We start from the raw sequence: 56,584 nt of genomic DNA, 5'->3' as shown, positions 1-56,584 counted from the left end.
ACTCTCCCGCACTTTGCGCTAATAATTGGCTATGGCAACAACTGTCCATCATCACAAAGTTGGCCGCTGCCGCATCAACAGAACGACCAACGGTTAATAAACCGTGATTTTGCAAAATCACCGCAATGTTGTCAGCTAACGCTTGAGCAATTAAGTCTCCTTCTTCGCTTACTGCTACAACCCCAGAAAACTCTTTAAATAGCCCATGATTTTGATAAAACATGCAAGCATCTTGAGAAATAGGCGCCAAATGTTGTCCTAGCGCTGAAAATGCTCGGCCATACGTCGTGTGTGCATGCGCAATAGCATTAACATCAGGCCTTGCATGATGAATACGTGAATGAATAGCAAATGCTGCATTATTAATCGCATGTTGCCCTTCGACAATATTGCCTTGATGATCAACTCTAACCAGATCAGACGCTTTAATTTGCGAAAAGTGAACCCCAACCGGGTTTACCCAAAATGTTTCAGGGTCAATACAGTCGCGCACGGTGATATGACCTGCTAACCCCTCGTCGAACCCCTTAACTGCAAACAATCGATAGGCAGATGCGAGTCGCTGTTTTTCAAATTGTTGTTGCTCGCTTTTACTGTCAAATTTGGGCGGCTGCATTACACGAAATCGTTCACTACCTTTGGTTAGCGTTTCAACATTCGCTTGCGTCGGTTTATTTAACTGAGTCATCACATTTACCTTCTTGGTTAAACGCATAATACGCTTATGATTAATAATTGACTGATACTAACCAACAGCGACATTTATACAAATGATCTTACTTTATAGTTATCCATAAATTTCATGCATAACACCATTAATTTGAACCTCTTTATTGTAGTTCGAGCCATATATGAAACAGGCTCTTTAACTGAAGAGCTTTTTATTTAAAAAAGTAAGTACTAACTTGAGCCTGTTGCTCTAATTGATTGAAGTTGTTTTATTTTTACTAACAGTGCTAAATTAATAAAAAAGCAATAACAAAGGGATCAGGATGATTATTACATTTTTTAAGCGACTGTTTATTGGGTTACTGTTACTGTTAATTCTCGCTGGCGCTTTTGCTGCCCACGAATGGAAAGCAGAAAAACCATTTTTCTTTCGTGTATTTCTAGATCGCACCCTAATCCAATTTGCCTTTGAAAGCCCCGAAACGCTAACTTCACTTGGCTTTTTAGAATCTTTCGGTATTAAAAGTCACAACGCTAAACTCGATGATGATAGCCCAGAGCATAGCGATAAATTATTTAAAAAGCTGCCAGAGCTTAAACGAGTATTGCTCAGCTATGATGATAAATACCTGTCAGAAAGTAACCGCTTATCAAAAGAAATAAGCCTTTATTTATTAAATATTGGCGAAGAAGCAGAGCCTTACCGCTACCATAACTATCCAGTTAACCAACTATTCGGCGTGCAAAGTGATTTTCCAAGTTTTATGGAAGCGCAGCATCAGGTAAACAGTGTAGAAGATGCAGAAAACTATATTTCACGCTTAGCTGCAGTCAGGGTGAAGTTTGCACAAAACTTATTAGGTATCCAACTTCGTACGGAAAAAGGCATTATTCCACCGCGCTTTGTTATTGAACGTGTATTAGAAGAAATGAATAACTTTATCAGCACGCCAGCTAATGAAAATATTCTTTACACGTCATTGGCGCAAAAGCTAGAGAAATTAACCACAATTAATCCTGATGAAAAATCGGCATTGCTTAGTAAAGCACAAAGTCAAATTACTGACATCGTATACCCTGCCTATGGATTATTAATTGACTACTTTAAACAACTTAAACCTCAAGCAGGTACCGAAGATGGACTTTGGCACTTACCTGACGGAGAAAATGCTTATAAAACCGCATTAAAATTCTTTACCACTACTGATTACACAGCGGATGAAATACATCAACTTGGGCTTGATGAAGTTGCTCGTATTCAATTTGAAATTTTGATGATTTTAGCTAACCAAGGCTTTGATATTAGCTACGGATTTACCAGTGCTATTGAGGCATTGGCCGCCGATCCTCGCTTTTACTACCCTGATACCGATCAAGGCCGAACGCAAATCCTAGCGGACTACCAAACGATTTTAGACGAAATAAACCTAGGGCTAGATAACGCCTTTCGAATTCGTCCAAAAGCCGGCATGGAAGTAGTGCGCATTCCTGAATTTAAAGAAAAAACATCACCAGGTGCATACTATCAGCAACCAGCAATAGACGGTTCACGACCCGGTCGTTTTTTCGCTAACCTATACGATATTAAAGCAACACCTAAATACGGGATGCGCACCTTGGCATACCATGAAGGGATTCCAGGCCACCATTTCCAAATAGCCATTTCAATGGAACTTGAAGGTATGCCATTTATTCGTCGTATTTCGCCATTTACCGCATTTACTGAAGGTTGGGCACTATACGCCGAACAACTTGCTTGGGAACTTGGCTTTCAAGATGACCCCTTTGATAATATCGGTCGCTTACAGGCTGAGCTATTTAGAGCCGTTCGATTAGTGGTAGACACTGGCATTCATGCTAAGCGTTGGACGCGTGAGCAAGCAATTGACTACATGAAAGCGAACACAGGTATGGCGCAATCGGATGTCGTCGCAGAAATTGAACGTTATATTGTAATGCCTGGACAAGCAACCGCTTATAAAATTGGCATGATGAAAATTTTAGCGCTGCGCGAGCGCGCACAATCGGTACTTAAAGATCGTTTTGATTTACGAGATTTCCATGATGTCGTGTTAAAAAACGGTGCCGTACCTTTAGATATTTTAGAACGTTTAGTTGAGCAATATATAGAGCAGACACTTTAGTTCGAGCGCCTTACCGTATTAGTTAGCCTTATCGTTTTAGTTAACTGGGGCGTATTGGTGTTGCAACTATTTATTACAGGGTAAATGGAATGAGTCAATCTCTTAAAGTATTACAAACATTTCGGCCATCATTTTTAATTTTAACGCCAGTTTGTCTATTTTTAGCGGCAGCCTTTGCTCATGCACAAGGCATTTCCTTTGCCCTAACTTCGTTAATCATTATTTTTCTAGCGGCACTACTTGCGCACATTGCAGTAAACACTCTGAATGAGTACCAAGATTTTACCAGTGGTTTAGATTTACTTACTAAACGCACACCGTTTAGTGGCGGCAGCGGCACTTTACCCAATAACCCTCAGCTTGCCGCTACTACCCTAGTGCTAGGGGTAGTAAGTGTTTTGCTAATAGTCATTCTGGGTGGTTATTTGGCATATCAAACAACATTTGCGCTTATCCCCTTTGGATTGATTGGCTTAGCAATAGTGATTACTTACACCAAATGGTTGAATCGTTCACCTTGGCTGTGTTTAATTGCGCCGGGCACAGGCTTTGGCATTATTATGGTGGTAGGTAGGTAGTTATTTGGCACTCGCGGGAACTATCACACCAGAAATATGGTTACTGGCTATGATCCCTTTTTGCCAAGTAAACAATCTATTATTACTTAATCAATTCCCAGACGTAGAAGCAGATCGTCAATCAGGTCGTGTAACGTTTCCCATTCAATACGGTGCTCGGTTAAGCAGTATTATCTATGCTATACAAGCACTTATTCCCTTTGTATTAATTACCGTACTAATAACACAAGGCGTTTTACCGACAAGCTCGTTTATCGCTTTAATCGGCCTCCCTATAGCAGTGTTTATCAGCGTTGGAGCGTTTAAACATGGCTTTAGTATTGCTAATCATCCTCAATTTTTAGCCGCTAATGTTGCCTTAACCTTAATAACCAGCTTTATTGTTGCCATTACCCTTTTGTAGCTAACCCCGTGCTAGCTAATAACCGCAGCCAATGATATTTAGTGAAATAGTATTGATTAGCCTGCAGGGCTTAGGCAAACTATAGCGCTTAAAAATAGCGGTAGTCGCGGAATTGGAGCGAGAAATGAAACAAGTAGAAGTAAAGATTTTAGATCCGAAAATTGGCAATGAAATTCCATTACCAACCTATGCAACCGACGGCTCTGCCGGTGTCGATTTGCGCGCGTGTATTGATGCCCCTCTAACATTAGCACCTGGCCAAACTGAACTAATTCCAACGGGTATCGCCATTCATATGAAAAGCAAAGATATGGCAGCCACTATTTTGCCGCGCTCAGGTTTAGGACATAAGCATGGCATTGTTTTAGGTAACTTAGTGGGATTAATAGATTCAGATTACCAAGGTCAGTTATTTATTTCATGTTGGAATCGTGGCTCAGACGTTTTTACTATTGAACCTGCCGATCGCATAGCGCAACTGATGTTTATTCCGGTAATTCAACCTGAGTTCCAAGTAGTGGAAGAGTTTGAAACTAGTGAGCGCGGCGAAGGTGGTTTCGGTCACTCTGGTAGAAAGTAACGGGCAGAAAGTTATCGGCAGAAATAAAGGGTAGAAATCAATTCTTCCCTACACCGACAATTTTTAACGATCCATAAATGATCTCTGGCACACATTCTGCTTTATTGAGTTACAACACGTGTAACGTCAATAATTTGAATCGCTGGAGATGTTTATGGAGCTTATATTATTTGCATTAATCAGCTTAATTGCTATCGTCGCAATGTTAGCTAGTCGGCTAACTGACAACAGTTTTCCTTTCCCATTTGATAGTAAAGGCGCAGTCTATACCGCCGCTGAAAAAAACTTTCTCAACCTAGTTGAAAGAGCACTAGGCCCAGACTATCGCGTACTTAATCGAGTAGCGCTTTCTGATATCGTCAATATCCGTCGTGGCGTTTCCAAAAAAGCAACTCAGCAAGCCTTAAGTAATGCTAAAGGCAAATACCTAGATTTTGTTATCTGTCGCCGCGACAATATGAAATTACTCGGTACCGTCGATTTAGTTGATACCAATGGCCGAGGTTACAAATTGAAAAAAGACTGGTTTGTTAGTGGCGCCCTTGAAGCAGCTTCCATTCCTCATGTTCGGATCAAAGTAAAACCAAACTATAGCGTTGAAGAAATTCGCGCATGTTTAGGTACGAGAATGCTTGGTGAAAACCACACAACGGCACCTAAAGTGAAAGGTCGAGTGATCCCTGCTCCGCTAGTACGAGCTAGACCTAAGGCAACTGGTGCTATTACTGCTGAGGCGGCAAAAGAGTTAGCTCAGCTTCAACACAGAAAGCAACAGCTTAACTCACCTACCATGGCAGCACTTCCTAATTAGCCTTTTTGGTCTCTTTTATCGCTGCTAAAGGAGTCAGTGCACACCTTTAGCAGACTTTGTGTAAATATCGTTTTATAATCTTGCTAATTGTTTTAGTTAGGAAAAAAAATGAAAGCAGGTATTATTGGCGCCATGGAGCCAGAAGTAGCAATTTTAAAAGCTGCTTTAGATAACCCAACCACTAGCCAAATTGGTGGTTTTGAATTTCACCAAGGTCAATTAAATGGCAATGACATTGTCATTGTACAATCAGGTATAGGTAAAGTTGCAGCCGCGCTTGCCACAGCACTATTAATTGATAAATTCTCTCCTGACTATGTCGTCAATACAGGCTCTGCCGGTGGTTTTGAGCAATCCCTCAAAGTCGGTGACGTGGTGATTAGTTCAGAAGTGCGTTACCACGACGTAAACGTGACCGCCTTTGGTTATGAAATTGGTCAACTACCTGGTAATCCTGCAGCATTTATGCCTCATCCAATCCTTGTTGATGCTGCCAAAGACAGTATCGAAAAATTGGATAATATCAACACATTAGTTGGCTTAATCACCACAGGTGATACCTTTATGACCGCTGATGATGACATTGCCAAAGCCCGTCAAAACTTTCCAACAATGGCGGCGGTAGAAATGGAAGGAGCAGCTATTGCGCAAACGTGTCATCAATTTAATGTGCCATTTGTCGTTATTCGCTCAATGTCTGATATTGCAGGAAAAGAATCACCAACGTCGTTTGAAGCTTACCTGGAAACAGCGTCGGTTAATTCGTCTACGCTCGTCACATTTATGATTAACTCATTAGCTGATAAGACTCTGAATTAATGGATATTATCTCAGCAATACCACCGCAATTTCACAGTGTTATCTTGCTGGCGGTGGTAATGTTGAGTAAATATCTGCTGCTATATTTAGTCCCTCATCACCCTTGGCATTTTTTTAACTTCTTCTGCCAGCAACTCGCAAACAAAGTTAACAAAACTGAAGATAGCGCCCGACAACAAGCCATATCGGGTGGCGTAGCCACCATTGTAACCTTTGCGCCTATTTGGCTGATTCTCTGGCTATTTGGCGACTTTGTTGAAGTGGGCTTTATATGGCAGGGCATACTGCTTTATCTAGCACTTGGCTCTATGTCATTAACTCGCAGCGCCAAAACAATTATTGCTAACTTAAACAACGGCAACAACTATCAAGCAAAACAAACATTAGCACCACTTGTCTTGCGCGACACCTCACAGCTATCGGCAATGGGGATCGCGAAAGCTAGTATAGAAATGCTGGTGTTAAGATACATTCAGGAAGTGGTTACCGTAATATTTTTATATGCTATTGGCGGCGCTTTATTAGCAATAAGCTACCGGCTTCTCATCGAAATGCATTATGCCTGGAACCCAAAACTTGAGCGTATGAAACACTTCGGTAGTTTAGCCAACCAACTTACGCAACTGATTACATGGCTGCCAAGCCGTATTATTTTAGTTTTGGGATTACTTTTACATGTGGGCCAACAATCAACCTTGTTTTGGCGCCTTACAATGCCGATGTTTTTTAAGTTGAGTAATCAGGCGTTACTGCAATTTTTTGCCATGGCCTTACAAGTCAAATTAAGCGGTGTTGCCATCTATAACGGCACCAAATTAAGGCGAGCCGAATTTAATCACCACGGACAAGCGCCCGAACCTCATCATATTAGCCAAAGCTATCAATTAATGGCGCGAATTAATGCCATAATAGTATTGTTCTATGCCAGTTATTTGATACTGTTGGCTTTATTAACCGGTATATTTTAGGAAACGCCAATGAACAAATTAACCACCATCGTTGTCACTTTGCTATTAAGCTTAACTAGCTTTGTTAGTGCAGCAGAATCACGCCCAACCATGTCTCAAAACCAAGTATTAAGTTTAATAAATGCTCCTAAAGCTGAAGCTTATCAAATACTTGATGTACGAACAGATGAAGAGTTTCAAGCTGGTCATGTTATCAAGGCGACAAATATTAGCCATTCAACACTTAGCGATCATTTAGATGCGCTACCAACAGATAAGAATCAATTAATCGTTGTTTATTGTCGCTCAGGGCGAAGAGCAGCAATGGCAGAAGCTATATTAAAAGAACAAGGCTATCAAAATGTTTGGCATTTAGATGGTGATATTCAAGCGTGGCAAGCCAACAACCTTCCAATGTCGAGTAAATAAACACAATGGGTGAGTTGCTATTTTGGCTAGATATTTTTGGCATTGTCGTTTTTGCCTTGTCTGGTGCCCTAATGGCTGGGCGATACCAACTTGATCCATTTGGCGTTATCGTACTAGCGGCAGTAACTGCCATTGGCGGCGGTACTATACGCGATATTATTTTAAATACGCCGGTATTTTGGCTAAGCCAAACCCACTATTTATGGGTTATTACCATAACCGCGTTGTTAACTATTGCCATTATTCGCCGTCCGAAACGCATTCCGACACGCTTTTTACTGATTGCGGATGCTTTTGGTATGGCATTATTTGCGGTTGTCGGTACCGAAAAAGCACTGGCACTAGGCGCACCTGTTTCCGCTGCCATTGTCTTAGGTACCATTACCGCAGTAGCAGGGGGCATGATCCGCGATGTGATCTGTAATGTGATTCCAATGATTTTGCGGCAAGAGATTTATGCCACCGCCGCCATGTTAGGCAGTGGCTTGTATGCTTTGATGATTAGTGCACAAATTAATGGTCAAATTGCTATTGCCGTAGCCGTTACCAGCGCTTTAATGTTGAGACTGGCGGCTATTTACTGGAAAGTATCGTTACCGGCATTTCAAATTGTTGATAAAGAAAGCCAATAACGTTTAATAGTAATATTAGTAATACAAAGGTTAACAGGGTTAAGCCTCAATACCCCAACCGTCATTGTAACCATTAAATTTTGCAGCAAGTTGCTCAAATTCAGCTTCCTGCGCAATAATACCGTCGTAACTTGGCACCATTTGTACTGTGCAGTCTACATCCCAAACATTAGGTGTTTGATCTGCCTGCAATACCACTTTCATTGTCGGTGCATGCTGTTTTAAATGTTCCACCATTTGCTGTGCTTGATCTTTATGCTCAAACAATTGAAAAAAAACAACGTCGTAAACGCTAGTTAAATCAATACCCGCCTGCTGCATTTCTTCTAATACGTTACCTGTATCATCGTTAGGGAAGTTCATGCTGTTTCGCTACTTATTTAATTGAATTGTCGTCATTATAAAGGATGCAGGCTAAGTGATGCATTAGTTTATTGAGCAAATATTTTGCTGGCAAACGAGTACAGGCTGTAATTCGCCAGTTACGCACTCTGCACTCGCGGTCGGCAAGACTTGCTTAGCTAACAGACTAGCGCCAATTTTATTGGTTGCCACCACGCACCCCAACGCCTTCACGCCTATATTTGTCGCTACACATTGGCTAACATCACTACATACTAGGTTTTCAAGAATAATACGCTTAATTTTCTTAGCTTGTACTGATGAGTGAGTAATCATAGTTTCGTTGCTTAGTTGTTTGGTATCCTCTGGTGCCAAGCTTGTTGGCTTAACTAATGCTTGCGGCTCGCTAGACGCGGTTAATTGTTTTTGCTGTGAGTTCGCATGATAGGCTTTAGTTTTTCGTTCATTTTCCGCAAGTAAATACCCCAAGCCAAGTAATATAACTGACAACACCGTAATCACAATAATCGCAATAATAAGCCATTTAACCAAAGTGTTAAGCATTGGTTTTACCTTGAATATTGCTTGGGTCAAACTGCAATATCATTTGTTCAACAGCATGGTGCACTTTTTCATTAATAATTAAACTATTATCTTTTTCGCGAATATTTAACGGATAAATCGCCCGCCAAATTGAGCGACTATTTTTAGGGCGAACGACATCAATAATGAGCGTGCCTGGCGCAATTCGCATTTTATCTTCGCGACTACCTGTATCTAAATTGACTAGGCAATATGAGCAGTAATTAACGCCAAGGTTGTATGTGCGAAAAGAGCGATTATCTCGCCCAACCATATAGTAGGTAACAACAATGTCAGCTTCGCTTGCTTGTTTAAATTGAAGGCCTTTGCTGTCCATGGCCTGTTCAATCGCTAGTTCAATGCCATTGCGCACACCATCACTAAGCAACTGCCATTCGGCAAATTTATCGCTACGGCTATAAAGGCCATAACTTTCAATAGTTGAATAATCAAAAAGCGGTTGATATTTAACTTCAGCAGTACGCGTACTGCCACAAGCACTTAGCCCAGCCAGCATTAATAAAATAAAAACAAAACGCATGACACCATAAACAGTCACGAAAGCATGCCTTTAGCCTACCGAGTCAAAAAGAAATTACAAGGTAGAAAAACAAAAGCCAGCAATTAAGCTGGCTTTTAAAAGCATTCATCAAATAACAGCTAAGCTGCTGTTACTCTGGCAAATTTGCGTTTACCTACTTGATAAACCGCCGTTGTACCTGCCGCAATTTCCACTTTATTATCGGCAACTTTTTCGCCATCAATTTTCGCCGCACCTTGTTTGATCATGCGCATAGCTTCAGAAGTACTAGCCACTAAGCCGGCTTCTTTTAACAAGTTAGCGATCGCGATAACACCATCGGTGGTTTCAACAGTTAACTCTGGCATTTCATCTGGCATAGCGCCTTTTTGGAAGCGATTTATAAATTCCTGATGAGCAGCATCGGCAGCAGCTTGATCGTGGAAGCGCGCAATCAATTCTTTCGCTAGCTCAATTTTAATATCGCGCGGGTTAGCGCCATCAGCCACCTGCTGTTTGTATTGCTCAATTTCTTCAAGCGGTTTAAAGCTTAATAACTGATAATAGCGCCACATTAAATCATCAGAAATTGACATGATTTTGCCGAACATCTCATTAGGAGCATCAGTAATACCAATATAGTTACCTAGCGACTTCGACATTTTTTGTACGCCGTCTAAACCTTCTAACAATGGCATCATTAATACAGTTTGTGGACGTTGGCCTTCAGATTTTTGTAATTCACGACCCATTAATAAGTTGAACTTTTGATCGGTACCACCAAGTTCAACATCAGACTCTAGCGCGACAGAATCCCAACCTTGCACTAATGGATACATAAATTCATGAATGGCAATTGACTGGCCACTTGCATAACGCTTTTTAAAGTCGTCACGCTCCATCATGCGCGCAACGGTTTGGCGTGATGCCAACTTCAACATGCCAGCTGCGCCTAATTTTTCCATCCAAGTCGAGTTAAATTCAACGCGAGTTTTTTCAGGATCAAGAATTTTAAACACTTGCTCTTTATAAGTTTCAGCATTGGCCAGCACATCTTCTTTCGACAACGGCTTACGAGTCACATTTTTACCCGTCGGGTCGCCAATTAAGCCAGTAAAGTCACCAATTAAGAAAATTACTTCATGACCAAGTTGCTGAAATTGACGCAACTTATTAATTAATACGGTATGACCTAAATGTAAATCAGGTGCGGTTGGATCAAAGCCAGCTTTAATCTTTAATGGTTTACCTTGCTTTAACTTCTCTAGCAATTCATCTTCTAGCAAGATTTCTTCTGCGCCACGCTTAATTTCTGCAAACGCTTGGCTGACATCGGTCATGTAACTGGCTCCAACTCGATCATAATTTTCAACAAATAGACGCCGATTCTACTGTAAAATAAGGCGTTGATAAAACCCTGATACTGTTTCTGATCAAATTTTTTGTTATAGTGAAAGCTTCTCAGTTATTAAAGAGTTGTGTTTTGAGCAGTATCCATTTGAAAAATATAAAAAACTTATATTTATCACTCCCTAAGCAGCACCGTATTATTATTAGTGTGTTGTCTGGTTTATTATTGCTTTCGATTCTTATTCCCTCAGAACAAGCTTCTGCCAGCAAGCAAAGTAAAGCGTTAGAAATTGGCAAACGTTATCAAGTTACGCCGAATGGCTTGGCGATTGTTGATCAAAACACCGATAACCAAACTATTAATAACTCGCAAACTGAAAATCAATCGCCTCTGCAGCTTGATGAAAGATTTAATGCTAACCAAACAATTGAACCCGAAGCTGAAACCGAACAAGCTCAATTAAACTGGCAAACAACGACAGTTAAAAAAGGTGATTCACTAGCTAAGATATTTAAGCGTTTAGGCTTTAGTGCTCGCACCACCCATGACGTTGATAAAGCCAGCAGCCAATTAAAAAAATTAAAAGTTGGCGATACCTTACGTATCGGCACAAATGACGAAGGGCAGCTGGCGTCACTTGAATACCCGCTGAGCCGCATAAAAACGTTAACTGTTAATTTAGTTGACGGCCAATACCAAGCGCAAGAAGATGAAAAGACAGTAGAAGTTCGTGAAACTTTTGCTCATGGTGTTATTAGCTCAAGTTTTTGGAACGCCGGCATCAGTGCTGGCTTAGATGATAGCCAAATTATAGAACTGGCTAATATTTTTGGCTGGGATATCGATTTTGCTTTAGATATTCGCCAAGGTGATAGTTTCCATGTCGTTTATGAAAACAACTATGTCGATGGCGAATATATTGGCGCAGGCAAGATTCTAGCTGCAGAATTTATTAACCAAGATGAAGAGTTTAAAGCGATTCGCTTTACTGATGGCGACTATTACACGCCGGAAGGTAAAAGTATGCGTAAAGCGTTTTTACGAGCGCCGGTAAACTTTAAGTACATTAGCTCAAACTTTAAACCGCGCCGCTTCCATCCAATTCAAAAACGCTGGAAAGCCCACAATGGCACCGACTATAGAGCAGCGAAAGGTACACCCGTTGTGGCAGCAGGAAACGGTAAAGTTACACACTCTACGTACAATAAGTACAACGGAAATTACGTATTTATCCAGCATGGCGACGGTATAATCACTAAATATCTGCATTTCTCTAAACGGGCAGTGAAAAAAGGCGAAAGAGTCAAACAAGGTCAAGTTATTGGTTATGTCGGCTCAACCGGCATGTCACAAGCACCGCACCTACACTATGAGTTTTTAGTTAACGGCACACACCGTAATCCAAGAACGGTGAAATTACCTGACGCTAAACCTATTGCGACCAAGTTTAAGCAAGAGTTTACCGCTATTGCGAATAAGCGTGTTCTAGAACTGAATGGTTCGAAAAAGGCGTTGTTAGCGATGCAGTCAAGCACGCCAAATGGCTAATTATTATATTGGTTTAATGTCGGGCACCAGTGCTGATGGTATCGATTTAGCACTGGTTGACTTTACTGATGCCAACCTCCCCAAATTAATCAGCACTTACTATCAGCCCTATAGTTACTCGCTTAGATCTCAAATAACGACGTTGTATTTGCCTGAATATAACGAAATTGATCGGGCATTTTCACTCGATAAATCATTAGCAATCGAATTTGCCAATGCGATTAAGGCGTTATTAGCCAAGCAACAACTTGAGCCTAGCGATATTATCGCCATAGGCAATCACGGGCAAACCATTAGGCACAGACCTATTCAACACCAAGATAATACCGATAGCCAAGATCATGCCTTTACGTTGCAAATAGGTTGCAGTCAAACGTTAGCCTGTCTTACAGGTATTGAGGTTATTGGTCGATTTCGTGAAAAAGATATCGCACTTGGTGGCCAAGGCGCACCTTTAGTACCAGCGTTTCATCGCATTCTCCTGTCAAATGTAACAACAGATAACAACGCTATGTCAGAGAATATTGTGGTTAATATTGGCGGTATTGCGAATATTACCTACCTGCCGCCAGATAAAAATCAAACCTTAGGCTTTGATACAGGCCCTGGCAATTGCTTGTTAGATGAGTGGTATAACGACCAACACAGAAATTCAAACGGTAATAAAGGCTTTGACGAAAATGGCAACTGGGGCGCTTCAGGGAATATAATTCCTGAACTATTAACTCAACTACTCAGCGATGAATATTTCAAAGCAAGCGCACCAAAAAGTACAGGTAGAGAACTTTTTCACCTGCAATGGTTAACGTCGTACGGTGATATATCGTACTACCAATCCAATGATGTGCAAGCAACATTAGTTGCCTTAACTGCCACGACAATTGCCAATGAAATTAAGCAATTATCAACCAGTGCCAATGTTTGGCTATGCGGTGGCGGCAGACAAAATACCCATCTAGTTAATGCTATCAAACAACAATTACCAGCGATGAACGTTGCGGCTATTGATCAGCTTGATATTGATGGTGATGCTTTAGAAGCAATGGCTTTTGCTTGGCTCGCCTATGCATATAAACATCAACTACCAAGTAATTTACCCGCGGTAACCGGCGCCAATAAAAGTACGACATTAGGTGTACTTTTTACCCCCTAAATTTTGTTTATCAAAAACTAGCAAGATACCAATTTACTTCTATACTCAATTTTCGTTCGCTAAAAAATAGATAAAAAAGCGAGCAAGAAAATATCAATCATCATGATAATTTGAACTAACAAAAAAATAATTAATCTAATGTATTGAGCCTTTGCCTCAACGCATATTTAGGAGGAACAATGGAGTTTCGTGATATTCAAATTGGTATGAAGTGTGGCAGTAAAAAAGGAAGTGGAACAGTAACTTGGATCGATGGCTCTACACGTACTGTCTATTTAGCAGACACCGAAAACAACAATAGTTTTGAAGTGAACTTTGAAGAATTAGTTGATGACCCGCAAGTACACAACCGTCAAGATACCTACTATTAATCAACTATAGTCACAAAGAATAGTCACCAGTTTTTCTAAGCCTCCCAATACGGAGGCTTTTATTTTGCTCTCTGCAACTACTTTGAACAACGCTACCAGTCTTCTTTGCTAAAAAATTACAAATTTATACTTGAACGAACAACAAATAAGAACTATTATCACTTGCATTAGTGATTGAGGGTGTACCTATGTTCGTTTGCATTTGCAAAGGTATTACAGATAAACAGATTAAGCAGATGGTGTTAGATCATGGCGTTGGCTCTATTCGAGAGTTGAAGCAGCAACTTGATATCGCCTCGCAATGTGGAACCTGTGTCAAACTAACCCAACAAGTTATTGATAACGTTATTGTTGATGAAAGCTTATTTAAGCAAGTAGGATAACTGCTTCACAAAAACGCCTTCTCGTATCCCCCCATAGTTGAAACAAGGTTTATAAAGTTAAACTAATTAACAATCATTCTTGTTTCAAGCTATTGACTTTAATACACTTTTTGCAACTCCATTAATAACCGTTATACTAGTGTTGGTCTTTTAATCACTAGGATACACTCATGAAAAGCCATGCTGAGATTGTTGCCATATTAAACAAAGTGCTGACCTCAGAATTAACTTCGATAAATCAATATTTTCTACACGCTAGAATTTATAAGAACTGGGGCTTTAGTCAACTTAACGACAAGTGTTACAAAAAGTCGATCCTCGATATGAAACAAGCCGACAAGTTAATTGAACGCATTTTATTTTTAGAAGGGCTGCCTAATTTGCAACAATTAGGGCAATTGTCTATCGGTGAAGAAACACCTGAGATGCTAAGCTGTGACTATGGCTTTCAACTAAATCAACGAAGCACACTGCAAAGTGCCATTGCGCTTTGTGAACAAAAACAAGACTTTGTTAGTCGAGATATGCTGACTGAAATTCTTGAAGCGGAAGAAGAGCATATCGACTGGATTGAAACTCAGCAGTATCAAATTGAACAAATGGGGCTTGAAAAATACCTTCAAGCAAAGTTATAGGAGAGCATGATGAAAGGTAATATTCAAATCATAACCGCACTAAACCAACTGCTGGCATTTGAACTAGCCGCTATGGATCAATATTTCATTCACTCTCGTATGTATCATGATTGGGGCCTAACAAAACTGTTTGAGCGCATCGATCATGAATTTGATGATGAAAAAGGCCATGCATCCTTATTAATAGAGCGTATTTTATTTCTAGAAGGTGTGCCAGATATGGTCACCCGAGATGGTTTGCAAATTGGCAAAGATGTACCTGAAATGCTCGCAAGCGACTTACGTGTAGAGTATGCCGTAGATGAGAAATTACGAGAGGTCATGGCCTTATGTGAACAAGAGCAAGATTATGTTACTCGCGATATGCTGCAAGTATTAATCAATGATACCGAGTCAGATCATGCATTTTGGCTTGAACAACAACTTGGTTTAATTGCTAAAATTGGCTTAAGTAACTATTTACAGTCACAAATGTAAACTTAACTAGCCTCAGGTTAACTAAAAAGGGAGCAATTGCTCCCTTTTTAATCCACCACTTTAGTTCATCATTTGAGTTCAATAACTTTGACTCAATAACTATCACTTAATAACCTAGTATTAAAGAGTACATTAGCAAGCGAATTACTATGATTTCGCCACTTTCCTATCGTCAATATTTGAACCAAATATCGCTATTAAATTAAAAACAGTACCAAATACATTAATTCCAACAGCAATAACAAATGCAGTAAAACTGGCATATTGTGCCAAGCCACTGTCAAAGTAGCGGACAATATTACCAATTACTCCGCCACCGCCAAATAATACTACGGCGATAATAATGGCAACCTTTTACCAAGTTAAGCGCTCTAAACGCGCCAAAAATAAGCAGGCTAAGTACACACCCAGCATAATAATAGAGGGTAATAATGGCGCAGCGCTAAGCGCTTCTCCAGTTGTACTCAGTAAATAGGCACTTAGAAATAAATAACCTAAAGCGACAATGGCATAGGTGGCTTGGAATTTAATTATTGTTGTTAACTTCATTTTATACCGCTCTTGTAATCACACTGCTCGCAAAAATTCTGCCAAGCAATTAATAAGTAAGAGCAGTATATTCATGTTTTTTTAGCCACTTCTAGTGCGTGAAAACCACAATTTTCTGCAAGTTGGTCAAATTGCACCTGTGATGGCAACTTCAGAGATATCACCAGTTAACACCGTACTTTGCAGTAAGCAGCAATAAGTCATATGCCAATGCGTATCAATCATGCCTGGGATCATAGTACGGCCGCCACCATCAATCACCTTACCTCCAGCAACCATCAATGGCTCTTTTGATACTTCAGTGATGATATTGTCAGTAATCACAACATTAGCGTTTTTAATTAGTTTTTCATTGACGCCATCAAAAACATTAACGTTAGTAATTAAAGTAATATTAGGATCTGGCATCTCAGCGGCCGCTTTGCCAATACAGGCAATAGTTAACGATACCGCAATAATAGTTTTTACAAGTTGCTTCATGGTTATTGTCCTACGCAATATATATAAGCTGTGTGAAGGTCGGCACAATGCCGACCTTCAGTAATTCCATAAAATGTATTTTTAAAACTACGCTACCACTTACCAAGGCAACGGTACTACTGGTGCAAAGCTAAAGCGGATTTGGAAATCAGGGCCAAAAGCATCAGCTTGTTCAACATAATGCCAATACTCGATACCAAACTTCCAAGGGGTGCCATTAATAATCGTTGTTTTATTTACACCAAAACCAATTGGTACCGTCCAGCGTTGCCCCGCAGGTGCTTCATGATCATAAGCATAAGTAGGGCCAGAACGAATTTGCCAACCATCACTTAGATTAAATACATAAAAATATTGACCCGCGGTAACGTTAGTATCAAAGTCATCTTCACCGGCAACGTCCCATTGGTGCGTTACAAGTAAACCCAACGCGCCCCATTTTCGAACAACAGCAAGTAGAGCTTCTGGGCCAAGTGCCCATTGATCTTTGCCTAATTTGTCATCGGTTGCCGTTGGTAAAGTACCAACTACCCCACCAATGGCAATAATGCCGCCAGGTAGTGTTTTACCAATCCCGACATCAAAACCAATGTCACCTAAATTAAAGCCAGGATCATCCCAACCATTTTGAGTGGGTACATCTTGCTTGATAATAATTGGAATGGCAGGACGAGCAAATAAATTCACGCCGTCACCTAACGGATAAGGCAAACTAGGTTGAAAGGTAATGCGGGTACCACTTTGATCACCTGCGCCTGGTAAATCGCCATCAAATGCCGTGTAATCAATATTAAAGTTCATGGTACCGAGTACAGTATTCGGGTTTGCTAATTCAGCGGCAATTTCTTCAGCTGATTTTTGCTCTTCTGCACAGGCGCTAAAGCCAACTGCAGCCACCATGCTTGTTGCTAAAGAAGCGCTTAATAGCTTTCTTAGTGAACGACTCATTGTCTATCCTTAATCATTAGAAATGATACTGTTTCATTAATAGACTCAAATCAAACCAGCTTAACTCGCTGTTTTATCCTTTATGTAATGCGTTTGTTAAATTCCATATAACTAAATATATAGTTATTAATATGCATCCCTGCCAATAGTTGCTACATTTTTTTAACCTTTATTTTTAATAAGATACTTGGCAAACAAATAAAGATTAAAGCCGTATCAACACACCTGTCTTTAAGTGATGTATTTATAGCAACCCATACAAACAAGCCCAAAGGTTAATTTATTGTTAACCAAATGTAGCAATCAACTCTAGGTATGGCAATTAAAGAAAGACCAGTAATCAATAAAACTATCAATTAGTTGAGCAGGATCAACTCTTCAGAGTTGTTAAATTTTGATGACACGGTACTGAGTAATTCAATTGAGTATATTGGTTGAGGTTGAAGTTAAGATTAAGGTTAAAATCGATAACCTAAACTGACAGTTAAGGCATCTCGTGTATCGCCTTTGTTATATAAAACGGTGAGATTATAATGTTTACCTATTTGCTTATTAAAACCGACTAAATACGCCCATTTATGAAGTTTAACGCCAACATCATAAGTAAAGTCTCGGTTTAAACCTTCAATAGGGCCAAGGTTGCCTTCCATGTTTGCCTTAAGATCTTGATATTCACCGCCAATGAACACTTGAGCGCGATAATCCAATAGTTGATAGCCAATAATAGGCTGAAAGGTGGCAATGGTATCGCCCCATGAATGATGGCCTTTTAATCGCGTTGAAGTATAAGTTGCTGTAACTGACGCAAAAATTTCTTTGTAACCTACCGCTAACGTTGTACCTAGTCCAACAACGTCGTAATCTAAATCTAATGGCAATTTAACTCTGCCTGGGTTACATACATCTGCCCCAGCCTCTTGTGCCGCCTTACAGGCCAATGCCGCGCCAAGCTTACCAAACCTTTCCTCTAACGCTGTTTTGATATTGCCAGTATAACTTGCATCGACAAAGGCATCGACATCCACCTTGCCAACAACCGCAAAAACATTCCAAAATGGCAAGATATTAATATCGCCACGCAATGACAATGATTTAGCGCTCACCTCACCAAAAGAGCTGCCCGGATCAAAATAATGATCGAGGTTAACGCCCATAATATCGAAGCTATTAAAGTCGACATCTAAGTTTTGTTCGCGATAGGCAAGCGACACGCCGTAAGGTAATGGCACATCAATACCTTGTCGACGAACAAGATCCGCCATTAACGGAAACATCCGATCAAGTGCTACTTTTTGTTCGCGAATTCTTGGGTCTGAGACCTCAGATAACAGCTTTTCATCGACAACAATATCACCGAGTTCATCATCATAAATGGCCACTGTTTTTATCTTAATTTTGATACTTGATGGTTTAGTATTGTAACTGCCTTTAGCTTCTATAACTTTATGGTCGATGGTAGTCACGCCATCAGCTAACTGAGCAAAATGAATGACTTGGCGATAGTCATTAATATAATGACCTTGATAAAAAAATGGTTTGTTATTAGTGATCACCATCTGACTCGGCTTTTTATCGACGACTTCCAAGTCAACATGCATAAAACGAAAGTAGGCAATGTCCTGTGGCAATTGATATTTCGAATAATTAAATGACACCACCACTTTATTATCGCCAGTTTCGATAACGTTCACTGATTTCGGATCATAGCTTTGAGAGTAGCTTCTAAGCAGATATTCAGTTTTAGTGATCTTCTCGATTTCATCAACGACATTTTTGTCGTCAGTAAAATTATTGGGGTGATATTTAATGCGAAGATCAATATTACCGATTTTATCGATAGTCTGAACCAGAAAAACTTCGGCTTTATGTTCATTACCATCAATAGTGATAACCCTATTGACGTGCTCAACAATATTGTCGCCCTGCGACAAAGAAGTAATACCTAGTTTAGGTAAATCGGGGGAAATTCCGTATTTTTCAAATATACTTTCCTGAAGGTTATCTTGAGGTGTAGCACTGACATCAAAGGTACTTTGTTCATTCATTGCCATCGTGCTAAAAGCAAATACGTACAGCAATAATGATGTGACCAACAACATACTCTTTGTCTTGTGATAATTTACACTAGCGCCATTACCTACCATAAATAGCCTTTGAACTGAGTTAAATATAGCGCTAGAACGCTTCACCTACCGAAAAATAAATAGTACTGTCATTATTGTGACTTCGCGCATAATCTAGGCGCAAATTAACGCGCTCTGCTTGCTGAATCATATATCGTACGCCGACGCCATAACTTCTAATCACCTCATCTTCAAAGCTTAACAACAAGGTATCTGACTGGACACCCGCACCGACAAACGCTGCTACCCCCCAACGTTTATCAAAGCGCCAGCGCGCTTCGGTTTCCAATTCAAACGATTGTAATGACATATATTCCGTCGATGGAAAACCTCGTAAACCAATTTGGCATGCGGCCCATAATGGCACCCTACCATCTCGTTTACAGCCTTGAAATTTCCACGCCAACGTCAAGTCTTGATGCGCTGGGTGGTAGCCTTTAACGGCTAAAGAATACGAGTCAAAGGTCGAGTCACTACCAAAGTAAGTGTCGAATTTGGTGACTCCGGCCTTTAGGTAATAACCGTCATAGGCGTTTGATGGCAAATCACGACTGTCGTAAAGGACATCGGCACCGACGCCAATCGACTCTACTTCTGAATCAATACCAAAATGAATTGAGCTGATACCAAATTCAAATGTCTGCTTTAAATCGATATAAATCGAATGAAGCCCGCCATACCAATGGTCTGCAATTTTTCGGTCAATTTCGGCATACCCTGCAACCCCAGTGATATCCCAATCTAACTCAAAATCGATACCCAGAAAGTCAGTAGATATTAGCTGTAAATTTAAATCGGCATAACCAAGGGCACCACGAAATATCCAATTATTCTTATCCCAATGGGCAACATGACCAATCGCAGCGCCTAAACTGCCATTGCTCGATTTAAATACGCCGATACCTGATGCCGACGGCGGTTGGTGCGCCTTTTGTTCAGGAGTTTGAGAATAAAAGTAACCAACGACACCCGCTAAGCCTGAGCCCAGCGACGGGTTTGAAAATGGAATGGGCGCAACCACTAAATTATCAGAGTCAAACGTTACAGGAACCTGCGAGTCGACCAGTGAAGGAATTGTTTTATTGGCATCACCTAAACGATTCGGCGATTGTTGGTCTGACGCTGAATTTGCCAGGTTCAATTCTGTCGCTTGTACCAGAGTAATCATGCTTACCGCCGCGACAAAGGTTAACAACGAGATAAGTCTCGTTAAATTTAATAACATTGATACTCCCATACATACACTCTTAGGTTGTTACAGTGCCATCTGCGCGATGCCAATAGCACATAGTGATCATCACTTTTTGTATCCTTTACTTTATATTACTAGCAATTTCAATTAATTGTGAAGTGTGCTTTAACAAGTATTTATCATTGACTTGCTTGTTAGTGATGAAAATACCACCTAATATTGAGTATAATAAAACCAACTATCACCACTTAATTATTAAATACTTTCTATGCTCACAGCTGAACGTTCGTCTCAAAAATTAAGTTATTACCTGTTAGCGGCTGTCGTTATTATTTGGCTCTATAGCCTTTGGGCTGATCGGGTCACACCAATGACTTCTAAAGGGCAAGTACACGCTTTTCTCGTCAAAATATCGCCAGAAGTATCTGGAAAAATTATTGAGGTTGCTATTAAAGATGATCAAGTCGTCAACACTGGCGATCTGCTGTTTAAAATAGATCCTCGACCTTATTTATTTGCCTTAGAAAAAGCGCAAGCCAAACTGCCCACGACGTTAAAAAATTTGCAGTATCAATATAGTTTAAGTGCAGTTCCTAATGCGAGCCCCAGCGTCGACGGAGACCCAACCAAATCCAAACGGTCTGTGCTCAATCGAAACGAATTTGACAATGCATTATATGCATCAACATTGGTTCATGAACGGTTACAAGAAGCCAAAGCACAGCTAATTCATATTAAACAGCAATTTCCACGTGCGCAGCAGCCACCAGAGCTTCAAGCAATTTTTGCCGAATTAAGTCTTGCCTACCTTGAACTGAGTCAAACAGAAATAACAGCACCAAGTTATGGAGTAGTAACCAATGCACAACTCAGCATTGGGCAATATGTAACCCCTGGCAGTTCAGTAATAACCTTTATCGATCCAAGTAAGGTTTGGATTGCCGCAATGATGCGAGAGAACTCTTTAGAGTTTGTAAAACCTAATCAGGTTGCAAAAATCGTACTTGATGCACTACCAGGAAGAACCTTTCAAGGGGAAGTGATCAGCATTGGTTGGGGCAGCAGTGGCAGCAATAATACCGATGCCAATACCGGCTTTTTGTCCGTTCAGCCAGCCACCGTAGACGCCACTCGCTACCCTGTTAATATTGCCTTCGCTGAAAATGAAGTTCCCAAAAACATCAGATTTGGCTCAAAAGCAACGGTCACCATTTTCACTCAGCAGAGCCTTATAGGTGAATGGATTGCAAATGTTTGGATGTGGTTATTGAGTATCTGGAAATATGTTTCATAGCAATGCAAATGGCGTTATTCGGCTTGTTTTTACGCCATTATTGGTATTATTTGGTTTGCACTATTACCAAGTACCATTGCCTATCGTTGCGCCAATATTTATTATTATATTTCTAACTACTACGCCAACCAAACCGCCAATTTCCCTATTAGTTAAGATATTTTTCATCTTAGCTATTGTTAGTACGTTTTTAACTGGGGCTATCCAATTGCTGAGAAGTTCAGTATTAGGTTTGGCTATATTTACCTGGCTGATCTTTTTTATCAGTTTTAGTCGAAGTCATTCAAAGCCTGATGATATTGCAGCAACGCTCTTGATTATTATCATGGTGGCAGCAACCGTATTACAGCAACAATACCTGCTACCATTAAATAATTTGTCTTGGATGTTAATGGTGCATGCTGGGTTAGCCCTTGCCAGTGTAATTATCAGCTATTGGCTATTCCCTGGCGCAGATTTAATCACAAAACCCAAGCATCCCCTGCTGAGTCAGTTGAGCGTTGGCAAATCGACCGTTGTATTAAAAACCACTGTGATGTTTTTAGTATTAGAAGTACTCGTACTTTTGGACAATGAACAATCACTATTAATTGCGGTCACTTTAGGAAGTTTATTAAAAGTACCCAATGTTCAAGGACATCATACCTTTAGCAAACATAAACTCTTAACTACCATTGTCGGCATGCTATTTACAATACCAGTGTTACTGGTTTCCTTAGCTAATTTACCGTTATGGCTGATATACGGAATTAGTCTTTTTTGTGCTCTTCAACTCGTGTGTTTTGCCATCAGAATGGATAGTCGGTTATTGATTTATCAATTACTGCTGACCAACTTTATTATTTTGATTAACGATATAATACAAAGCCATGGTGCAGAGTCATTATTCATTGAATTATTAAGACTAAGTTCCATTATTGTGGCCATTATCATAGGGGCAACTGTCGTTAATTTGACCGAAGAAACCGTGGAGAATTTATCACACCATGAACCGTCTTAACGGTTATGTTCAGTACTAGTCATGCACTTTTATACCTCAAAAAAACACTCATTTACGTTGGGGATTGCCGCCATAGCCAGTTTTCTTGCAGAAGGTTGATAAGCTGGTGTACACATTAATTTATGCTGGTTTATACGAAAAATAAGTAAAAAAAACCCTGTAAATACAGGGCTTTAATTTATTTCATGTTTACACTTGAAAAGTTGGAAATTTAGAACGGAATATCGTCATCAAAATCGATAGTTGGCTCTTGAGGATTAACCTTAGGTGCATTTTGCTGAGCTGGTGCCTGGTTATAGCCACCTTGTTGTCCACCTTGGTTATAACCACCTTGCTGCTGTGCTGGTTGGTTAAAGCCACCTTGTTGGGCAGGCTGTTGATTAAAACCGCTTTGCTGGGCTGGCTGTTGCGCAGGAGCTTGATTGTAGCCACCTTGCTGTGGTTGTGCTGGTTTGAAACCACCTTGCTGCTGTTGTGGTTGATTAAAACCACCTTGCTGTGCAGCTTGTTGTGGCGCTTGGTTAAAACCACCTTGACCTTGTTGCTGGAAGCCACCCGACTGACCACGTGAGTCTAGCATTTGCATATCATTAACAATAATTTCAGTGGTGTACTGATCTTGGCCTTGTTGGTTTTGCCATTTACGTGTTTGTAAACGACCTTCAAGATAAACCTTCGAACCTTTCTTTAAGTATTCACCAGCGATTTCTGCTAAACGCTGATACATGACAATACGATGCCACTCAGTTTTTTCTTTTTGCTCACCTGATTGTTTATCTTTCCAGGTTTCACTAGTTGCTACAGTAAAATTTGCTACAGCGCCGCCGTTTGGCATAAAACGAACTTCAGGATCTTGTCCTAAATTACCAACAATTATTACTTTATTAATACCACGACTGGCCATGTACTTTTCCTATTTACAGTTGGCAGTAATACACATTTACTGACTATCATTTCACTGAAAATCGCCGAATGATTATTCAATGAATTATTGTTCATCTGAGCTGATCGATTCTATCACTGTGCGTCTTAGTTCGGTAGTGCCAAAACACATTTCCCAACAAATAATTTATTCTTTACCTGTGAACAAATGACTTGATAACACATCTTTAATATCACTAGGGAGCACTGCGCTTTTTTGCGCTTTATAATCAAAATAAACCATAACCGCTGTACCTTTGGCAACTCGTTGACCCGCTTGCCAAAGCTCTTGATAAACATCAAACGATGAGCCACCAATTCGACCAATAAAGGTATGTACTTCCATTTCTTGCCCATAAAACATTTGTGCTTCAAACGAGACATCAATTTTAGCCAAAATTAATGGCCAGTTTTTTATATCCAGCTCGGGGGTAAATATTTTGAATACCGGAGTTCTTGCCCCTTCAAACCAAATAGGCACCATAGTATTGTTAATGTGCCCTAATGCATCGGTATCGCTAAATCTTGGCGTAATTATTTCTGTAAACATGAGTCATAAAGCCTAAGCTATGAATTTGATTGTCACATCATATCTGGTTTATCTGACTTTGTTTATCGCTTTTATTTTGCAATTAATCGCGATTAGCTATAGTTTTTTCATAGGCTTAGCTACAGTGGCAAGATAATAAAAAAGAGATCCGACTATGAAAAAAATAATCCTTCTATGTAGTGTGCTTTTATCAGCCACTGTATTTGCAACTCCCGGTGCTAAAGCACCAGATAAAGACACTGGTGATGGCCCTTATAAGCGTTTAATTTTACGTGGTGGCATCATGGTCAGCGGTGAAGGTGCCCCTGCCCAAGGGCCAGTTGATATTGTGATTGAAAACGATCGCATCACCCGTATTGTTAATGTTGGCAACCCTGGTGTTCCAATTAAGCCAAAGTATCGTCCTGAAGCAAAAGAAGGCGATAAAGAAATTAACATTGAAGGCCAGTATATTTTACCGGGCTTTATTGATATGCATGGTCATATTGGCGGCAGCGCCGATAATATTCCAGCGGAATATGTTTTTAAATTATGGCTTGGTCACGGTATTACTACGGTTCGTGAACCGGGTAGCTTTAATGGTGTTGATTGGGTAATGGACCATGTAAAACGCAGCAACGACAACACCATTGTTGCACCGCGCATTATTCCTTATGTTGGTTTTGGTATGGGCTTGGATGAGCCAATCACTACACCAAAGCAAGCACAAAAATGGGTGAAACAAATTGCTAAACAAGGCGCCAAAGGTATTAAATTCTTTGGTGCGCCACCTACAATTATGAAAGCCGCATTAGATGAAGCCAAAAAGCAAGGTTTGCGCAGTATGATGCACCACGCGCAACTTGAAGTAACCAATATGAATGTGGTTGATTCGGCGCAATTAGGCTTAACTACCATGGAACATTGGTACGGCTTACCGGAAGCTTTATTTGAGCACCAACACATTCAAAACTACTCACCTGATTACAACTACAATAATGAACAAGATAGATTTGGTGAAGCTGGCCGTTTATGGCAGCAAGCCGCAGAGCCAGATACTGAAAAATGGCAAACAGTTCGTGATGAGCTGCTAGCGCTTGATTTTACCATCAACCCAACGATGACCATTTATGAAGCCAGCCGTGATTTAATGCGCGAGATGAATGCTGATTGGCACAAAGAATATACGCTTCCTACATTGTGGAATTTCTTCCAACCAAACCGTTACGCCCATGGCTCTTATTGGTTTGACTGGACGACAGATGATGAAATTGCCTGGAAAAAGAATTACCAGCAATGGATGACCTTTTTAAATGATTATAAAAATCATGGAGGTCGTGTCACCACAGGCTCTGATGCTGGCTATATCTTTAAAATTTATGGATTTGGTTATATCCGTGAATTAGAGCTACTGCGTGAAGCAGGCTTTAATGCGTTAGAAGTCATTGAAGCAGCCACAATTAATGGCGCTGAAGCATTAGGTATGGCAGATGATATTGGTTCAATTCGCGTAGGCAAAAAAGCCGATTTAGTGGTTGTCAGTGAAAACCCATTACGCAACTTTAAAGTGCTATACGGTACTGGGCATTTCAAATTAGATGACAATAACCAACCTACTCGCACCTCGGGCATTAACTACACCATTAAAGATGGTGTTGTTTATGACGCTAAAGAGTTATTAACTGACGTTCGTGCTATGGTTGAAAAGGCAAAGAACGAACAAGCCAAGAGTACAAAGGCCAAAACAGAATAAGCAAAAGTAAACTTTGTTTAAAAAGCTAAAAATTAAAAAGGGGCATATGCCCCTTTTCTTTTGTCGTTAACGTTAATCGTTACGTAAATATTTGTCCGCTGTTAAAGCCAGAACTTAATGTGCCTTTAGAAGTGCACTTCGACACCAGCATAAACACCATCAACATCAATATCGCTGTATAAATCACTTAAATCATTTAGTTCAAGTTTAACCGCGCGATAGCCCGCCATGATATTAACGTCAACCATAACATTATCGATCAGGTCATAACTGACACCAACTTGATAGTCATACAAAGTATGATCGTCAAACGATAAGAAATTACCTTCAGCAACTAAGTTTAAGCCAGTAAACATTAACCCGATTTCTGTTGATGCATAAAGTAATGGCACAATTTCAGAAAACTTATTTTTACCAGAATAATCTATAACAATTGGATTGCCTTCTGGATCGGTTGATTCTACTTGCGAGGTTAATAAGGCATGACCATCAAAATCACGGGCGGTAATACCAAAATCAAAAGACAATGCTCCGTTATCGAACAGTTCATAATATAAAGTGTAATCTCGATAATCTAAGTCAAACTTAGCATTTACTGTGCTACCGGCAACAAAGGTTTCACCACCAAATTCAAGTTCATCAGTTAAGGTAGTTACCCCTTTAGTATCAAGCGTTGACTGTGACACTTTAATGTTAGGTATCACTGGAAACGGGTGTTCAACTTCAATATAAAAACTCGCTTGTTGCTCATCGTCAAAGTCAAATGGCACTAAATCAGATGATTCCGCAAATGCGCCTTCAGTTGACGTTGCCCATACTTGACCACCAATGTAGACACCAACTACATCAGCTTGTGCCGTTGCTGACAACATACAGCTTAAACTTGTTGCCAATAATGCTTTTTTCATTTTTTATCCTTGACTTAATAGTTCATTTAAATCGATTAATGCGGCATTTGCCCGTGAAATATAATTAGCCATGACCAATGAATGATTGGCTAATAAACCAAAGCCATCACCATTAAGGATCATTGGGCTCCATACACTTTCTTGACTCGCTTCTAGCTCACGAATAATTTGTTGCACACTAACTTGGGCATTTTTGTTGACTAAAACGTCATTGAAGTCGATGGAAATTGCCTTGAGAAAATGCAGTAGCGCCCAACAAGCACCGCGAGCTTCATAAAATTCATTATCTATTTGCCACCAGCTGGTTTTCATTGCCAGATGTGAGGCAGAGGTTGTTGATTGTTTTGCCTGTTTGTCACCGGCAAAACTAGTATCAATTACATCACGTCCAACACTAGCACTTAAACGCTGAGAGTAACTACCTAAGCGCTTTTGTACCTTGCTTAACCAAGTGCGTAAGTTATCGGCTCGAGTATAAAATTGCGCATTTTGCGTTGAAGCGTCAGCTAAATTAGTGCGATAAATATAAAATTGATCAATCGCTTTTTGATATTCACTTTCCGCTGCAGGTACTACCCAGCTTTTGTGATCAATATTCAATTTGGGTTGGGCAATTTTTAATTGGTCATTTTCCAGAGATTGCGACTGTGAGCGGCTAAACTCCTGACGCATAACCACCGCCATATCGCGCACCATTTCCAAGACACCGAACTCCCAAGACGGAATATTATCGAGAAATACCGACGGCGGCAGCACATCATTACTTAAATAACCGCCGGGTTTATTTAATAACGTTTCAGTTACGCGAATTAAGGTAGTTGTGGTGGTATAGCCAACCACTGGCATGACATTTTCTGCGCTAGCGTCAGCAGTCACTTCAGCTTGCACGTCAAACTCACTTGGCTCAAAGCTCCAATAAACACCGAGTAAATACAAGGCAATTACCACACCGGCAATCACACTCAGTACTTTCTTGTAGGTTATATTTACCGTCATATCGAACTCCTAGTGGTGATGATGTTGTGACTTGGCTTGTTTTATACTTTCAACCGGTAGCATAACCGTAACTGATACTGGTGACTGTGGTTCAGCACCGTCAAACAACAAAGTGACTTCAACAGTTTTTCCTGCTTTTAATGAGGCATCAACGCCGAACATCATCAGGTGGTAGCCCATAGGTTGTAGCTTAATCTGGGCATTGGCTTCAATTGCTATCATGGGAACTTGTCCCATTTTCATCATGCCATCAGTCATAACATGTTCATGAATTTCTATTGTCGGAATATCTTCGCTTTTTGCCCCGACTAATTTGATGGTTTTTGATGATAAATTATCAATGGTCATATAGGCAGAAGTGATTTTGTTACCCGGAATCACTTCACGAATATAGCCATTTGAAACTTCAACCTCAGCGGCATAAATGCTGTGCGCCGCTAAAGAAAGCGCAATTGTACTGAATATACGGTAAAAAAATGTCATCTCGTCTATACATCCTTTTGGAGAACTATTATTGTTGTCTGCCTGTTATTGTAACCAAGCTCGATCGAAATGGATAACTTAATTCTAACAAATGAGGCCAGTGGCATACTAACTATTACTTTGAATCGGTTAGAAAAAAAGAATGCACTGATTACCTCTATGTATAATAAATTGTGTGAACTGTTTAATTATGCATCCAACGAATCTTCAATACGCTGTGTCGTTATTCAAGGGAGCACCGAATGTTTTTCCGCTGGCAACGATGTTGGCGACTTTTTAAATTCCTCTCCTGATGAAGAACTCGCCGCTGTTAGCTTTATCAAAATACTGGCTAAATTTGAAAAACCAATTGTTGCTGCAGTTGCAGGGCCTGCAGTCGGCATTGGCACAACCTTGTTACTTCACTCTGATGTAGTCATCGCTGCCGACAATGCTAAGTTTGCCTTAATTTTCACCCAAATTGGTTTATGTCCTGAAGCTGGTTCTAGCATTATCCTTCCGCAATTAATTGGTCATGTTAAAGCATTTGAGTTGCTGGTATTGGGTGAAAGCTTTAATGCAGAAACCGCATTATCACTGAACTTAATTACGAAAATTGTTGATAAAGACAAGCTATTTGATACCGCTCAACAATATGCTAATCGCATTGCTCAATTGCCTCAACAGGCATTAAGTGTTTCCCGTCAATTGCTTAAGCAAGCGAATGCATCATTGTTAGAACAAACGATGACCAAAGAAGTTGAGCTATTTACTGAACTTTTACAAACGGATGATTGTAAAACAATACTGTCGAAATTCTTAGGTAAGTAATCACTTCATTCCAAAATACCAGTCAGCACATTATTTATAGTAATTGCCTAAACATGTGCTGACTTATTTGGCGACTCTCTTAACACTAACCATAAGACTAACGCGACAAGTAAAACTGGCCAAAATACGCCAACCGCGACTAAGCCTACAGACCCTATAACCAACAAGCCAATAAAAATAATTGAGCCAAAAACGGTTAATACTATCGCCATTGCCACCACCACTAACAACACTGCAACTAATGCCGCGAAGCTAATGCTTTTTATTGGCTCTACTAGCTGATCATCCATATAAATATTAATGTCAAAAATATCTAAAACGCTGACACCTAGGGCATAAGTTAAAAACAATGTTGCTAATATGGCTAACACTAGTGATTTAAAAAATGTCATTGCGATGCTCCTTTCCATACTCGCTGCTTTTGATTATTGTTGCTAACAACTTATTACCAATTGACTAGTTTTACCAAGTAACCAGTATCACCAAGTAACTAAGCTCGTGATGGCAATAACAGCGCGGCAACAACATAAGCAACAGCGGTTGCTACGGGAAAGGTAAGTAAGGCAAAAATTGCTGCAATACGAATTCCCCAGCGTGGCATTTGATAATAATTGGCAATACCGGCACAAACACCCGATAATTTTTTGTGAACCAAATCTTTGGTTAACTGTTTTTTACTGATATAACTGCGTTGATAATTCATGATCTTGCTCTCTACTTTTATAATGATCAGATAAATTCTTCTGGCTATTTAATCTGACTGTTTACTCTGACTTTTTATTCAGAGGTGTTGAGTTTTCGACTACCGATACTAAAGAGTAAAGCGGTAACACCAAACCCAATCACAGGGGCTAAACAAATTAATAAAAATGTCCAGTGACTTTCCATGTCATTCGCTCCCGACAATACTTAAGCGTTTGCCACTTTTTGCTTTAGCTGCGCTAACTCATTTTCAATGTTTTCATCTTTTTCCAAGTCACGGAATTGGCTAGCTAAGTCTTGATTTTGTGTCATGTCATAAGCTTCAACTTCCGCTTCAACTCGCTCGATTTTTTCCTGATAACGCTCAAAGCGAACAATGGCTTCATCGATATTGTATTGCTTAGCTTGCTCACGCACCTTTAATCGAACCACTGCTGACTCTTGTCTTAACAATAATGCTTCTTGGCGACGTTTAGCTTCTGAAAGCTTATCTTGTAAGCGCTGTGCATCGTCTTGCACCAATTGTAAAAACTCATCTAATTTGGCATTTTCTTCCGTTAACTCTGTGTATTGCTGAGTTATTTTATGCTTTTCTGACAGTGCGCTTTTCGCCAAGTCATCACGGCCTTTACTTACTGCCAGCTCTGCCTTTTCCTGCCAGCTTGCTAAGCTTTTTTCTAAGCTAGTTAATTGGCGACTAATCGATTTCTTTTCCGCAATATGCTTAGCCGCTGTTGCTCTGACTTCAACCAGGGTTTCTTCCATTTCTTGAATAATTAAACGGATCATTTTTTCAGGTTGCTCAGCCTTATCTAACATGCTGTTAATATTGGCGTTAATAATGTCTGCAAATCGTGTAAACATGCCCATAGTAATCTCCTACTCTTCTTCAGTTAATGCTGTTACTTGTTTAGTTTCTGCTTTTGCCAGCATCTCTTGTGACTGGCTTGTACTGCCTACAGGCAATTCAATTGAAAACTGTGCAATATTTTGTTGAATAGAACGTTGTAATTGTTCACTCAAGTTAGCCATTACCTGCTTTCCTTGCGATATCACGAACTGTGAAATTACTTGCTCTGAAGTTACCTCGGTAGCATTGGCTTTAGTCATAGCGATAAACGCCAAAGACACAACAACTGCTGTACTAACCACTTTGCTTTTTAATGTGCTCATGTCACTTTCCTTTTTAAATAAACTAACAATGTTTACTGCTGTTTACTGTGTTATTACAAGTGACGTGCCAACAAATTAAATTTTTATAACTTATTGTTTTAAAGCAAAAATAAATAAAATGGATAAAGTAAACAACCGAAAAGACATATTATGTCACGCTAGAGTTTGGCGATTTTAACCAAGCGGGTGGTCAAATTAACCAACATAAAAAACAATCAAGAATAGGTGATAAAAGCATCGAACCATAAACAGGGTTTAAAGAGGAAGAATATAAGAAGAAACTGTGTAACGAGGTGCTAAGTAGGAGTTATGTAGAAGTTAAGCAAAAAGGCAAAGTTAATTGCCTTATCGTTGAAAGAAAAATAACTAGCGTTTACCTGTTTCAACCGCAAAGCGTAAATCGCTGCCCCATTCAGACCAAGAGCCATCATAAACGCTAATCTCTTGTTGTTCTGCAATGGTTGCTGCTAACGCTAAAATGCAGGCAGTAATACCTGAGCCACAGCTCATCACCAAAGGTTGGTTATTAACATTGAGCTTTTGAAAAATTTTTTGAAGTTGACCAGATGTTTTCATTAAGCCATGTTCAAATAAATCTGCGTAAGGTAAATTCATGGCGCCAGGCATATGGCCACTTCTTACTCCGGCTCTAGGCTCTGGTACTTCACCATAAAAACGATTCGCCGCACGAGCATCTAATACTAGTTTAGATTGACTATTTAGTGCGTGTGCCACACTGTCAGCATCGCAAAAAAAGCGCGTTTGGAAACGTGAAACAAAATCGCCCTGTCTGGGTGGCGTCTCAATATTTGCCTGCTGAGTTGGCAAATTAGATTGCAACCAATAAGGCAAACCGCCATCTAACACGCTCACGTTTTGGTGTCCCATCGCCTTTAACATCCACCACGTTCTGGCCGAGGAAAACATGCCTAAATTATCGTACACCACAATATGGTGATCATTGTTTATTCCAAGTAATTGGCAAGCATGCTCAAATGCATCTGGTGATAACATGGTATGAGGGTATTGTGCATCATTGTCAGAAAACACTGCTTCAATATCCATTCTCCGAGCATTGCCGATCACCGTATCAGGCCAGCCAAACTCGGGCGCTTTCATACTACCGATTGGCGGCATACTTGCATCTAATATCATTAATCTTTCTTGTGTAGGATTTTCTTGTTCAAGATGTTGAAAAAGTTGCTGAGCACTTATCAGCGGGAGGTTTGGTAAACTCATAATGCGTGGATATTTTTATATGATTAACAATATCGATACGCTAACCAATTTTACTAATGATGTATATAAAGCGTTTTGGAAATAAATGAATGACGGGCGTAATAGGACCAAGAGGAAGTACTGATGGGCGTGGCGAAATAAGCAGAACTAAATGTAGCAATTACTAGAAAACTACTCCAGTTAGTTCAGCTTATCACTACCAAAATTTGATAAGAACGATGAACCGTTCTCGTGAGATTTTTGCTCAAATAATCGAACAACTAATGATGTCATCAGTACCGCTATCGCTGGTGCCATCATTATGCCGAATAGTGCTGATAAACTTAGCATCAATCAGCCCTCTTATTCACTGCGTGTTGACTGAGTTGTTTTTTTATCTGCTTTCGCTAGCATCGCTTGGTCAAGATCAACTTTTGGTAATTGCATCGCGCGAAGTACCATTTGAATATCGTATTTTACTTGATTAGCTACTGCTTGGCTTACCGCTGAATTTTGCTGTTTTAATAACGCTGAAGTGACTTGTTTTACATCACCGACTTCTGCGGCATTTGCACCAAAGGCAAAACTAGCGATTAATAATGTGCTGGTTAAAAATTTCATCATATGCTCCCGTTGTTTTAATGGTTTAACTTAAAACTGTTATTAGTTAAGTTGCTTTAACCATTACAAAGGTTGTGCCAGACAATGAAAAAAATTACATCTTATTGTTTATAAAAAAAATTTAATTTTTTGAGCGTTAGAGAGCGTTTAAGCCTAAGGTTAATGGAATCCTAGAAGTTAGTGAATTTCACTAACCAATAGTGAAATTCACAATAATTTAACATCCATTCACTTTTTAGATAAAAAACGAACGAATATCGAGCAAATGGTAAGCAGAAATAAACGTATAGGTAAGTCGACGTTATTCCGTGACTAAATCGAAAGCTCGGCGCAAAACATCACCTGTTTCACCCGCCAGCGTGGCATTTTCACTTAAATAACGACGGAACTGCCTAGCGCCAGATAAACCATTACATAACCCCAACATATGGCGCGTGACATGAGACGCTTTCGCTTTATTACCATTGGCAATATGTTGATCAATATAAGCGGCCATCTGCTCAATAACTGACGCGCGACTAATCATCGGTTTATCTTCGCCATAGATTTGCTGATCGGCACTCGCTAATAAATACGGGTTTTGATAAATCTCACGACCGATCATCACTCCATCGATATGCTGTAAATGTTCATTGGTTTCTTCAAAGCTTTTAATGCCACCATTGATCGAAATCGCCAACTCTGGAAAGTCTTGTTTGATTTGATAAACACGCGCGTAATCAAGTGGCGGAATATCACGATTTTGTTTAGGGCTTAACCCCGACAACCAAGCTTTGCGGGCATGAATAATAAAGTGCTGACAACCAGATTGCTTAACGGTATCAATAAACTCATGCAAAAATTCATAACTATCTAGATCATCAATACCAATACGTGATTTAACGGTAACCGGAATGTCAGCAGCCTGCTTCATTGCATCGACACATTCAGCCACTAACTTAGGCTCAGCCATTAAACACGCGCCAAAACGACCATTTTGTACGCGATCAGACGGGCAACCGACATTGATATTAACCTCGTCATAGCCCATTGCTTGTGCGCGTTTAGCACATTCGGCCATCGCTTGGGGATCACTGCCGCCAAGCTGTAACACCAGCGGGTGCTCTTCGTCATTAAAACCAAGGTAATCACCTTTACCGAAAATAATGGCACCCGTTGTTACCATTTCAGTGTAAAGCACCGTACGTGCAGACATTAAGCGATAAAAATAACGGCAATGGCGATCGGTCCAATCCAGCATTGGAGCAACAGATAGTTTGTGATCAGTGACGAATAGACTCAAAACAACACACTCAGATAGAAAAAACCGCGCAATTATAGCACCGTTTTACCTTGTGTAATAATGGTAAGCTTAGCCAAATAAAACCGTGAATAAGGCGTTAATATTTACTAGAGCGTGTTGATCTTATAGTGATAAAGTCGGATGCCAACAATCACGTTCAGTTATGATTAAGCTTTATTGCTTTAGTGTTTACTTAACTACGTAAGAATAATTAAGGAAATTGGAAAAAATATGGAAATTAACCAAGGGTCGGCTATCGCATTAGCGTTGGTACTTGTTTCATTATTTGGCTGTAATAATGATGGAGACAAAGATGAACTTAATTCGCCACCAGTTATAGAAGGTGCGACAAAAACCACCGCTTCTCATTATGACCAAGAGAATAACTTAAGTTTCTATACTTCATGGCAAGCAAAAACTTATGATAACGATGGTGAAATAGTCAGTTATCAATGGCAACTTCTTACTGATCAATCATTTGCCATTAGTGGCTTAGACACCCAAACCATCAGTTTTAGCTACCCTGCAGGTCGCTCGGAACAGCCCAATCAAATGATTTTTGATTTAACCGTTACCGATGACAAAGGCGCAAAAACCTCTCAAACCATCGAACACGATTTAAATGATTATTTAATCGTTGATATTTGGCCTAAAACAGCAAAATCTGGAGAAGAAGCAAAGCTGCCAGCAATCATTTGGGGAAAAGCCAGCAGAATTAGCACCCTTTCGTGGCGTGTATCTTCAGATCACAATATCACGTTATTTGACGCCAATACTGACACCGTCAGCTTTATCGCGCCACAAGTAAATGAAGAAACAGAGATTGTATTAATGCTAGAGGTAGTAGAAACCGATGGCATTAGCTATCCAGTTGGTGGCAGAGTAGTTGTTTCGCCTTAGCCAATTATTAAAAGTCAGGGCGGAAATTCCAACCTGACTTTTATTTAGTTACACCAATTCAGCTAATTGCGACTTATCGTAAGCTTTTAAGCTTTCAGATGCGCCATCACGTACTTTATTGACCCAATCAGGGTTAGCAATTAATGCGCGACCAATTGCGACTAAATCAAACTCATGATTATCAACACGAACCATCAGGTCATCTAAGCTAGTATTTTCGGCATCTTTAAAGTTGCTGGTGCCATCTTCCGGAAGGAAGTCTTCACTTAAGCCCACGCTGCCTACGGTAATAGTAGGTTTGCCAGTTAGCTTTTTCACCCAACCCGCTAAATTAAGGTCACTACCGTCAAATTCTGGTTCCCAGTAACGGCGCTGTGAACAATGGAAAATATCGACCCCTGCTGCAACTAATGGCGTTAAGAACGCTTCAAGTTGCTCTGGCGTTTCAACCAAACGAGCCGAGTAATCTTGTTGTTTCCACTGTGACCAACGCAAAATAATTGGGAAGTCTGGGCCAACTGCAGCACGCGTTGCTTCAATTAACTCAATAGCAAAACGTGAACGCGCGGCTAAGTCGCCACCGTATTCATCAGTACGCTGATTCGTGCCTTCCCAGAAGAACTGATCAATTAAATAGCCGTGAGCGCCGTGAATTTCTATGGCATCAAAACCAATAGCTTTGGCGTCTTTCGCCGCTTGGGCAAATGCTGCAATCACTTCATCGATATCAGCTTTAGTCATTTCATGACCAGTCACTTTGCCTGGCATCGCCATGCCTGACGGGCCAAAACCTGGCGTGTCACCGCCAGGCTCAACGCCCGGCTTGCGTATAGCGCCAACATGCCATAATTGTGGGGCAATTTTACCGCCTTCAGCATGTACGGCATCAACTACTTTCTTCCAACCAGCTAATGCTTCTTCACCAGCGATAAAAGGTACATTCGGGTAACCTGACGCCGCTTTATGACCAACACAAGTACCTTCGGTAATAATTAGACCAACACCACCTTGAGCACGACGACGATAATATTCCACTACTAAGTCATTCGGGACATTGTTGGGTGAAAATGTCCGTGTCATTGGTGCCATTACGGTACGATTGGCTAATGATAAATTGCCAAGCGTTACTGGCTGAAATAATTCTGAACTTGCCATACTGTTCCTCACTTAAATTTCGTTTAAGTTATCGATTAAATATTGTTTAACTGCTTTGCAAACCCACTAACTTACCTACAGGTCAGTTAACTAGGTAAAATTTTTTCTCGTTTGCTATTTGTTGTTACCAACTAATAGCGTATTAATCTGCGCCATGGTTTGATCAAAAATATAATCACCATGAACACGCGAATATTGCAATGCGCCTTTACAGGCCAACACCACTAAAATCGCCTGACTTTGTGTGTCGCCAGCAAAATTAAATTCACCAGCCTGTTTACCCTCGCTTAGCACTTGCGTAATAAAGGCCAGTTCGTGTTCGTCCAGTGCTTTCAGTTCACGGTGCATCGCTTTTGGTAGCGAAGCGATATCGACTTGTAAGCTGCTGAGCGGGCAAATTTTGCTTTTACCACAAGCAAAACGCAGCATGGCATTAACATAAGTATCAAGCTTTTGTTTAGCCGTTTGTTTTGACGCCAAAATTTTACCAAACTCTAATTCATGCCACGCCTGAATCGCCTGACATAGGGCAACCCCTAAGTCTTCTTTTTTCGCAAAGTGATGATGAATACTGGCCTTAGTTATTGATAAGCGATTTGCGATATCTAAATAACTAAAGTTTTCAAAGCCGTGAACTTGGAGTAAATCCAAGGCGACTTCAACAATTTGCTGTTTACGATTTTTTAAACGAGTTTGCATAAAGTCACTTTAACTTACCTTTAGGTAAGTTAGCAATAAAACTGGCTATAAATAGTGGTTATAATTTATAGCCAGATGAATGAGAATTTTAATTTTGTTAATTAAAACAATAAGCTTTGCTCAATAATTTGCTGGCTATCGATAGCTGAAAATATTGCCCCGTAATTACTCGCTGTTTGACCTAACCGCGTTGTAAAGTAGTTATCGGCAATAATTTGTGGTGCCCGCTCATTGAGCAGCCGCGCCGCGCTGAGTTTTGCCAAAGTATCACACAACCAACGACCTTGAGCTTCAACCACATTACCCTTTAATACACTAACTAATTGCGCTAAGGTCGCATCGTAATCAGCATGGCAAGCTGTTGCCTGTGCCAACCAGTTAATCACTTGTTCAACGCTATCTTGCTCTCGCGCTAAAACCCGCAAGAAATCCAAGCACATTACCGAACCTGCACCTTCCCAAATACTGTTAACCGGCACATCACGATAAAGCCTTGCCATTAACTCATCTTCAACATAACCATTACCGCCTATGCATTCCATGGCTTCATAGCAAAAGTTAGGTGCACGTTTGGTTACCCAATATTTAATCACCGGCGTCATCACTCGGGAAAACGCTTGATCAAATGCATTATTGTTAAGCGCGCCATCATATGCCCCCGCTAAGCGCATAGCTAAGGTAGTTGCCGCTTCGCTTTCCAGTGTTAAATCAGCAATTAAACTTGCCATCATTGGCTGCTCAATCAATGGTTTACCAAACGCCTGACGGTGACTTACATGATGATAGGCTCTTGATAGCGCTTGGCGCATTTGCCCGCTAGAGCCAAGTGCACAATCAAGGCGCGTGTAATTCGCCATGGTCATAATATTGGCAATACCGCGCCCTTCTTCACCGAGTAAAATACCTTCTGCTTGCTGAAACTCCACTTCGCTTGATGCATTAGACTTATTACCCAATTTATTTTTAAGTCGTTGAAATGCTAAGTGGTTAACTGAGCCGTCGACTTTAAAGCGCGGCACTAAAAATACCGACAAACCAGCTTCAGCATAAGCCAATACCAAAAATGCATCACACATTGGTGCCGACATAAACCATTTATGACCGGTAATGGCATAACGTTTTCCTGGGCCAGCACCGTCAATTGGCACTGCCTTGGTAGTTGCTGCGCGCACGTCTGTACCACCTTGTTTTTCGGTCATGCCCATACCGATTGTGACGCCAGTTTTTTCTGTCATTGGCTTAAAAGCTGGATCATGCGAATGAGTCAGTAATTTCGGCAGCCATATTTCTGCGACATCTGACTGCACCATTAATGCGGGAATTGCTGCATGTGTCATGGTAATTGGGCAAATATGGCCTGCTTCCACTTGGCTCATCATATAATGTTTTGCTGCGCGAACTACACCGATACCTTGGGCTTTTTCTCTGGCGTCATTGGCTAAATAATCAAAAGCGCCGCAGTGAATACCCGCTTCCTTCGATTGCGTCATAAAGTAATGGTAGTCAGGATGAAATTCGACAATACCTGTGACATTGCCTTTTGTATCAAAACGTTCGAGTTCAGGTAAAAATTTATTGGCGTTATCGCCGCGTTTAAACTGTACTCGGCAGCCAAACTTTTCACCAAAATCATTCAGCTGCTTTATGCCCCAATCAGCCCCTTCGGCTTTAATTGCTGACACCAACGCCCTGTCGCTAGTAAATAAATTAACCTGATCATAGGTTGGCGACTGGTTAAACACTTCATGAGTCGAAAATGTTGTCATGGAAATTCCTAGGTTAAATTTTTAATGCTTTTAGTTTTTATTTGGGCTTTTCTATCGTAGTTAGGGCATCATAACCTGATGGTGTTTATCGACCAACAAGTCAATAAAACTGCGTACTTTTGGCGATAAATGCTTACGCGAAGGATAAACCACAAACACACTAACACTATTGGCAGGATAATCTTCAAATAGCGTCACTAGCTGCCCAGTGGCTAATGCCTGATCCATAGCAAAAGCCGGTAACCGACATATACCTAACCCATCAAGCACCATGGCTAACTCCATTTCTGAGCTGTTACACAACAGTGCCGGCTGTACATCGACGACTAAGTCCTTACCGTCTTTATCGGTAAATGGCCAACGAGTGGGCTGCTTTAAATTGGTATAACAAATACAGCGATGGTGAATCAACTCGCTTGGGTGGTTTGGTTTACCATGCTTTTTGATATAGCTATGTGAAGCAACTGTATAAACAGGGCTAGTATGAAATTTTCGGCAAATTAAGCTTGATTCTTCCAACTGATGCGTTGCCCTGATCACTACATCAAAACCATCTTGAATAACATCTACCCGCCGATCGTTTAAATCTAACTCCAATGCTACTTGCGGAAATAGCTGCATATACTCGGCAATAATCGGCTGCAAGTAATTAATACTTAACGACACCGGACAGCTAATGCGTAAGGTTCCCCGTGGCGCCACTTCGTGTTGAGAAACTAAACCCAGCGCTTGCTCGCCATCTTGCACCAACTGTAAACAATGCTGGTAATAAAGCTTACCTTCGGGCGTTAAGCCAATAGAACGGGTAGTACGGTTTAGCAACCGAACACCGAGCCGCGCTTCTAGCTTATTGATTTCTTTACTAATGAACGAAGTAGAATGACCAGTAACTTCAGCGGTTGTCGTAAAACTGCCGTGTTTTACCAGTTGGGTGAAAATGACCACCCCTTCAAATAATTTTGTATTAACAGCCATATGGAAAAAGTATGTCGACAATTAGCTTATTAATCCACAAATATAAACAATATATAATGCAATGCAAGTTTAGGTTTTAGGCATTATTCGATCATCACCGTGTTCATCGAAAAATGCTTTTTTGAACAAGATTGAGGAATTACCTATGAAAGTTTTAGCATTCGCCGCCACTAACCACAACAATTCAATTAACAAAATGTTAGCTAATTACGCTGCATCATTAGTACCAAACGCCGAGTTTGAAATGTTAGACATTAATGATTACGAAATGCCAATTTACAGCCAAGCACGCGAAGAAGCGCTTGGTCATCCGCAACTAGCAAAAGACTTTTTTGCCAAAATTGGTGAGGCAGACGCGATTATCATTTCGTTCGCTGAGCATAACGGTACTTATACCGCGGCATATAAGAACCTATTTGATTGGGCATCACGCATCGACAAAAAAGTATTCCAAAGCAAGCCAGTGGTATATTTAGCGACATCACCTGGCCCAAGTGGTGCGCAAAGCGTATTAAGTACGGCAGTAAATTCGGCACCATTTTTTGATGCTAACGTAAAAGCGTCGTTGTCAATTCCACAATTTTTTGACAACTTTGATGTAGAAAGCCAAAAGCTAACCAATGCTGAGATGAATCAACAATTACAAGCGGCGGTAAACCAGCTAGCGGCTTAATAGCCCAAAGAGTATCTAGTTAAAAGCCTGTTTGTTCTAATGTGGCACCAATTAACCACAATAGCGCTAGCAGGCTTTTTTATATCTTAAAGCCCCTGTTCAGTACTCAGAGTTCAACGCTACAAAACCGACAATAACATTTTTGCCGCTAGACCCACCAATAACACAGCAAAGATTTTTTTGAGGATAGCCACCGGTAAGGCGTGGGCAAGTTTGGCACCAATCGGTGCGGTAAAGAAACTGACCAGCGCAATAATGATTACTGCTGGCATATAAATAAATCCGAACACCCCCAATTGCTGATAATCCACCTGCCAGCCGTTAATTAAATAGCCTAACGTGCCTGATACCGCAATCGGAAAACCAACGGCAGCCGAGGTACCAATCGCCTTTTTAAGCGGAATAGCTTTAGATGATAAATACGGCACAGTAAGCGAGCCACCACCTATAGACACTAACGCCGATATTGCACCAATACTGGTACTGGCAATGGCGATATTTGCTGGTGTAATTGGTTTCTCTATCGCAGGTTTGCTAGTTTTAATAAAACTATTAAATGCGACATAAGTCATAAAGCCAGCAAAGAAAATAGCTAAGTAAGTTGAGCTTAAGTAAGCGGCAAGAAAGGTCGCGACGAAAGTGCCAATAATAATACCAATCGCCATCTTGCCGACAATTGGCCAAATTACCGCATTATTACGATGGTGAGCGCGCAAGCTGGCTATGGAAGTAAAAACAATGCACGCCATAGAAGTGCCTAACGCAAGGTGAACGACTTTATCTGCTGGCACGCCTTGGGCAATAAACATAGAGGTTAGGATTGGTACCATAATACCGCCGCCACCAACGCCTAATAACCCAGCGGTAAAGCCAACAACACTACCCAATACCAGATATAAAATTAACCACTCAATGGTCACACTATTTCACCATCCACATCAAACGAAGCGCTACCATACTGTAAAACGCTATTTATTCCTATAACCAATGACTTAGCTAGAAACAAAATGCACTGCAAAATAGAGGTTATCTAACGAGATTAAAGGTAAAATATTGGTCAATGATTAAAAGCCATACCGAATTTATTAGCGAGCCAATGAGCGAACACCCTGTAACACCAGCATATTTTACTCACTTTACCTGTGCCGAAGATCTTGCTGATTTGTCATTGCCGAGCAAATTCACCTTTCCGTTTTATTATCAGCCTCATCCAATTGCTATATTGGCCGCAGAGCAATTAAAACAACAATTGCTTAACCTGCACCCACTAACTTCAGAGCAATCGGGAAAAATGTATGGCGTGTTGGTGGTTAAAAACCAGCAGGGACAGATAGGTTATTTAGCCGCAGTATCAGGCAAACAAGACAATTTACCAACCTTAGCTCGTTCAATTTTTGTACCTGCGGTTTTTGAGCCAAATACTGAAGATGAATATTTTATTGCGCAACAAATAACAGTAAACCAGCTTAATGATGAAATCAGCCACATTAGTGCAAGCTTAAGCTTTATTAGCCGCCAAGCAACACTAGCAAGTGAACAGCAAGCGGCTGAATTTCAAATTAGTCGACTTCAACAGCAATTAGCGGCAAATCGTCAGCAACGAAAAAAAACGCGTCAGTGGTTAGAACAAGCACTGCAAGGTGCTGAATTAACAACGGAAATAACTGCTGAAATAACTTCTGAACAACATAAAAAAATGAGCATCCAGTTATCACGCGAGAGTGTGCAAGATAAAAAGCAACTTGCCGCTTTGAAAGCTTACTGGCAACAGCGCATTAAGGCTGCCGAGGAAAAATTGGATGAAATAACCAATCAGCTGATTCAGTTAAAAAAAGCCCGCAAGAAATTGTCTTCCTCATTACAAAAGCGCTTATTTAAACAGTATCAGCTGCTTAATATTAACGGCGAAGTTAAAAACCTGATTGAGTTGTTCCAGCAAACTATTTCGCCAATACCGCCAGCTGGCTCAGGTGACTGTGCCGCGCCTAAGCTATTGCAATATGCGTTTAATCATCAATTAACACCGATCACTATGGCGGAATTTTGGTGGGGAAATCAGCCAAAATCAGAAATTAGAAAGCACCAACATTTCTATCCCGCATGTCAGGGAAAATGTTTACCTATACTTGATCATATGCTTGATGGAATGGACGTTGATGATAATCCATTACTGATAAACCCGGCATCAAATTTGGCATTGACCACGGTTTATCAAGATCAAAATATTATTGTAGTGAATAAACCTGCAGGTATGTTGTCGGTACCCGGTAAAAGTATTGAAGATTCAGCTTATACGCGAATATTACAACAGCATCCCGGCGCAACCGTGTTGCACCGTTTAGATATGGCGACTTCTGGCTTATTAGTGTTTGCCCTTAACACTCGCGCTCATAAACACTTGCAGCAACAATTTATCGATAAAACGATAGAAAAGCGCTATATCGCACAAATTACTGGCCGTTTACTACAAAAAGAAGGACAAATTGACTTGCCATTAATCGTCGATATTGAAGACAGACCACGGCAAAAAGTATGTTTTACCCATGGCAAACCCGCCAAAACTCGTTGGCAGCTAATTAGTAATACAGATACCACTACTCGCTTATTTTTGTACCCAATCACTGGACGCACCCATCAACTTAGAATGCATTGCGCACACCCCGATGGCTTAAATATGCCAATTATCGGCGATACGTTATATGGACAGCCTGCTGATAGATTGCACCTTCATGCCCAGCGATTAAGTTTTCTTCACCCTATCACTCAAGAGCAATTAACATTTGAGGCTGAGCCGAGTTTTTGATTACCTAAAATAAAGACAAGCCCGTTTACATTCACCAACGAAATTAACACCAACAGTTTCTTTTTACTGTTGGTGTAATTGATTCAGTTAATAACCTGCCGTTATTTTTTATCAGCAGCCTCTAAAAGTAAGTGATCACTTGCTATCTTAAAAGCAAAGTCAAAACTTTTGATAACATCAATATCATAATCAGGCAGCACACCTTGTTCTTGCCAATTGCCCTTTGTTATCGGATTAATTGGCACGGCAACAGGAATGCTTACCTTTAACCAAGGATTAATCGGGAATGTTTGCTTAATTACTGCCATTCCCATGGTTGGCTTACCAATAATCACTGCCTTACCCATATGCTTTAAGCTATAACTCACCAATTCACTGATACCGACATTAAATGGCGAAGTTAAAAGATAAACGGGAAAGTCGTGCTTAAATTTTTCTGACGTGGAAGCTAAGGCGTTAAGCTGCTCTACCTTTGCGCGCTGCTGATAATAATTATCGAACAAAGGCACATCCGGCTCGGTGAAATAACTTAACAGTAGTTGCGCCATAACCAAAGAATCGCCTTCAGCTTCGCGTAAATCAATAATTATTGCCTTAGTGTTTTGCAATGTACTCATTGCTGCAGGCAGTAACGTTTTTGCTGCTTGTTCAAATCGAGGCAGTGTTAAATAACCAATATTGCCGGCTAACACTTTTGCAGTAAGCACCGAGGAAGCTGTTGCCGATAAATGTTGAGTTTGACCAAGCGACCATTCATTGACTGTAGGTACAATATCAAGATTAGCGTCACCAGAAATGTCACGCAGTAAAATTGCCAACGATGTCTGGAAAGAGCTTAATGCTTGCCGGTTATTAAACTCTTGATGCGACATTTTATAGTTTAATACTTGAGCAATAACATCGGCGTTATCTTTAACAATATATTCTTTTGCCAAAACCTCGATTAACTGCTGCAGCGTTTGGCGAATTTCAGCAGCTTCAAGCGTCACTGGCTTTTGGGGAATTGACTGGGCTGCCCACGAAAACGGACAACAAACGATAGTTACGACAGCAAAAAACATCGCAACTAATTGATTGAATTTCATATAAAACCTTTTCTTTAAATGACTAGATCGTGTTGGCCTTTTCGGTATAAATTTTGTTCAAATGTTAAAGCCAGTGGCTATGTTAAGTGCGGTAAAATCGATTGCTGATCTTTTTTGGTCATCTTAGCAACGGTCAGTAAATACGAATTATCCATCATCCGTTTAAGCTCACCTTCAGGAATTGAGCCATCTAAAATCACGGTATTCCATTTCGCCTTATTCATATGGTAACCAGGAATAATTGCTGGAAAAATATCTCGAAGCATCACCGCTTCTTCCGGATCGCACGCCAAATTCATACAATAATGCCCAGCCATTTTGCCATCGGTATCTTTTTCCTTGCCAGAGCCTAATGCTAGCGTGGCAAACATCTTAGTTTTCACCTTGTATACTTCAACATCTTCGCCAAAGGGAAAGCCAACACTCGTTGCAGTTTTTGCCAATAAATATTGCTTAATTGCTTCCAGATTCATGCAGTTTTTCTCTAAAAATTTATGTTTGAAATATAACCAGATATGTCAATTTTGACGCAATTAGACATACCATTAGCGAGCGTTCATGCCTACTAATTTGCCAAAAGTTCAACGAAATAAGTTTGTTACATTAAGCCTGTCATCTAATGGCAAAATATAGATCAAATATTTCGTCATGCTTTTCTACAGTCTATTACATTTAGACAACCAACAGACAAACTCCAGACACATTCATTTGCTACTAATACCTTAAGCAAAACGGAATTGCTTTAGTTTATACCGAAAATTGTTTGGCGCTTTAGCTTAAGGTTTTAATAGCAAAACCGTTGAACACTCAGGTTGGCCACTACTGTAGTTAAGGATTTTATTTGTTAAGGAGATTATCATGAAAATCATTACAGCTGCCTGCCTAACATTAGGTGTGGCATTATCATCACCGCTATTCGCCGCGAACTATATTTTTGTTGCCACCGATAACAGTAAAGAAACGCAATTATGCGTTAATGCCGGCAATAATAATGTTCAAGCGTTAAAACATACCATCCGCCAAATGGGTCCTCATCAACGTAAAGCCAGTGTCAACTTCATCCGTTGCAACGATTTATCGCCAGCAAAGTTCGCCCATAAATATCAAGCACATAACACCACGGCTTACCTAAACCGCTACAGCTTTAAGCAAAATAAAGTTACACCAACGGTTACCATTAAAGATGTAGCTAAAGTTGAAACTGCGCCTAAGGTAATTTATGTATCTGCCGCCAGATAATTAGCAGTAACTTGGTTTTTAAACTTTAGACCATAAGGGAAAGCGACAGATTGTCGCTTTTTTATTGGCTTGGCTTTACACTCTACCTGAATGCGTTAAACCAAAAACCAAGGTGAAAATCATGAAGCTGAACAATTTCCTCATGCAAACATTATCGGTATTTTCTGTGTTATTTCTGATTGCTTGTACTGATAGCACTGACACAACCAAAGCACCAGCCTCTAAACCTAGTCTCGCCGACAGCATTACCATTAACGACACCCGCAATTATCGCTTAATGTGGCCAGAGCAAGGTGTGGCTAAAGCACAAATCAATGAGGCTATTTTTAACGCGATTAGGGTACCTGATATCAACAAAGTGATGATCAACACCATCGAACATGACAAACAAAATATGACCATTGAATTACTCAACCCCAATGTTTTCGATGACAGTATCAAACAAATTTATTACCGCATTCGCTTAAAAAGCCAGGGCACGGGTCAATCGCAAAATATGTGGTTATTTGAGCATGCAGAACAAGCATTTCAATGTCGCCGAGCTGATTATGATTACTTTTCTGGCGCCTATTGCCCCTAATTTTTAGCTACTTTGGCTACGAGTAAAACCACGACCATTACAATAAATTTTAATAATGCGTAATCTTTATTTGATCAGCCTAGTTATTATCGGTGCTGCACTTACCAAGCCCGCATATGCATTAGGTAAGTTAGGTCACCAATTAGTCTGTGATCTTGCCTACAACCAACTAGCGCCAGCGCAGCAAGCTGCCATTGATAACATACTTCAGCAAATGCCTTTCGCTCAGAAAAAGCGTATTAATGAATATAACTTTGATAAAGCAACAGACAAAATCACCTTAGGTAAAGCGTGCACCTGGCCAGATATCATCAAAAACCAGCCAGAATATAAGCGATATAAAGACTGGCACTTTATCAATGTTGATCGCAGCGATAGCCAAGTCAATAAAAGTCGCTGCCAGCAAAATTGCATCACTTACGCGATTCCTTTTCACCTGCAGCAATTTAGTCAAGCGAACACCACAAATGAACAGCTGGAAGCGCTGATGTTTTTCGGCCACTGGCTGGGGGATATTCATCAACCATTACACGTGGGGTTTGCCAGTGATCTCGGCGGCAATAAAATCAAGATCAAAGCAAAAGGCCTTAAATGTAATAACTTGCATTGGCTGTGGGATCAGTGTTTGCTAAGTTGGCAAACCAAACGCTTTAAATTACAAGAGCAATATAGTTTGTTGTTTACTAAATTAGCCAACATTACTCCTGCACAACATGCGCAACAAAAACAATGGCAAAACAGCACAGTAATTGATTGGGCAAATGAGTCGTTAACCATCAGTCGAAACCCAAGCAATTTATATTGTCAACGACAAGGTACTAGCTGCCAAATTAGTACCAAGCAACCAATTTTCCTGACAAAAGAGCAACGACAGGAATATAGTGAAAAACTGAATCAACGCGTACAAATGGCCAGTTTTCGCTTAGCCGAGCAGCTTAAGGGAATGCTATAACTGCTTGTTTTAGCAGCTAACTCTAAACCTTAATAGTTATGACTGAAGCAGTTGATTCTTTGCTGCTATCCACTGCGACATAAATTGGGTACTACGATGAGAATGGTGATTGAGCATTAACCCAATAAAATTTTGCTGGCGATGCTGAGCTAAGTTATTGCTAATGGTATTTAAGCTATCAACGAAGCTACGGCTAAATTCCGGCATAGCAAATAACTGCTGACGGTTTATTTCTGCAAGTGCACTTGCCTGTTGCCAAGTTTTCTCATCATTATAAAGTGCAATAGCAGCATCGCTAATGTCATCAGCACTATTGGCGATAGCTCCTGCCCAGCCGTGTTCAGTGGTCATGCCTTCTGCGCCAATATCTGTGGTAACAGATGGCGTGCCACAGAGCATCGCATCCGCTAATTTACCTTTCATGCCAGCGCCAAAACGCAGTGGTGCTAAACACACTCGCGCTTTGGTCATCACATCGAACGCATCTTGCGCCCAGCCTTTAACTAAAAAGCCCGATTTTTCACAGTGTAAATCAGTCGCCTTTTTCGGCGGGTATGCGCCATAAATATGTAATTGCGCCTGTGGCAGCGCTTTACGAATGCGCGGCCAAATTTGCTGTTTTAACCACAAAACCGCATCCCAATTCGGTGCATGGCGAAAATTCCCAATAGAAATAAAATGTTCACGATCTGAATAAGCTACAGGTTCACGAGTTAATTGCGCTTGTGAATATAAAAACGGCAAATAAAGCAATAATGACGCTGGTACTTGATAATGCGTTTGTAGCAAGGCGACTTCTGCTGGCGAAATCATAATGGTTAAATCACTACGATAAATCGCTGCAACTTCTCGAATAGCAAGGTCTGTTGCCAAATCAACCTGTGATAAATCCCCCGTTTGTTTAAACGATTGATGTCTGGCATTGCGCAAACTTTGTAAATCTTCAGTATCAAGTATTCGCAGGGCATTCGGGCAATTTTTCGCTACACGCCAGCCAAATTGCTCTTCCATCATATAGCGATCGTACATCACCGCGTCGGGATTTAACGCTATAATAAAGTCATCAAAGCTATCGCAATTTAGCGTAATTTCTTGGCATGCAACGCCAATATCCGCCAAGTCGACCATATGTTCAGTTGGCTGTGCCGGGCTAGCAAACGTTATCTGATAATTTTGCTGCTGAAATAATTCTATCAACTGCAACATACGACTACCCGCCGCAGAAGAATTAGGCTCTGGCCACACCCAGCCAATAATTAGCAATGACTTCATAAAATTAATTAGATGAAATAAATAGACGCCTAGTTTACGATATTTTTCACTAACAACGAAAACTCATCAAGATAAAAGCTGCAAATTACATAGTTAGTAACCAGCCTAATATCACGCCAATACATTGATAAATGTATTGATAAAGTATTGATAAGTCATTGATATAATTTAAATGTCATATTGCTGTCGTGCAAATGTCGTTATCAATTACTTTCTATTTTTAGCAATAAACGGCAATTTTGCCCTCGAGATATGAACTTGCATTTGGAGTTTGATATGCAACTTTCACCGGAAAAAATTAAACACTTCCGTAAAGAAAATGGCTGGTCGCAAGACCTATTAGCACAGGCCGCAGGCTTAAGTTTACGTACCGTTCAGCGTATTGAAAAAGATGGCAATGCCTCAATGGAAACGCAAATGGCACTTGCCGCCGCCTTAGATCAACCACTGCCAATGCTTTGTCATGTCTCAGACAAAATTGAAGTTTTATGGAAATGGAGAAGTATGATGCAAGGTTTACTGGCAATAGCTACCGTTATTGCAGCGATTATCATGTTAATTACCCTCGGTGGTGATCTTGGCATGTTTAGCGATTTATACAGTGGCATTTATGTTTTAGCATTTATGTACTCAGCAACCGCCATTGCTTTTGGTGGTCAAGGGTTGGTTAAATCAATGTTCGGGTTTAAATATTTATTTAGTTCAGAAATAGCTATGTCCGAAGGCACGCGCTACTTAAGCACGATTTATAAAAAACAAATATACTTTGTTTACGGCGGCGCGTTAGTCGCGACCATTATTGGCTTAATTGCAATATTGTCACACTACCATGAAGTTGTGGCAGACGGTAGCTTACAAGCTGCCTATGCCGTGTGTTTACTGATTTTATTATATGCCGGCATTATCGCTGAAGGCATATTACGCCCGCTTTCCATCAAGCTTGAACAAAGCAGTTCAGTTAGCAGGTAAAATTTAGCCTTTATTGAAAGGAAAAACCAAGTTATTTTAACTAAACTCCTTAAATAGCTTGGCTTTTTTGTTTAATAACCATTCCCACGCTATGATTAACATTAATGCTAATTTTGGATTAAGTTATTATGATTAGTGCGGCGCCTACGCCAGATGAAAATCAACGTTTAAATGCATTATACGGCTATGACATTCTCGACAGCGTAAAAGAGCAAGATTTTGATGAGTTAACCCAACTTGCTTCAGAAATTTGTGAAACCCCCATCGCGCTAATCAGTTTAATTGATCCCAAACGCCAATGGTTTAAGTCATGTGTTGGGCTTGATGTTCAAGAAACTAGCCGAGAACTTGCGTTTTGCGCACACGCCATTCATGAACGTGAAATATTTGAAATTCCCAACGCGCTAGAAGATGAACGTTTTTTCGATAACCCGCTAGTAACGGGTGATCCCAATATTCGGTTTTACGCTGGTGCGCAATTAGTGACGCCTGAAGGCTATGCTATTGGCACACTTTGCGCCATCGGCGATCACCCCAAAACATTAAACTCTTATCAAAAGGCCGCGTTAAAAACCCTGGCTAAAGCCGTGATCACTCAATTGGAATTGAGAAAGAAACTAAAAGAAACCCAACAAGCCAGCGACTATAAAACCGAGTTTTTATCTAATATTAGTCATGAAATTCGCACGCCACTCAATGCCATTAGTGGCTTTAGTCAAATACTAGTCGACAAGGCCAAAAACCTTGCTATACCGCCACAAGCTACAGAATACTTAAGTGAAATTGAGTTTAGTGCCCAGCGCTTATTACATATCGTCAATTCAGTATTGGAGCTTGGAAAAATAGAAGCGGGCAAAATGGATGTCACCTATAACTGGTTTGCTAGCCGCCACTTTTTTAATCATTTAAAAGGTATGCTATCGGTTAAAGCCAATGAAAAATCGCTGAATTTACAATTCCTCATTAACCCAAATGTTCCAGAATATTTGTATTTTGATGAAGGTAAATTCGGGCAAATTTTGATTAATATCATCAACAATGCGGTGAAATTTACTCCGCCGAATAAAACTATCACTGTATCAATAACTGCGGAAAACAAACAGTTACTCATAACGGTTATCGACCAAGGAATTGGTATTGCCAAGTCTGAGCAAGCTAAGCTTTTTGATAAATATCAGCAAGTTGCTAAGCACGAATATGCCGAAGGTAGTGGTCTAGGACTGTCTATCACCAAGAGTTTAGTGGAGTTAATGGCAGGAGCTATTGCTTTAGAAAGCGAATTGGACCAAGGCACTAAAGTTTCTATTACGCTACCTTTGACAGAAACTACGCCACCTAACAACATTAGCCAAAGTTTAGACAGCTCTCAGCTACAGAGTCAGCTACCAAGATATCACCTACTAATAGTCGAAGATAATGCCATTAATCGTAAGGTCGCTCAGGCAGTTTTTGGTAGTTTAAACCAATCCATTAGCTTTGCAGAAAGCGGTGAAGCCGCTGTTGAGTTGTGTAAATCTGAACAATATGATGCCATCTTCATGGATATTCATTTATCTGGCATTGACGGGATAACCGCTGCTCGCGCCATTCGAGCACTTGGCGTACCAACACCAATTTTTGCCTTAACCGCAGATATATTTCTTAATGCAGAAACCTGCCGTGAGCGTTTTGAATTTGATGATTACCTTGCTAAACCGCTAGAAAAGGAAAAGCTAACGCTATGCCTACGTCAACTTGCTGGCTAACTAATATAAGTTGACCTATTTAAAGTAGGCTAAGCAACAATTAGTTAAGCAATAATTAGCTTAGCAACATCACGCCAATGGCTATAGCCATTGCCGCAGATGAATAAATTAATATTGGTTCTTTAGTCGACAACTTAGTTTGGCGATATTTTTTAACAGTCACGTCAGTTAATACAAAGACTAACCAAGTAGCTAGCGCAATCAGCAAATGTACCATAACCGTTTCTAATCGTAAGCTTTCGACTTGTTTAAAAATTAGCTGGCCACGACCGTTTACTAGCACCCAATCAAGTACTGTGACATGTAAATAAATAACTAAAAATAACCAAAAACGTGGTTTTCGACGAAAAAACATTAATTTAATAAAGTGACAAGTATTGACCAAGAATTATAACAACAATTAATCTCAAAAGATCAACATGCACTATGTGTTTTAAATGCTAGCAACTAAATCATCATGGCTATAACTAAAGCCAGTATCGACCAGCTTTTGCCCTGAGACAATACGACACAATGTTTCCTGTTGCTTATTAAAACTCGGCAGCGGTAGTTTGAGTTGCTGACAAGCTGTTAAGTAAAATGCAGCCCTTGCTGGGTGGTCATTTGCCACCACATTAAAAATACCAACCAACTGAGGGCTCTCAATCAAATGCATAATGGCGGCAACGACATCCGTTTGATGCACTAAATTTACCGGGGTATCAGCATTTTCAAGTTGTTGTTTACCCGCCAAAAACTTTGCAGGATGGCGTTTCGGACCAAATAACCCGGCAAGTCTCAATACGCAAGATGATAGTTCAGTGCTTAGCACTTGCTGCTCGGCATCTGCCAATATCGCAACCTTTGAGTCACTGGCGATTAGTTTCGCATCTTCATTTACTTCTCCGCCCAACCTTTGGTATACAGCTGTACTGCCCAAAAGAATAATACGCTCAACACCACTGGCGTTTGCCATTGAAACCAACTGTTTTACCTTTAGCGGGTAATCGGTTTGTCCTGACCGTATTTGTGGCGTAATACTGATAATTAAAGTATCAACGCCGTTGAACACCTCACTATTATTGGCATTTTCAACCGGAAGTTGTAGTAGCTTTGCGTAACAGCCAAGCGCTTCGAGGTTTACCAACTTCTCAGCTGAAGTAGTTGTTGCGGTAACCTTGAATTTTTGTTGAAGCAATTGCGTAGCTAACGCTTGGCCAAGCCATCCACACCCTGCGATGGCGATATGTTTAGTCATGGCTATTGCCCTTAGCCATTACCACATACTGGCCGGTAAATTTTGCTGCAACCTTATCACCAGTTAAGACATCGACCGCGACTTCAATTCGCGCTTTGCCATTAGTCGTTAAATTAGCAACATCGCCCGATACCTTGCTAACATCTGTTTTTGCTACGCCTGCCCCCGCGATAGGTGCTAAATACTTAATCGACGCATCAGCTAAGACAATTTCACCTTGCAAATCCGCCTGTTCCAATGCCAAATAGACCCAGCCCCAACCGGTTAACGTTGCCAACGTAGAAATACTGCCAGCAAACATGGTGTTATGAATATTTTTATTAAACGCGATATCACAATCGGTAAACAAAGTATCACCATCAAAATGAGTGACACGTATGTTCATTGCTTTGCTCATGGGAATGGTATTGTGCCAAGTGTGTGTCAACTGCTCGCTTACTGTGAGTAGGTGCGTAGAACTTGCTGATAAACGCTTGGTCATTAAGTAATGTTGTATTTTCCCCCACAACAGGTGTGCCGGTTGAATTAACTGATAACCAAGGCGCTTATAAAAGTCTAACGCGATTTCCCTAGCATTTAACTCAATTTCATTAACGCCATGTTTGATGGCTTCTTGCTCTAATGCGTCAATCACTATTCGGCCTAAGCCTTGGCCTTGATAGCTGTCAGCTACCGCCATATAACGAATTTGACCTCGCGTTTGCGAAATCTTGTGCAAGCGACCAACCGCGATAATCTCACCTTGTTCATTGACAATCATCCGATGAATTGACTGCGCTTCTAACTCATCCTTTTCACTTCCTTCAGGTTGTTGCCATGGTGCTCTAAGCCATTGCCAACGAAATTGGTAATATTGATTGAACTCTGTTTTATTTTCTGGTGCTTTAACTTGGTACATTGGCTATGCTTACTCAATAATCATCAGTGTAAATGAGGAAATACTTGCTACGATGCCGCTAAGTCGACATATCAATCAAGGGCGTTTACTGTATTTTACTCAAGATCCAGATGCAATTAGTGTCTGCGAAAATAATTATCTGCGTTGGTTGAGTTTTGATGATGTGGTGCAAAGCGTCATTCGTAAAGCTAAGCCTTATCAGTTAACCTTGCCACATCAATGGGCATTGATGATGCCGCTACTTAACTGCACACCATCAACGGTTGTTGAGCTTGGCCTTGGCGGCGGTAACCATCTGCAATTTAGTCGGTGGCTAAGTAAAGACATTGACCATCAGGTGATCGAAGCCAATGACAAAGTGATTGCCCTAGCATTAGAGTATTTTTATTTGTCGTCAATGGCTCAGTATATTCATCATCAAAATGCCGAGTGCTGGCTAACTCAACAACCGGCAATAAACTGCGACTGGCTAGTTTTCGATATTTATCAGAAAGTTAAGTTTGGTGATTTTTCTTATAATCAATTACTTAACCAAGTGATTGAACAAGTGCCTAACGGCAGCATATTGTCGATTAACTTTCCCGAAACCACGGAAAAAGAAATTAGTTATTGGCTTAGTCAATTGCTGAACAAGCACAGCCATATTGTTCATAGTTATACTGTGCCGCACTATCAAAATATTGTCCTGCATTTACTTCCCAAAACCCCCGCTAAAACCATTGTCCGTTCAAGCATATTACCAACACGTCTACAACGATTTTGGCAACAATATCATTTGCGTTTTGGTGTAATAACCTAGCGCTAAATACCTTAATTAAAGCGTTTGAAGGTTATACATAAATAGAAAAAGCCCGAACAAATCGCAAGACCTGTTCGGGCTTTTAACTAGGGAGTCTTTAATTCAGCTTAGAATAAACCAAAGTTCCAACGGAATGTTACACCGTACATGCGTGGCGCATTATATATCGAGCGCGGCGTACCTAAGAACGAAACACTGTTATAAATCTGTGTTTGTTCATCGGTTAAGTTTTTACCCCATAAGTAAACGCTGTATGCGCCATCTTCTGAGTTCCAACCGATACGGCCACTTAATTCGCTGTAGTCTTCATTAAGGAAAGGTTGTTCGTTGTTTACATTCGAATACATTTCATCACGCCAGAAGTAGTTGGCATTAGCAAAGATTTCACCACTGTCTAACATGTAGAACCACTCAGCACCCAAGTTGTAACTTACTTTCGGCGCTTCTGTTGGGCGGTTACCAGAGCAGTCACCTGTTGTGCCACCAATGGTACAACCTTCATACTTATCAAACTCTGCATCTGTGTAGCCATATGATGCCCAAATACGTAAGTTTTCATGTAACAACCATTCAATATCCATTTCAATACCTTGCGAGGTTAGCTCACCGGCGTTAGAAATAGTTAGAATTGAACCGCCACTTGCCACTGGTGTTGCCGAAGATACTTGGAAGTCAGTGTGGTTAGATTGGAAAATTGCCGCATTAAAGCGAAGTGAATCATCTAACCAAGTGCTTTTAATACCAATTTCATAAGCATCTACTTTTTCATCATCAAACTCTAAAACACTTATATCAGCAATAAAATCGGCATTAAAACCACCACTTTTATAAGCTTTTGAGTAGCCACCAAATATCATCACATCATCATTGACGAACCAGTTTAAACTAATTTTTGGTGATAGGTCAGTTGCTGTGCGTTTGTCTTGCGTAGCGCCATTGTCAAAAAATAACTTAAACGGATCAGAAATGCTAAAATCGATTTCTTTTTCTTCTTTGGTATAACGTATACCACCAGTTAATTGCAGGCTTTCAGTTAGCTTATAGTTTGCATGGGCAAATGCAGCCATTGATTTAGCATCAACTTGCGCATCATAACCGACTGTGTAGTCTGGAATTGGCACCGCGCCGCCAGTGAAGATGTCTAAATTAAGTAGCGCCGAACCGTCACCGTCAAGATCTTGGTCTAAATAATAAAGACCAACAACATAATCAAAATTTTCATTAGCCGGTGAAGCTAAACGTAATTCTTGACTAAAATGCGAGCTATCCATTGCCGTATTTGAGTAGGTAATAGTTATCGGCGTGAATCTTCATCATATTCGTTGAAAGACCAATCTTCATAGCGATAAGCGCTAATGGAGGTTAATTCAAAGTTATTATCAAAGGTATGCGTGATATTGAGTGAAGTACCACCAACACCATCAATAATAAATCTTTGCTTACCATCAATGCTAACTTCATAAATATCTGGCGCAATTGGATCATTAGGGTTTTCGCCTGCGGCTACATCAATAAAATCATTTTCTAAATGATCAACGGTAAGCATGACTTCAGTATTAGCCCCAGCTTCCCATAATAACTGGCCACGGTAAGCAAGTTCATCTTTAGTATTGTATTCAGAACTGCCAATACCCTTTCCGGCAATATTCTTAACATAACCATCGCGCTGATCGCTGCTAATACTAAACTTACCCATGAAGTTATCAGTAATAGGCGCATTAACGGCACCTTTAATTTTTTTCTTACCGTAATTACCAGCTTCCGCTTGAATAAAGCCAGCAAAGTCTTCATGTGGACGTTTAGTGGTAATGTTAATTGAACCAGCAACGGTATTTTTACCGAATAGCGTACCTTGTGGGCCACGCAAAATTTCCACAGTTTCAACATCAAGTGCTGATTGGTTAGAGGCGGCTGATTTACCCACCCAAACACCATCAACATAAACCCCAATACGCTGATCGTAACCGGCATTACGGCCGCGGTCTGAAATACCGCGAAGACCAAATGATTGCTGTACAGGGTTAGTACCTGCAACAGTAAAGTTTGGCGTGGAAAATTGAATATCTTTTACTTCTGTAGCACCTATTCTTTCTATGTCAGCGGCACTTACCGCAGTCATGGCAATTGGTACTTCTTGTTGGTTTTGTACACGCTTTTGCGAGCGAACTTCAATTACTTCTAATTTAGTACGGTCAATTTGTTTTTTAGGCGTGGCTTCTTCTGCGCTTGCGTTAAATGCCGTCAAAGAGAGGGCAATTGCAACATGAGTAGCTAAATAATTTATTTTCATAGTGGTGGATACTGGCCTTGTTGTTTCATTATGTAATCAGTTGAAAAAAACTGATCGATTGTGCTAATACCGATCAGTTAGGCATTTATTTACAGATCAATTGAACGATCTTCTGAGTATGTAAAAATCCGATAAACATTGTTTATCGGATTTTTTATGCTCGTTTCTCAAGCCCTAGATGTCATTAATCA

At 40.4% G+C, this 56,584-nt stretch carries 64 protein-coding genes (1 of these 64 cut by a window edge); 28 read left to right on the top strand and 36 right to left on the bottom strand.

The annotated features are described in order from the left end of the window. Positions 1-688: the 5' portion of a class II aldolase/adducin family protein gene (locus ACOB82_RS04720; RefSeq protein ID WP_448211786.1), read on the bottom strand. Its footprint begins 128 nt before the window's first position; 688 of the gene's 816 nt are visible here — the first part of the coding sequence; its start codon is at positions 686-688; the stop codon falls past the left edge of the window. A 304-nt stretch (positions 689-992) separates the two neighbouring features. Between ACOB82_RS04720 and ACOB82_RS04715 the strand changes: the two genes are divergently transcribed. The 9 genes from ACOB82_RS04715 (at position 993) to ACOB82_RS04675 (ending at position 8,012) form a co-directional block, all read left to right on the top strand. Further along, positions 993-2,813 (top strand): DUF885 domain-containing protein, encoded by a 1,821-nt coding sequence (locus tag ACOB82_RS04715; protein ID WP_448211785.1) that lies wholly within the window; start codon positions 993-995, stop codon positions 2,811-2,813. A gap of 89 nt (positions 2,814-2,902) precedes the next feature. Then, entirely contained in the window at positions 2,903-3,391 is a 489-nt protein-coding gene (locus ACOB82_RS04710) for a prenyltransferase (RefSeq protein ID WP_448211784.1), read from the top strand. Between the two features lie 4 nt (positions 3,392-3,395). Further along, complete coding sequence (locus ACOB82_RS04705) at positions 3,396-3,794, top strand: prenyltransferase (RefSeq protein ID WP_448211783.1); 399 nt, start codon at positions 3,396-3,398, stop codon at positions 3,792-3,794. A gap of 124 nt (positions 3,795-3,918) precedes the next feature. Continuing rightward, on the top strand, positions 3,919-4,374 hold the full coding sequence (dut, locus tag ACOB82_RS04700; protein WP_448211782.1) for a dUTP diphosphatase: 456 nt from the start codon (positions 3,919-3,921) through the stop codon (positions 4,372-4,374). 154 nt (positions 4,375-4,528) lie between these two features. Next, on the top strand, positions 4,529-5,185 hold the full coding sequence (locus ACOB82_RS04695) for a DUF2726 domain-containing protein (RefSeq protein ID WP_448211781.1): 657 nt from the start codon (positions 4,529-4,531) through the stop codon (positions 5,183-5,185). Between the two features lie 108 nt (positions 5,186-5,293). Further along, entirely contained in the window at positions 5,294-6,004 is a 711-nt protein-coding gene (mtnN, locus tag ACOB82_RS04690; protein ID WP_448211780.1) for a 5'-methylthioadenosine/S-adenosylhomocysteine nucleosidase, read from the top strand. Next, complete coding sequence (locus ACOB82_RS04685; protein ID WP_448211779.1) at positions 6,004-6,972, top strand: cobalamin biosynthesis protein CobD/CbiB; 969 nt, start codon at positions 6,004-6,006, stop codon at positions 6,970-6,972. Before mtnN ends, ACOB82_RS04685 begins: the two co-directional genes overlap by 1 nt. Before the next feature lie 9 nt (positions 6,973-6,981). Further along, entirely contained in the window at positions 6,982-7,380 is a 399-nt protein-coding gene (locus tag ACOB82_RS04680) for a rhodanese-like domain-containing protein (protein ID WP_448211778.1), read from the top strand. A gap of 5 nt (positions 7,381-7,385) precedes the next feature. Continuing rightward, positions 7,386-8,012 (top strand): trimeric intracellular cation channel family protein, encoded by a 627-nt coding sequence (locus tag ACOB82_RS04675; protein WP_448211777.1) that lies wholly within the window; start codon positions 7,386-7,388, stop codon positions 8,010-8,012. A gap of 39 nt (positions 8,013-8,051) precedes the next feature. On the opposite strand, the gene ACOB82_RS04670 is transcribed toward ACOB82_RS04675, so the two are convergent. The 4 genes from ACOB82_RS04670 to tyrS all read right to left on the bottom strand — a co-directional run bounded on the left by ACOB82_RS04670 (position 8,052) and on the right by tyrS (position 10,796). Further along, positions 8,052-8,375, bottom strand: a complete 324-nt coding sequence (locus ACOB82_RS04670; protein WP_448211776.1) for a ribonuclease E inhibitor RraB — start codon at positions 8,373-8,375, stop codon at positions 8,052-8,054. 63 nt (positions 8,376-8,438) lie between these two features. Beyond that, the gene (locus tag ACOB82_RS04665; protein WP_448211775.1) at positions 8,439-8,918 is read right to left on the bottom strand and encodes a hypothetical protein; all 480 of its coding nucleotides are present in this window, start codon (positions 8,916-8,918) and stop codon (positions 8,439-8,441) included. Beyond that, positions 8,911-9,495 (bottom strand): DUF4136 domain-containing protein, encoded by a 585-nt coding sequence (locus ACOB82_RS04660; RefSeq protein WP_448211774.1) that lies wholly within the window; start codon positions 9,493-9,495, stop codon positions 8,911-8,913. The genes ACOB82_RS04665 and ACOB82_RS04660 overlap by 8 nt, the downstream gene beginning before the upstream one ends. Positions 9,496-9,596: 101 nt before the next feature. Next, positions 9,597-10,796, bottom strand: a complete 1,200-nt coding sequence (gene tyrS, locus ACOB82_RS04655; protein WP_448211773.1) for a tyrosine--tRNA ligase — start codon at positions 10,794-10,796, stop codon at positions 9,597-9,599. A gap of 167 nt (positions 10,797-10,963) precedes the next feature. Between tyrS and ACOB82_RS04650 the strand changes: the two genes are divergently transcribed. From ACOB82_RS04650 to bfr (ACOB82_RS04625), 6 genes are all read left to right on the top strand, one after another. Further along, positions 10,964-12,355 carry an OapA family protein gene (locus tag ACOB82_RS04650; protein ID WP_448211930.1) on the top strand — a complete coding sequence of 464 codons (1,392 nt, stop codon included), beginning with the start codon at positions 10,964-10,966 and terminating at the stop codon, positions 12,353-12,355. After that, positions 12,348-13,508 (top strand): anhydro-N-acetylmuramic acid kinase, encoded by a 1,161-nt coding sequence (locus tag ACOB82_RS04645; protein WP_448211772.1) that lies wholly within the window; start codon positions 12,348-12,350, stop codon positions 13,506-13,508. The genes ACOB82_RS04650 and ACOB82_RS04645 overlap by 8 nt, the downstream gene beginning before the upstream one ends. A 179-nt stretch (positions 13,509-13,687) precedes the next feature. Further along, a complete protein-coding gene (locus ACOB82_RS04640) occupies positions 13,688-13,879 on the top strand; it encodes a hypothetical protein (RefSeq protein WP_448211771.1) in 192 nt (63 codons plus the stop codon). A gap of 188 nt (positions 13,880-14,067) precedes the next feature. Next, positions 14,068-14,262: a (2Fe-2S)-binding protein gene (locus ACOB82_RS04635; protein ID WP_448211770.1), complete on the top strand. Its 195-nt coding sequence runs from the start codon at positions 14,068-14,070 to the stop codon at positions 14,260-14,262. Between the two features lie 170 nt (positions 14,263-14,432). Next, positions 14,433-14,897 (top strand): bacterioferritin, encoded by a 465-nt coding sequence (bfr, locus tag ACOB82_RS04630; protein ID WP_448211769.1) that lies wholly within the window; start codon positions 14,433-14,435, stop codon positions 14,895-14,897. Between the two features lie 9 nt (positions 14,898-14,906). Continuing rightward, positions 14,907-15,374, top strand: a complete 468-nt coding sequence (bfr, locus tag ACOB82_RS04625; RefSeq protein ID WP_448211768.1) for a bacterioferritin — start codon at positions 14,907-14,909, stop codon at positions 15,372-15,374. A gap of 354 nt (positions 15,375-15,728) precedes the next feature. Here bfr (ACOB82_RS04625) and ACOB82_RS04620 read toward each other — a convergent pair whose 3' ends face one another. The 5 genes from ACOB82_RS04620 to ACOB82_RS04600 form a co-directional block, all read right to left on the bottom strand. Continuing rightward, positions 15,729-15,923 (bottom strand): hypothetical protein, encoded by a 195-nt coding sequence (locus ACOB82_RS04620; RefSeq protein ID WP_448211767.1) that lies wholly within the window; start codon positions 15,921-15,923, stop codon positions 15,729-15,731. Between the two features lie 126 nt (positions 15,924-16,049). After that, on the bottom strand, positions 16,050-16,403 hold the full coding sequence (locus tag ACOB82_RS04615) for a hypothetical protein (protein WP_448211766.1): 354 nt from the start codon (positions 16,401-16,403) through the stop codon (positions 16,050-16,052). Positions 16,404-16,502: 99 nt separating this feature from the next. Beyond that, entirely contained in the window at positions 16,503-17,351 is an 849-nt protein-coding gene (locus tag ACOB82_RS04610; RefSeq protein ID WP_448211765.1) for a hypothetical protein, read from the bottom strand. A 458-nt stretch (positions 17,352-17,809) separates the two neighbouring features. Next, positions 17,810-19,450, bottom strand: a complete 1,641-nt coding sequence (locus ACOB82_RS04605; RefSeq protein WP_448211764.1) for a hypothetical protein — start codon at positions 19,448-19,450, stop codon at positions 17,810-17,812. 76 nt (positions 19,451-19,526) lie between these two features. Continuing rightward, positions 19,527-20,699: a BamA/TamA family outer membrane protein gene (locus ACOB82_RS04600; protein ID WP_448211763.1), complete on the bottom strand. Its 1,173-nt coding sequence runs from the start codon at positions 20,697-20,699 to the stop codon at positions 19,527-19,529. 235 nt (positions 20,700-20,934) lie between these two features. On the opposite strand from ACOB82_RS04600, the gene ACOB82_RS04595 reads away from it, so the two are divergent. Together ACOB82_RS04595 and ACOB82_RS04590 are read left to right on the top strand one after the other, a co-directional pair. Beyond that, the gene (locus ACOB82_RS04595; RefSeq protein WP_448211762.1) at positions 20,935-21,960 is read left to right on the top strand and encodes an HlyD family secretion protein; all 1,026 of its coding nucleotides are present in this window, start codon (positions 20,935-20,937) and stop codon (positions 21,958-21,960) included. Then, positions 21,950-22,960, top strand: a complete 1,011-nt coding sequence (locus ACOB82_RS04590) for a multidrug DMT transporter permease (RefSeq protein WP_448211761.1) — start codon at positions 21,950-21,952, stop codon at positions 22,958-22,960. Before ACOB82_RS04595 ends, ACOB82_RS04590 begins: the two co-directional genes overlap by 11 nt. A 211-nt stretch (positions 22,961-23,171) precedes the next feature. Here ACOB82_RS04590 and ssb read toward each other — a convergent pair whose 3' ends face one another. After that, positions 23,172-23,864: a single-stranded DNA-binding protein gene (gene ssb / locus ACOB82_RS04585; protein WP_448211760.1), complete on the bottom strand. Its 693-nt coding sequence runs from the start codon at positions 23,862-23,864 to the stop codon at positions 23,172-23,174. 165 nt (positions 23,865-24,029) lie between these two features. Next, the gene (locus ACOB82_RS04580) at positions 24,030-24,431 is read right to left on the bottom strand and encodes an acyl-CoA thioesterase (protein WP_448211759.1); all 402 of its coding nucleotides are present in this window, start codon (positions 24,429-24,431) and stop codon (positions 24,030-24,032) included. 154 nt (positions 24,432-24,585) lie between these two features. Between ACOB82_RS04580 and ACOB82_RS04575 the strand changes: the two genes are divergently transcribed. Next, on the top strand, positions 24,586-26,163 hold the full coding sequence (locus ACOB82_RS04575; protein ID WP_448211758.1) for an amidohydrolase family protein: 1,578 nt from the start codon (positions 24,586-24,588) through the stop codon (positions 26,161-26,163). Positions 26,164-26,288: 125 nt separating this feature from the next. On the opposite strand, the gene ACOB82_RS04570 is transcribed toward ACOB82_RS04575, so the two are convergent. Genes ACOB82_RS04570 through ACOB82_RS04560 form a run of 3 tightly spaced genes read right to left on the bottom strand, consistent with a single transcriptional unit; the run spans position 26,289 to position 28,550 of the window. Then, a complete protein-coding gene (locus tag ACOB82_RS04570; protein WP_448211757.1) occupies positions 26,289-27,071 on the bottom strand; it encodes a TIGR04219 family outer membrane beta-barrel protein in 783 nt (260 codons plus the stop codon). Positions 27,072-27,074: 3 nt separating this feature from the next. Then, entirely contained in the window at positions 27,075-28,067 is a 993-nt protein-coding gene (locus tag ACOB82_RS04565; protein ID WP_448211756.1) for a DUF2333 family protein, read from the bottom strand. 9 nt (positions 28,068-28,076) lie between these two features. Next, positions 28,077-28,550, bottom strand: a complete 474-nt coding sequence (locus ACOB82_RS04560; protein WP_448211755.1) for a copper chaperone PCu(A)C — start codon at positions 28,548-28,550, stop codon at positions 28,077-28,079. A 69-nt stretch (positions 28,551-28,619) separates the two neighbouring features. On the opposite strand from ACOB82_RS04560, the gene ACOB82_RS04555 reads away from it, so the two are divergent. Continuing rightward, positions 28,620-29,360 carry an enoyl-CoA hydratase gene (locus ACOB82_RS04555; protein ID WP_448211754.1) on the top strand — a complete coding sequence of 247 codons (741 nt, stop codon included), beginning with the start codon at positions 28,620-28,622 and terminating at the stop codon, positions 29,358-29,360. 47 nt (positions 29,361-29,407) lie between these two features. On the opposite strand, the gene ACOB82_RS04550 is transcribed toward ACOB82_RS04555, so the two are convergent. From ACOB82_RS04550 to dusA, 8 genes are all read right to left on the bottom strand, one after another. Beyond that, entirely contained in the window at positions 29,408-29,752 is a 345-nt protein-coding gene (locus ACOB82_RS04550; protein ID WP_448211753.1) for a hypothetical protein, read from the bottom strand. 98 nt (positions 29,753-29,850) lie between these two features. After that, positions 29,851-30,063: a PspC domain-containing protein gene (locus tag ACOB82_RS04545; protein ID WP_448211752.1), complete on the bottom strand. Its 213-nt coding sequence runs from the start codon at positions 30,061-30,063 to the stop codon at positions 29,851-29,853. Positions 30,064-30,269: 206 nt separating this feature from the next. Next, positions 30,270-30,932, bottom strand: coding sequence for a phage shock protein PspA (gene pspA, locus ACOB82_RS04540; protein WP_448211751.1), 663 nt, complete (start codon positions 30,930-30,932; stop codon positions 30,270-30,272). Between the two features lie 9 nt (positions 30,933-30,941). Further along, positions 30,942-31,235, bottom strand: a complete 294-nt coding sequence (locus ACOB82_RS04535) for a hypothetical protein (protein WP_448211750.1) — start codon at positions 31,233-31,235, stop codon at positions 30,942-30,944. 366 nt (positions 31,236-31,601) lie between these two features. Beyond that, the gene (locus ACOB82_RS04530) at positions 31,602-32,474 is read right to left on the bottom strand and encodes a sulfurtransferase (RefSeq protein WP_448211749.1); all 873 of its coding nucleotides are present in this window, start codon (positions 32,472-32,474) and stop codon (positions 31,602-31,604) included. Positions 32,475-32,654: 180 nt separating this feature from the next. After that, positions 32,655-32,804 (bottom strand): hypothetical protein, encoded by a 150-nt coding sequence (locus tag ACOB82_RS04525; protein WP_448211748.1) that lies wholly within the window; start codon positions 32,802-32,804, stop codon positions 32,655-32,657. A 12-nt stretch (positions 32,805-32,816) separates the two neighbouring features. Then, positions 32,817-33,074: a hypothetical protein gene (locus ACOB82_RS04520; RefSeq protein WP_448211747.1), complete on the bottom strand. Its 258-nt coding sequence runs from the start codon at positions 33,072-33,074 to the stop codon at positions 32,817-32,819. A 301-nt stretch (positions 33,075-33,375) separates the two neighbouring features. Then, on the bottom strand, positions 33,376-34,356 hold the full coding sequence (gene dusA / locus ACOB82_RS04515) for a tRNA dihydrouridine(20/20a) synthase DusA (RefSeq protein ID WP_448211746.1): 981 nt from the start codon (positions 34,354-34,356) through the stop codon (positions 33,376-33,378). Between the two features lie 231 nt (positions 34,357-34,587). On the opposite strand from dusA, the gene ACOB82_RS04510 reads away from it, so the two are divergent. Beyond that, a complete protein-coding gene (locus ACOB82_RS04510) occupies positions 34,588-35,256 on the top strand; it encodes a PKD domain-containing protein (RefSeq protein ID WP_448211745.1) in 669 nt (222 codons plus the stop codon). Between the two features lie 48 nt (positions 35,257-35,304). On the opposite strand, the gene ACOB82_RS04505 is transcribed toward ACOB82_RS04510, so the two are convergent. The 4 genes from ACOB82_RS04505 to ACOB82_RS04490 all read right to left on the bottom strand — a co-directional run bounded on the left by ACOB82_RS04505 (position 35,305) and on the right by ACOB82_RS04490 (position 39,851). After that, a complete protein-coding gene (locus ACOB82_RS04505) occupies positions 35,305-36,411 on the bottom strand; it encodes an NADH:flavin oxidoreductase (RefSeq protein ID WP_448211744.1) in 1,107 nt (368 codons plus the stop codon). A 114-nt stretch (positions 36,412-36,525) separates the two neighbouring features. After that, the gene (locus ACOB82_RS04500) at positions 36,526-37,110 is read right to left on the bottom strand and encodes a TetR/AcrR family transcriptional regulator (protein WP_448211743.1); all 585 of its coding nucleotides are present in this window, start codon (positions 37,108-37,110) and stop codon (positions 36,526-36,528) included. A 101-nt stretch (positions 37,111-37,211) separates the two neighbouring features. Beyond that, complete coding sequence (locus ACOB82_RS04495) at positions 37,212-38,876, bottom strand: acyl-CoA dehydrogenase family protein (protein WP_448211742.1); 1,665 nt, start codon at positions 38,874-38,876, stop codon at positions 37,212-37,214. A 60-nt stretch (positions 38,877-38,936) separates the two neighbouring features. Next, on the bottom strand, positions 38,937-39,851 hold the full coding sequence (locus ACOB82_RS04490; protein ID WP_448211741.1) for a LysR family transcriptional regulator: 915 nt from the start codon (positions 39,849-39,851) through the stop codon (positions 38,937-38,939). A 145-nt stretch (positions 39,852-39,996) separates the two neighbouring features. Here ACOB82_RS04490 and ACOB82_RS04485 point away from each other — a divergent pair, with 145 nt between their 5' ends. Next, positions 39,997-40,524, top strand: coding sequence for an NADPH-dependent FMN reductase (locus ACOB82_RS04485; protein ID WP_448211740.1), 528 nt, complete (start codon positions 39,997-39,999; stop codon positions 40,522-40,524). Positions 40,525-40,643: 119 nt separating this feature from the next. Here ACOB82_RS04485 and ACOB82_RS04480 read toward each other — a convergent pair whose 3' ends face one another. Then, positions 40,644-41,444, bottom strand: coding sequence for a sulfite exporter TauE/SafE family protein (locus ACOB82_RS04480; RefSeq protein ID WP_448211739.1), 801 nt, complete (start codon positions 41,442-41,444; stop codon positions 40,644-40,646). A gap of 140 nt (positions 41,445-41,584) precedes the next feature. Between ACOB82_RS04480 and ACOB82_RS04475 the strand changes: the two genes are divergently transcribed. Next, positions 41,585-43,327, top strand: coding sequence for a pseudouridine synthase (locus ACOB82_RS04475; protein ID WP_448211738.1), 1,743 nt, complete (start codon positions 41,585-41,587; stop codon positions 43,325-43,327). A 101-nt stretch (positions 43,328-43,428) separates the two neighbouring features. Here the strand turns inward: ACOB82_RS04475 and ACOB82_RS04470 are convergent, their stop codons facing one another. Further along, a complete protein-coding gene (locus tag ACOB82_RS04470) occupies positions 43,429-44,412 on the bottom strand; it encodes a S41 family peptidase (protein WP_448211737.1) in 984 nt (327 codons plus the stop codon). Positions 44,413-44,489: 77 nt separating this feature from the next. Beyond that, positions 44,490-44,885 (bottom strand): MmcQ/YjbR family DNA-binding protein, encoded by a 396-nt coding sequence (locus ACOB82_RS04465; RefSeq protein ID WP_448211736.1) that lies wholly within the window; start codon positions 44,883-44,885, stop codon positions 44,490-44,492. A 385-nt stretch (positions 44,886-45,270) separates the two neighbouring features. Between ACOB82_RS04465 and ACOB82_RS04460 the strand changes: the two genes are divergently transcribed. From ACOB82_RS04460 to ACOB82_RS04450, 3 genes are all read left to right on the top strand, one after another. Next, positions 45,271-45,651 (top strand): DUF3718 domain-containing protein, encoded by a 381-nt coding sequence (locus tag ACOB82_RS04460; RefSeq protein WP_448211735.1) that lies wholly within the window; start codon positions 45,271-45,273, stop codon positions 45,649-45,651. 121 nt (positions 45,652-45,772) lie between these two features. Next, a complete protein-coding gene (locus ACOB82_RS04455; RefSeq protein WP_448211734.1) occupies positions 45,773-46,231 on the top strand; it encodes a hypothetical protein in 459 nt (152 codons plus the stop codon). A gap of 55 nt (positions 46,232-46,286) precedes the next feature. Then, positions 46,287-47,183: a S1/P1 nuclease gene (locus ACOB82_RS04450; protein ID WP_448211733.1), complete on the top strand. Its 897-nt coding sequence runs from the start codon at positions 46,287-46,289 to the stop codon at positions 47,181-47,183. 36 nt (positions 47,184-47,219) lie between these two features. On the opposite strand, the gene ACOB82_RS04445 is transcribed toward ACOB82_RS04450, so the two are convergent. Then, the gene (locus ACOB82_RS04445; RefSeq protein WP_448211732.1) at positions 47,220-48,455 is read right to left on the bottom strand and encodes a glycosyltransferase; all 1,236 of its coding nucleotides are present in this window, start codon (positions 48,453-48,455) and stop codon (positions 47,220-47,222) included. A 276-nt stretch (positions 48,456-48,731) separates the two neighbouring features. Between ACOB82_RS04445 and ACOB82_RS04440 the strand changes: the two genes are divergently transcribed. Both ACOB82_RS04440 and ACOB82_RS04435 read left to right on the top strand, forming a co-directional pair. Continuing rightward, positions 48,732-49,424, top strand: coding sequence for a helix-turn-helix domain-containing protein (locus ACOB82_RS04440; protein WP_448211731.1), 693 nt, complete (start codon positions 48,732-48,734; stop codon positions 49,422-49,424). Between the two features lie 128 nt (positions 49,425-49,552). Next, positions 49,553-51,169, top strand: coding sequence for an ATP-binding protein (locus ACOB82_RS04435; protein ID WP_448211730.1), 1,617 nt, complete (start codon positions 49,553-49,555; stop codon positions 51,167-51,169). Between the two features lie 55 nt (positions 51,170-51,224). On the opposite strand, the gene ACOB82_RS04430 is transcribed toward ACOB82_RS04435, so the two are convergent. From ACOB82_RS04430 to ACOB82_RS04420, 3 genes are all read right to left on the bottom strand, one after another. Next, complete coding sequence (locus tag ACOB82_RS04430; RefSeq protein WP_448211729.1) at positions 51,225-51,524, bottom strand: hypothetical protein; 300 nt, start codon at positions 51,522-51,524, stop codon at positions 51,225-51,227. Between the two features lie 78 nt (positions 51,525-51,602). Then, positions 51,603-52,406 carry an NAD(P)H-binding protein gene (locus ACOB82_RS04425; RefSeq protein ID WP_448211728.1) on the bottom strand — a complete coding sequence of 268 codons (804 nt, stop codon included), beginning with the start codon at positions 52,404-52,406 and terminating at the stop codon, positions 51,603-51,605. Next, the gene (locus ACOB82_RS04420) at positions 52,399-53,304 is read right to left on the bottom strand and encodes a bifunctional GNAT family N-acetyltransferase/hotdog fold thioesterase (protein ID WP_448211727.1); all 906 of its coding nucleotides are present in this window, start codon (positions 53,302-53,304) and stop codon (positions 52,399-52,401) included. The genes ACOB82_RS04425 and ACOB82_RS04420 overlap by 8 nt, the downstream gene beginning before the upstream one ends. A 52-nt stretch (positions 53,305-53,356) precedes the next feature. On the opposite strand from ACOB82_RS04420, the gene ACOB82_RS04415 reads away from it, so the two are divergent. Next, the gene (locus ACOB82_RS04415; protein ID WP_448211726.1) at positions 53,357-54,103 is read left to right on the top strand and encodes a hypothetical protein; all 747 of its coding nucleotides are present in this window, start codon (positions 53,357-53,359) and stop codon (positions 54,101-54,103) included. Positions 54,104-54,210: 107 nt separating this feature from the next. Here ACOB82_RS04415 and ACOB82_RS04410 read toward each other — a convergent pair whose 3' ends face one another. Next, a complete protein-coding gene (locus ACOB82_RS04410) occupies positions 54,211-55,374 on the bottom strand; it encodes a TonB-dependent receptor (protein WP_448211725.1) in 1,164 nt (387 codons plus the stop codon). A 23-nt stretch (positions 55,375-55,397) separates the two neighbouring features. Beyond that, positions 55,398-56,393, bottom strand: a complete 996-nt coding sequence (locus tag ACOB82_RS04405) for a TonB-dependent receptor (protein WP_448211724.1) — start codon at positions 56,391-56,393, stop codon at positions 55,398-55,400. Between the last annotated feature and the right edge of the window lie 191 nt (positions 56,394-56,584).

The sequence above is a fragment of the Colwellia sp. MEBiC06753 genome (assembly GCF_053470325.1).
The sequence above is the reverse complement of the archived record's forward strand: the minus strand, read 5'-3'. Positions and strand labels throughout refer to the sequence as shown.

Excerpts from the sequence above, each read along its gene's own strand:
- ACOB82_RS04715 (WP_448211785.1), top strand. The coding sequence starts at position 993 with ATGATTATTACATTTTTTAAGCGACTGTTTATTGGGTTACTGTTACTG.
- ACOB82_RS04710 (WP_448211784.1), top strand. The coding sequence starts at position 2,903 with ATGAGTCAATCTCTTAAAGTATTACAAACATTTCGGCCATCATTTTTA.
- dut (WP_448211782.1), top strand. The coding sequence starts at position 3,919 with ATGAAACAAGTAGAAGTAAAGATTTTAGATCCGAAAATTGGCAATGAA.
- ACOB82_RS04695 (WP_448211781.1), top strand. The coding sequence starts at position 4,529 with ATGGAGCTTATATTATTTGCATTAATCAGCTTAATTGCTATCGTCGCA.
- mtnN (WP_448211780.1), top strand. The coding sequence starts at position 5,294 with ATGAAAGCAGGTATTATTGGCGCCATGGAGCCAGAAGTAGCAATTTTA.
- ACOB82_RS04685 (WP_448211779.1), top strand. The coding sequence starts at position 6,004 with ATGGATATTATCTCAGCAATACCACCGCAATTTCACAGTGTTATCTTG.
- ACOB82_RS04680 (WP_448211778.1), top strand. The coding sequence starts at position 6,982 with ATGAACAAATTAACCACCATCGTTGTCACTTTGCTATTAAGCTTAACT.
- ACOB82_RS04675 (WP_448211777.1), top strand. The coding sequence starts at position 7,386 with ATGGGTGAGTTGCTATTTTGGCTAGATATTTTTGGCATTGTCGTTTTT.
- ACOB82_RS04670 (WP_448211776.1), bottom strand. The coding sequence starts at position 8,375 with ATGAACTTCCCTAACGATGATACAGGTAACGTATTAGAAGAAATGCAG.
- ACOB82_RS04665 (WP_448211775.1), bottom strand. The coding sequence starts at position 8,918 with ATGCTTAACACTTTGGTTAAATGGCTTATTATTGCGATTATTGTGATT.
- tyrS (WP_448211773.1), bottom strand. The coding sequence starts at position 10,796 with ATGACCGATGTCAGCCAAGCGTTTGCAGAAATTAAGCGTGGCGCAGAA.
- ACOB82_RS04645 (WP_448211772.1), top strand. The coding sequence starts at position 12,348 with ATGGCTAATTATTATATTGGTTTAATGTCGGGCACCAGTGCTGATGGT.
- ACOB82_RS04640 (WP_448211771.1), top strand. The coding sequence starts at position 13,688 with ATGGAGTTTCGTGATATTCAAATTGGTATGAAGTGTGGCAGTAAAAAA.
- ACOB82_RS04635 (WP_448211770.1), top strand. The coding sequence starts at position 14,068 with ATGTTCGTTTGCATTTGCAAAGGTATTACAGATAAACAGATTAAGCAG.
- bfr (WP_448211769.1), top strand. The coding sequence starts at position 14,433 with ATGAAAAGCCATGCTGAGATTGTTGCCATATTAAACAAAGTGCTGACC.
- bfr (WP_448211768.1), top strand. The coding sequence starts at position 14,907 with ATGAAAGGTAATATTCAAATCATAACCGCACTAAACCAACTGCTGGCA.
- ACOB82_RS04620 (WP_448211767.1), bottom strand. The coding sequence starts at position 15,923 with ATGAAGTTAACAACAATAATTAAATTCCAAGCCACCTATGCCATTGTC.
- ACOB82_RS04615 (WP_448211766.1), bottom strand. The coding sequence starts at position 16,403 with ATGAAGCAACTTGTAAAAACTATTATTGCGGTATCGTTAACTATTGCC.
- ACOB82_RS04610 (WP_448211765.1), bottom strand. The coding sequence starts at position 17,351 with ATGAGTCGTTCACTAAGAAAGCTATTAAGCGCTTCTTTAGCAACAAGC.
- ACOB82_RS04605 (WP_448211764.1), bottom strand. The coding sequence starts at position 19,450 with ATGTTGTTGGTCACATCATTATTGCTGTACGTATTTGCTTTTAGCACG.
- ACOB82_RS04600 (WP_448211763.1), bottom strand. The coding sequence starts at position 20,699 with ATGTTATTAAATTTAACGAGACTTATCTCGTTGTTAACCTTTGTCGCG.
- ACOB82_RS04595 (WP_448211762.1), top strand. The coding sequence starts at position 20,935 with ATGCTCACAGCTGAACGTTCGTCTCAAAAATTAAGTTATTACCTGTTA.
- ACOB82_RS04590 (WP_448211761.1), top strand. The coding sequence starts at position 21,950 with ATGTTTCATAGCAATGCAAATGGCGTTATTCGGCTTGTTTTTACGCCA.
- ssb (WP_448211760.1), bottom strand. The coding sequence starts at position 23,864 with ATGGCCAGTCGTGGTATTAATAAAGTAATAATTGTTGGTAATTTAGGA.
- ACOB82_RS04580 (WP_448211759.1), bottom strand. The coding sequence starts at position 24,431 with ATGTTTACAGAAATAATTACGCCAAGATTTAGCGATACCGATGCATTA.
- ACOB82_RS04575 (WP_448211758.1), top strand. The coding sequence starts at position 24,586 with ATGAAAAAAATAATCCTTCTATGTAGTGTGCTTTTATCAGCCACTGTA.
- ACOB82_RS04570 (WP_448211757.1), bottom strand. The coding sequence starts at position 27,071 with ATGAAAAAAGCATTATTGGCAACAAGTTTAAGCTGTATGTTGTCAGCA.
- ACOB82_RS04565 (WP_448211756.1), bottom strand. The coding sequence starts at position 28,067 with ATGACGGTAAATATAACCTACAAGAAAGTACTGAGTGTGATTGCCGGT.
- ACOB82_RS04560 (WP_448211755.1), bottom strand. The coding sequence starts at position 28,550 with ATGACATTTTTTTACCGTATATTCAGTACAATTGCGCTTTCTTTAGCG.
- ACOB82_RS04555 (WP_448211754.1), top strand. The coding sequence starts at position 28,620 with ATGGATAACTTAATTCTAACAAATGAGGCCAGTGGCATACTAACTATT.
- ACOB82_RS04550 (WP_448211753.1), bottom strand. The coding sequence starts at position 29,752 with ATGACATTTTTTAAATCACTAGTGTTAGCCATATTAGCAACATTGTTT.
- ACOB82_RS04545 (WP_448211752.1), bottom strand. The coding sequence starts at position 30,063 with ATGAATTATCAACGCAGTTATATCAGTAAAAAACAGTTAACCAAAGAT.
- pspA (WP_448211751.1), bottom strand. The coding sequence starts at position 30,932 with ATGGGCATGTTTACACGATTTGCAGACATTATTAACGCCAATATTAAC.
- ACOB82_RS04535 (WP_448211750.1), bottom strand. The coding sequence starts at position 31,235 with ATGAGCACATTAAAAAGCAAAGTGGTTAGTACAGCAGTTGTTGTGTCT.
- ACOB82_RS04530 (WP_448211749.1), bottom strand. The coding sequence starts at position 32,474 with ATGAGTTTACCAAACCTCCCGCTGATAAGTGCTCAGCAACTTTTTCAA.
- ACOB82_RS04525 (WP_448211748.1), bottom strand. The coding sequence starts at position 32,804 with ATGCTAAGTTTATCAGCACTATTCGGCATAATGATGGCACCAGCGATA.
- ACOB82_RS04520 (WP_448211747.1), bottom strand. The coding sequence starts at position 33,074 with ATGAAATTTTTAACCAGCACATTATTAATCGCTAGTTTTGCCTTTGGT.
- ACOB82_RS04510 (WP_448211745.1), top strand. The coding sequence starts at position 34,588 with ATGGAAATTAACCAAGGGTCGGCTATCGCATTAGCGTTGGTACTTGTT.
- ACOB82_RS04505 (WP_448211744.1), bottom strand. The coding sequence starts at position 36,411 with ATGGCAAGTTCAGAATTATTTCAGCCAGTAACGCTTGGCAATTTATCA.
- ACOB82_RS04500 (WP_448211743.1), bottom strand. The coding sequence starts at position 37,110 with ATGCAAACTCGTTTAAAAAATCGTAAACAGCAAATTGTTGAAGTCGCC.
- ACOB82_RS04495 (WP_448211742.1), bottom strand. The coding sequence starts at position 38,876 with ATGACAACATTTTCGACTCATGAAGTGTTTAACCAGTCGCCAACCTAT.
- ACOB82_RS04490 (WP_448211741.1), bottom strand. The coding sequence starts at position 39,851 with ATGGCTGTTAATACAAAATTATTTGAAGGGGTGGTCATTTTCACCCAA.
- ACOB82_RS04485 (WP_448211740.1), top strand. The coding sequence starts at position 39,997 with ATGAAAGTTTTAGCATTCGCCGCCACTAACCACAACAATTCAATTAAC.
- ACOB82_RS04475 (WP_448211738.1), top strand. The coding sequence starts at position 41,585 with ATGATTAAAAGCCATACCGAATTTATTAGCGAGCCAATGAGCGAACAC.
- ACOB82_RS04470 (WP_448211737.1), bottom strand. The coding sequence starts at position 44,412 with ATGAAATTCAATCAATTAGTTGCGATGTTTTTTGCTGTCGTAACTATC.
- ACOB82_RS04465 (WP_448211736.1), bottom strand. The coding sequence starts at position 44,885 with ATGAATCTGGAAGCAATTAAGCAATATTTATTGGCAAAAACTGCAACG.
- ACOB82_RS04460 (WP_448211735.1), top strand. The coding sequence starts at position 45,271 with ATGAAAATCATTACAGCTGCCTGCCTAACATTAGGTGTGGCATTATCA.
- ACOB82_RS04455 (WP_448211734.1), top strand. The coding sequence starts at position 45,773 with ATGAAGCTGAACAATTTCCTCATGCAAACATTATCGGTATTTTCTGTG.
- ACOB82_RS04450 (WP_448211733.1), top strand. The coding sequence starts at position 46,287 with ATGCGTAATCTTTATTTGATCAGCCTAGTTATTATCGGTGCTGCACTT.
- ACOB82_RS04445 (WP_448211732.1), bottom strand. The coding sequence starts at position 48,455 with ATGAAGTCATTGCTAATTATTGGCTGGGTGTGGCCAGAGCCTAATTCT.
- ACOB82_RS04440 (WP_448211731.1), top strand. The coding sequence starts at position 48,732 with ATGCAACTTTCACCGGAAAAAATTAAACACTTCCGTAAAGAAAATGGC.
- ACOB82_RS04435 (WP_448211730.1), top strand. The coding sequence starts at position 49,553 with ATGATTAGTGCGGCGCCTACGCCAGATGAAAATCAACGTTTAAATGCA.
- ACOB82_RS04430 (WP_448211729.1), bottom strand. The coding sequence starts at position 51,524 with ATGTTTTTTCGTCGAAAACCACGTTTTTGGTTATTTTTAGTTATTTAT.
- ACOB82_RS04425 (WP_448211728.1), bottom strand. The coding sequence starts at position 52,406 with ATGACTAAACATATCGCCATCGCAGGGTGTGGATGGCTTGGCCAAGCG.
- ACOB82_RS04420 (WP_448211727.1), bottom strand. The coding sequence starts at position 53,304 with ATGTACCAAGTTAAAGCACCAGAAAATAAAACAGAGTTCAATCAATAT.
- ACOB82_RS04415 (WP_448211726.1), top strand. The coding sequence starts at position 53,357 with ATGCCGCTAAGTCGACATATCAATCAAGGGCGTTTACTGTATTTTACT.
- ACOB82_RS04410 (WP_448211725.1), bottom strand. The coding sequence starts at position 55,374 with ATGGATAGCTCGCATTTTAGTCAAGAATTACGTTTAGCTTCACCGGCT.
- ACOB82_RS04405 (WP_448211724.1), bottom strand. The coding sequence starts at position 56,393 with ATGAAAATAAATTATTTAGCTACTCATGTTGCAATTGCCCTCTCTTTG.